Annotated in this window: 48 protein-coding genes and 1 riboswitch (1 of these 49 cut by a window edge); of the genes, 19 read left to right on the top strand and 29 right to left on the bottom strand. The window is 62.2% G+C overall.

From position 1 onward, the window contains the following. Positions 1-2: 2 nt before the first annotated feature. Complete coding sequence (locus FO013_RS13890) at positions 3-1,400, bottom strand: FAD-binding oxidoreductase (protein WP_222103627.1); 1,398 nt, start codon at positions 1,398-1,400, stop codon at positions 3-5. Positions 1,401-1,437: 37 nt separating this feature from the next. Here FO013_RS13890 and FO013_RS22630 point away from each other — a divergent pair, with 37 nt between their 5' ends. From FO013_RS22630 to FO013_RS13880, 3 genes are all read left to right on the top strand, one after another. Next, positions 1,438-1,863, top strand: coding sequence for a sigma factor (locus tag FO013_RS22630; RefSeq protein ID WP_222103626.1), 426 nt, complete (start codon positions 1,438-1,440; stop codon positions 1,861-1,863). A gap of 221 nt (positions 1,864-2,084) precedes the next feature. Beyond that, positions 2,085-2,348, top strand: coding sequence for a hypothetical protein (locus FO013_RS22625; protein WP_222103625.1), 264 nt, complete (start codon positions 2,085-2,087; stop codon positions 2,346-2,348). A 178-nt stretch (positions 2,349-2,526) separates the two neighbouring features. Continuing rightward, entirely contained in the window at positions 2,527-2,823 is a 297-nt protein-coding gene (locus FO013_RS13880; protein WP_143923151.1) for a hypothetical protein, read from the top strand. A 55-nt stretch (positions 2,824-2,878) separates the two neighbouring features. On the opposite strand, the gene FO013_RS13875 is transcribed toward FO013_RS13880, so the two are convergent. Beyond that, positions 2,879-4,636 carry an FAD-binding protein gene (locus FO013_RS13875; protein ID WP_143923150.1) on the bottom strand — a complete coding sequence of 586 codons (1,758 nt, stop codon included), beginning with the start codon at positions 4,634-4,636 and terminating at the stop codon, positions 2,879-2,881. Between the two features lie 77 nt (positions 4,637-4,713). On the opposite strand from FO013_RS13875, the gene FO013_RS13870 reads away from it, so the two are divergent. Then, positions 4,714-5,700 carry a LysR family transcriptional regulator gene (locus tag FO013_RS13870; RefSeq protein WP_143923149.1) on the top strand — a complete coding sequence of 329 codons (987 nt, stop codon included), beginning with the start codon at positions 4,714-4,716 and terminating at the stop codon, positions 5,698-5,700. 235 nt (positions 5,701-5,935) lie between these two features. Here FO013_RS13870 and hisD read toward each other — a convergent pair whose 3' ends face one another. From hisD to FO013_RS13855, 3 genes are all read right to left on the bottom strand, one after another. Beyond that, complete coding sequence (gene hisD / locus FO013_RS13865) at positions 5,936-7,252, bottom strand: histidinol dehydrogenase (protein WP_143923185.1); 1,317 nt, start codon at positions 7,250-7,252, stop codon at positions 5,936-5,938. A 100-nt stretch (positions 7,253-7,352) separates the two neighbouring features. Continuing rightward, positions 7,353-8,459: a Zn-dependent alcohol dehydrogenase gene (locus FO013_RS13860; RefSeq protein WP_143923148.1), complete on the bottom strand. Its 1,107-nt coding sequence runs from the start codon at positions 8,457-8,459 to the stop codon at positions 7,353-7,355. After that, positions 8,456-9,991, bottom strand: a complete 1,536-nt coding sequence (locus FO013_RS13855) for an APC family permease (protein ID WP_143923147.1) — start codon at positions 9,989-9,991, stop codon at positions 8,456-8,458. Before FO013_RS13855 ends, FO013_RS13860 begins: the two co-directional genes overlap by 4 nt. A gap of 108 nt (positions 9,992-10,099) precedes the next feature. Between FO013_RS13855 and FO013_RS13850 the strand changes: the two genes are divergently transcribed. Further along, complete coding sequence (locus FO013_RS13850) at positions 10,100-11,026, top strand: LysR family transcriptional regulator (protein WP_143923146.1); 927 nt, start codon at positions 10,100-10,102, stop codon at positions 11,024-11,026. Between the two features lie 321 nt (positions 11,027-11,347). On the opposite strand, the gene FO013_RS13845 is transcribed toward FO013_RS13850, so the two are convergent. Continuing rightward, positions 11,348-12,238 carry a MurR/RpiR family transcriptional regulator gene (locus tag FO013_RS13845; protein WP_143923145.1) on the bottom strand — a complete coding sequence of 297 codons (891 nt, stop codon included), beginning with the start codon at positions 12,236-12,238 and terminating at the stop codon, positions 11,348-11,350. A gap of 103 nt (positions 12,239-12,341) precedes the next feature. On the opposite strand from FO013_RS13845, the gene FO013_RS13840 reads away from it, so the two are divergent. Together FO013_RS13840 and FO013_RS13835 are read left to right on the top strand one after the other, a co-directional pair. Beyond that, entirely contained in the window at positions 12,342-13,499 is a 1,158-nt protein-coding gene (locus FO013_RS13840) for an NAD(P)/FAD-dependent oxidoreductase (RefSeq protein ID WP_186293116.1), read from the top strand. Further along, positions 13,493-14,872 (top strand): sodium/glutamate symporter, encoded by a 1,380-nt coding sequence (locus tag FO013_RS13835; RefSeq protein ID WP_143923143.1) that lies wholly within the window; start codon positions 13,493-13,495, stop codon positions 14,870-14,872. The genes FO013_RS13840 and FO013_RS13835 overlap by 7 nt, the downstream gene beginning before the upstream one ends. 650 nt (positions 14,873-15,522) lie before the next feature. Here the strand turns inward: FO013_RS13835 and FO013_RS13830 are convergent. The 3 genes from FO013_RS13830 to FO013_RS13820 form a co-directional block, all read right to left on the bottom strand. Beyond that, complete coding sequence (locus tag FO013_RS13830) at positions 15,523-16,506, bottom strand: LLM class flavin-dependent oxidoreductase (RefSeq protein ID WP_143923142.1); 984 nt, start codon at positions 16,504-16,506, stop codon at positions 15,523-15,525. A 169-nt stretch (positions 16,507-16,675) separates the two neighbouring features. Next, positions 16,676-17,326, bottom strand: a complete 651-nt coding sequence (locus FO013_RS13825; RefSeq protein WP_143923141.1) for a copper resistance CopC family protein — start codon at positions 17,324-17,326, stop codon at positions 16,676-16,678. Between the two features lie 33 nt (positions 17,327-17,359). Continuing rightward, complete coding sequence (locus FO013_RS13820) at positions 17,360-17,872, bottom strand: low molecular weight protein-tyrosine-phosphatase (RefSeq protein WP_143923140.1); 513 nt, start codon at positions 17,870-17,872, stop codon at positions 17,360-17,362. A 109-nt stretch (positions 17,873-17,981) separates the two neighbouring features. On the opposite strand from FO013_RS13820, the gene FO013_RS13815 reads away from it, so the two are divergent. Then, on the top strand, positions 17,982-19,928 hold the full coding sequence (locus tag FO013_RS13815; protein WP_143923139.1) for a M13 family metallopeptidase: 1,947 nt from the start codon (positions 17,982-17,984) through the stop codon (positions 19,926-19,928). A gap of 298 nt (positions 19,929-20,226) precedes the next feature. Here the strand turns inward: FO013_RS13815 and FO013_RS13810 are convergent, their stop codons facing one another. Beyond that, positions 20,227-21,741 carry a DUF1684 domain-containing protein gene (locus FO013_RS13810; protein WP_260848150.1) on the bottom strand — a complete coding sequence of 505 codons (1,515 nt, stop codon included), beginning with the start codon at positions 21,739-21,741 and terminating at the stop codon, positions 20,227-20,229. Positions 21,742-21,925: 184 nt separating this feature from the next. Here FO013_RS13810 and FO013_RS13805 point away from each other — a divergent pair, with 184 nt between their 5' ends. Next, a complete protein-coding gene (locus FO013_RS13805; protein ID WP_186293115.1) occupies positions 21,926-23,305 on the top strand; it encodes a M18 family aminopeptidase in 1,380 nt (459 codons plus the stop codon). 379 nt (positions 23,306-23,684) lie between these two features. Here the strand turns inward: FO013_RS13805 and FO013_RS13800 are convergent, their stop codons facing one another. Both FO013_RS13800 and FO013_RS13795 read right to left on the bottom strand, forming a co-directional pair. Continuing rightward, positions 23,685-24,677 carry a TAXI family TRAP transporter solute-binding subunit gene (locus FO013_RS13800; RefSeq protein WP_143923137.1) on the bottom strand — a complete coding sequence of 331 codons (993 nt, stop codon included), beginning with the start codon at positions 24,675-24,677 and terminating at the stop codon, positions 23,685-23,687. A gap of 16 nt (positions 24,678-24,693) precedes the next feature. Then, on the bottom strand, positions 24,694-26,940 hold the full coding sequence (locus tag FO013_RS13795) for a TRAP transporter permease (protein WP_260848149.1): 2,247 nt from the start codon (positions 26,938-26,940) through the stop codon (positions 24,694-24,696). Between the two features lie 339 nt (positions 26,941-27,279). On the opposite strand from FO013_RS13795, the gene FO013_RS13790 reads away from it, so the two are divergent. Together FO013_RS13790 and FO013_RS13785 are read left to right on the top strand one after the other, a co-directional pair. After that, positions 27,280-28,050, top strand: a complete 771-nt coding sequence (locus tag FO013_RS13790) for an amidohydrolase family protein (protein ID WP_143923136.1) — start codon at positions 27,280-27,282, stop codon at positions 28,048-28,050. 128 nt (positions 28,051-28,178) lie between these two features. Then, the gene (locus tag FO013_RS13785) at positions 28,179-29,930 is read left to right on the top strand and encodes an ABC-ATPase domain-containing protein (RefSeq protein WP_143923135.1); all 1,752 of its coding nucleotides are present in this window, start codon (positions 28,179-28,181) and stop codon (positions 29,928-29,930) included. A gap of 33 nt (positions 29,931-29,963) precedes the next feature. On the opposite strand, the gene FO013_RS13780 is transcribed toward FO013_RS13785, so the two are convergent. Beyond that, positions 29,964-31,433 carry an MFS transporter gene (locus tag FO013_RS13780; RefSeq protein ID WP_143923134.1) on the bottom strand — a complete coding sequence of 490 codons (1,470 nt, stop codon included), beginning with the start codon at positions 31,431-31,433 and terminating at the stop codon, positions 29,964-29,966. A gap of 164 nt (positions 31,434-31,597) precedes the next feature. Between FO013_RS13780 and FO013_RS13775 the strand changes: the two genes are divergently transcribed. Next, positions 31,598-32,467, top strand: coding sequence for a TetR/AcrR family transcriptional regulator (locus FO013_RS13775; RefSeq protein ID WP_260848148.1), 870 nt, complete (start codon positions 31,598-31,600; stop codon positions 32,465-32,467). 25 nt (positions 32,468-32,492) lie between these two features. On the opposite strand, the gene FO013_RS13770 is transcribed toward FO013_RS13775, so the two are convergent. The 3 genes from FO013_RS13770 to FO013_RS13760 form a co-directional block, all read right to left on the bottom strand. After that, a complete protein-coding gene (locus tag FO013_RS13770; RefSeq protein ID WP_143923133.1) occupies positions 32,493-34,790 on the bottom strand; it encodes a thioredoxin domain-containing protein in 2,298 nt (765 codons plus the stop codon). Between the two features lie 142 nt (positions 34,791-34,932). Next, entirely contained in the window at positions 34,933-35,190 is a 258-nt protein-coding gene (locus FO013_RS13765; RefSeq protein ID WP_143923132.1) for a hypothetical protein, read from the bottom strand. Between the two features lie 154 nt (positions 35,191-35,344). Further along, complete coding sequence (locus tag FO013_RS13760; RefSeq protein WP_143923131.1) at positions 35,345-36,160, bottom strand: glycerophosphodiester phosphodiesterase; 816 nt, start codon at positions 36,158-36,160, stop codon at positions 35,345-35,347. Between the two features lie 394 nt (positions 36,161-36,554). Between FO013_RS13760 and FO013_RS13755 the strand changes: the two genes are divergently transcribed. Together FO013_RS13755 and FO013_RS13750 are read left to right on the top strand one after the other, a co-directional pair. Continuing rightward, positions 36,555-38,048 (top strand): alanine/glycine:cation symporter family protein, encoded by a 1,494-nt coding sequence (locus FO013_RS13755; RefSeq protein ID WP_143923130.1) that lies wholly within the window; start codon positions 36,555-36,557, stop codon positions 38,046-38,048. Between the two features lie 94 nt (positions 38,049-38,142). Then, the gene (locus tag FO013_RS13750) at positions 38,143-38,442 is read left to right on the top strand and encodes a hypothetical protein (RefSeq protein ID WP_143923129.1); all 300 of its coding nucleotides are present in this window, start codon (positions 38,143-38,145) and stop codon (positions 38,440-38,442) included. 37 nt (positions 38,443-38,479) lie between these two features. Here the strand turns inward: FO013_RS13750 and FO013_RS13745 are convergent, their stop codons facing one another. Together FO013_RS13745 and FO013_RS13740 are read right to left on the bottom strand one after the other, a co-directional pair. Beyond that, the gene (locus FO013_RS13745) at positions 38,480-39,193 is read right to left on the bottom strand and encodes a hypothetical protein (RefSeq protein ID WP_143923128.1); all 714 of its coding nucleotides are present in this window, start codon (positions 39,191-39,193) and stop codon (positions 38,480-38,482) included. A 124-nt stretch (positions 39,194-39,317) separates the two neighbouring features. Continuing rightward, positions 39,318-40,634 carry an APC family permease gene (locus tag FO013_RS13740; protein ID WP_143923127.1) on the bottom strand — a complete coding sequence of 439 codons (1,317 nt, stop codon included), beginning with the start codon at positions 40,632-40,634 and terminating at the stop codon, positions 39,318-39,320. A 53-nt stretch (positions 40,635-40,687) separates the two neighbouring features. On the opposite strand from FO013_RS13740, the gene FO013_RS13735 reads away from it, so the two are divergent. Beyond that, positions 40,688-41,683 carry a GlxA family transcriptional regulator gene (locus FO013_RS13735; protein WP_143923126.1) on the top strand — a complete coding sequence of 332 codons (996 nt, stop codon included), beginning with the start codon at positions 40,688-40,690 and terminating at the stop codon, positions 41,681-41,683. A gap of 213 nt (positions 41,684-41,896) precedes the next feature. Here the strand turns inward: FO013_RS13735 and FO013_RS13730 are convergent, their stop codons facing one another. The 9 genes from FO013_RS13730 to FO013_RS13690 form a co-directional block, all read right to left on the bottom strand. After that, positions 41,897-42,289: an ectoine synthase gene (locus FO013_RS13730; RefSeq protein WP_101573238.1), complete on the bottom strand. Its 393-nt coding sequence runs from the start codon at positions 42,287-42,289 to the stop codon at positions 41,897-41,899. A 155-nt stretch (positions 42,290-42,444) separates the two neighbouring features. Next, a complete protein-coding gene (gene ectB / locus FO013_RS13725; protein ID WP_143923125.1) occupies positions 42,445-43,737 on the bottom strand; it encodes a diaminobutyrate--2-oxoglutarate transaminase in 1,293 nt (430 codons plus the stop codon). Positions 43,738-43,904: 167 nt separating this feature from the next. Continuing rightward, on the bottom strand, positions 43,905-44,345 hold the full coding sequence (ectA, locus tag FO013_RS13720; RefSeq protein ID WP_186293117.1) for a diaminobutyrate acetyltransferase: 441 nt from the start codon (positions 44,343-44,345) through the stop codon (positions 43,905-43,907). Positions 44,346-45,163: 818 nt separating this feature from the next. Continuing rightward, positions 45,164-46,780 carry an L-serine ammonia-lyase gene (locus FO013_RS13715; RefSeq protein WP_143923123.1) on the bottom strand — a complete coding sequence of 539 codons (1,617 nt, stop codon included), beginning with the start codon at positions 46,778-46,780 and terminating at the stop codon, positions 45,164-45,166. Between the two features lie 115 nt (positions 46,781-46,895). Continuing rightward, the gene (gene gcvH / locus FO013_RS13710) at positions 46,896-47,294 is read right to left on the bottom strand and encodes a glycine cleavage system protein GcvH (RefSeq protein WP_186293114.1); all 399 of its coding nucleotides are present in this window, start codon (positions 47,292-47,294) and stop codon (positions 46,896-46,898) included. A 93-nt stretch (positions 47,295-47,387) separates the two neighbouring features. Continuing rightward, positions 47,388-48,671, bottom strand: a complete 1,284-nt coding sequence (locus FO013_RS13705) for a glycine cleavage system aminomethyltransferase GcvT (RefSeq protein WP_143923122.1) — start codon at positions 48,669-48,671, stop codon at positions 47,388-47,390. Beyond that, positions 48,671-51,622, bottom strand: coding sequence for an aminomethyl-transferring glycine dehydrogenase (gcvP, locus tag FO013_RS13700; RefSeq protein WP_143923121.1), 2,952 nt, complete (start codon positions 51,620-51,622; stop codon positions 48,671-48,673). Before gcvP ends, FO013_RS13705 begins: the two co-directional genes overlap by 1 nt. A gap of 117 nt (positions 51,623-51,739) precedes the next feature. Further along, positions 51,740-51,861, bottom strand: a riboswitch (glycine riboswitch). A gap of 253 nt (positions 51,862-52,114) precedes the next feature. Further along, positions 52,115-52,273 (bottom strand): hypothetical protein, encoded by a 159-nt coding sequence (locus FO013_RS13695; RefSeq protein WP_186293113.1) that lies wholly within the window; start codon positions 52,271-52,273, stop codon positions 52,115-52,117. A 183-nt stretch (positions 52,274-52,456) separates the two neighbouring features. Next, on the bottom strand, positions 52,457-53,257 hold the full coding sequence (locus FO013_RS13690; protein WP_143923120.1) for an SDR family oxidoreductase: 801 nt from the start codon (positions 53,255-53,257) through the stop codon (positions 52,457-52,459). 120 nt (positions 53,258-53,377) lie between these two features. Between FO013_RS13690 and FO013_RS13685 the strand changes: the two genes are divergently transcribed. Beyond that, positions 53,378-53,959 carry a DUF1990 family protein gene (locus FO013_RS13685; protein WP_143923119.1) on the top strand — a complete coding sequence of 194 codons (582 nt, stop codon included), beginning with the start codon at positions 53,378-53,380 and terminating at the stop codon, positions 53,957-53,959. On the opposite strand, the gene FO013_RS13680 is transcribed toward FO013_RS13685, so the two are convergent. Next, the gene (locus FO013_RS13680) at positions 53,956-54,867 is read right to left on the bottom strand and encodes an aldo/keto reductase (protein WP_143923118.1); all 912 of its coding nucleotides are present in this window, start codon (positions 54,865-54,867) and stop codon (positions 53,956-53,958) included. The two genes, FO013_RS13685 and FO013_RS13680, sit on opposite strands and share 4 nt — an antisense overlap. A 118-nt stretch (positions 54,868-54,985) precedes the next feature. On the opposite strand from FO013_RS13680, the gene FO013_RS13675 reads away from it, so the two are divergent. Both FO013_RS13675 and FO013_RS13670 read left to right on the top strand, forming a co-directional pair. After that, entirely contained in the window at positions 54,986-55,567 is a 582-nt protein-coding gene (locus FO013_RS13675; protein ID WP_260848147.1) for a TetR/AcrR family transcriptional regulator, read from the top strand. Then, a complete protein-coding gene (locus FO013_RS13670; protein ID WP_143923116.1) occupies positions 55,564-56,400 on the top strand; it encodes a phosphotransferase family protein in 837 nt (278 codons plus the stop codon). Before FO013_RS13675 ends, FO013_RS13670 begins: the two co-directional genes overlap by 4 nt. A gap of 60 nt (positions 56,401-56,460) precedes the next feature. On the opposite strand, the gene FO013_RS13665 is transcribed toward FO013_RS13670, so the two are convergent. Further along, complete coding sequence (locus FO013_RS13665) at positions 56,461-57,363, bottom strand: LysR substrate-binding domain-containing protein (protein ID WP_186293112.1); 903 nt, start codon at positions 57,361-57,363, stop codon at positions 56,461-56,463. Positions 57,364-57,528: 165 nt separating this feature from the next. On the opposite strand from FO013_RS13665, the gene FO013_RS13660 reads away from it, so the two are divergent. Next, on the top strand, positions 57,529-57,671 hold the beginning of the coding sequence (locus FO013_RS13660; RefSeq protein WP_143923115.1) for a CaiB/BaiF CoA transferase family protein. It continues 1,138 nt past the right edge of the window; 143 of the gene's 1,281 nt are visible here — the first part of the coding sequence; it begins with the start codon at positions 57,529-57,531; the stop codon falls past the right edge of the window.

Genomic DNA, 57,671 nt, shown 5'->3' with positions numbered 1-57,671 from the left:
GCTCATTTCAGGTTGCTGAAGTTCCCGCGGAAGATCCCGGCCGGGTCCCGCTCCTCTTTGATCCGACGCAGCCGCAGCAGCGACTCTTCGGGCAGCGCATCCGCGAGACTCTCGCTCGGGTTGAGGAACGTCACGGGCTTGCGTCCGGTCGTCGGCAGAGTCCGCGCCAGATCTGCCTGCTTCTTCGTGATGGACTCAGCGGCCTCCTCGGTGATGGGCAGTCCGAACATGTAGACGCTGAACTGTTCGCTCATTGCCCCGTGCGGATTGTCGGTTGCTCGCGCGAGCGCCCCGCCGAGGTGCCTGACCTGTACCGATAGCAGCGGGTCGATGGGGGTCCCCAGTAGAGCGTTGAGCGCGGCATCATCCAGAGTGGTGAGCAGCTCCGCGCGGGAGCTGCCGGGAACAGGGTCGGTCGGTTCGGCAGTGATGGTTCCCAGTTCTGCGACGCTCATCGGTGCACGGGTGTCAGAGAGCGGCGCCGGCAATGCTTCGCTCGCGCGCATCAGGCTGCGGACCTCGGCCTCCGGCCCGAGGTAGGTCGAGTCGATCGCGACCATCGGGTCAGCGCCGGGGAAGCTGAGGAGCTCCAGCCACAGGTTCAGATTATCCGGCGCAGTCTCTGTCATCGACCGGAACACCTCGGCGACCTCTCTGGCATGGACGGCTGGCCAGAGTTGGCGCCCACCGAACACCTCCGGAGCCTCGTGCAGCTGGACCTCAAGACCGGTGACGATGACGAGTTCGCTTCCCGCGCCACGCAGCGCCCAGTAGAGCTCGGGATCCGTATCCGCTGTGACCCGTCGGGTCTGACCCTCGGCGTCGACGATGTCGAATGCGCGGATGTTGTCACCCACCCAGCCGAAGGACCGGCCGAACCAGCTCAGGCCACCGCCGAGGGCAACTCCGGCCACCGTCACAACTGGTGAGCTCCCCGGCAGTCCCGTCAGTCCGTGCTCGGCTGCGGCGCTCTGCAGCTCTCCGGCCTTTGTACCGGATCCGATCGTGGCCGTGCGCTGGCTCAGGTCGATGTCGATCGAGTTGAGCTGGGTGGTTCGTAAGAGGATCGCCCCGCCTGCTCGCCCGGTAGCGCCATGGCCGGACGGTTGGGTCGCGATCGACAGGCCCTGAGCCCGGGCGAAGCGAACAAGATTGCTGATGTCACCGACGTCAACCGCTTCGACCACGGCGAGGACGTCCTGGTCGATGGCGCGATTCCATGGTCGATGAACCTCGTCGAAATCTGAGCTGCCGGGGAACCATAGGCGTCCCTGGACAGTGGCCTGCAGTTCGTCAAGAATGGATGTCGACAGAAGAGTCACAATTGCTCCTTGGCTGGTGTTGGTACGGATGCTGATCAGTCCGACGTCTGCCGAACGTACCCATGAGTCGTTTCCCACGACGAAAGCGTGACGAGTCACCACCGGCAGGATGGCTATGACATCGAATTCGACGCCCCACCCCCTCACCGAGGTGGCCGATCAGTTCTCCTTGCATCGGCCCAAGCTGTTCGCCATCGCCTACCGCACCATGGGATCTCCTTGGGCCGCCGATGACGCGGTGCAGGAGACGTGGATTCGATTGCAACGAGCAGACATCGCGGCCATCGACAACCTCGAGGCGTGGTTGACGACGGTGACCCCCCGGGTATGCATCGACCTCATCCGCGGCGACGCCGCGAGACGCGAAGACCTGCGCTGGTCCGCGTCGACCGAAGAGACAGCGGCGGAGGAAGCGCTGGCGGATCAACCGGCAGACAGTGCCGTGCTCAAGGTCGATCTGGCGGCTGCCTTGACCATTGTCCTCGATACTTTGGGGCCCTGGAGCGTCTCGCGCTGGTCCTGCACGACTTCTTCGCACTGACCTATAACGACATCGCTCCCATCGTCGACCGCACGCCCATCGCGACCCGCCAGCTCGCATCCCGTGCACGAGCGCGCCTGCGTGGCGTCGACGTCACCAGCGCTCGACACAGGCAAGAGTCTGCGATCACGGCCTTCCTCTCCGCAGCCCGTGAGGGAGACTTCGGCAGTCTGCTCCAACTGCTTGATCCCGAGATCGAACTGCGCAGCGACCCAACGGCAGTGAGACTGGCCGGGGCTGGCGCAGAATTCGGCGCCCCTCTCCTCGATCGCGAAGTCGCCGGCCCTGACGCCGTGGCCCGAGTCTTCAACGGCCGCGCACAGGCAACCAGGCTGGTCCACGTCGATGGCGTACCCGCTGCCGCATACCTCGTCGATGGCGCTCCTCGGGCACTCTACTGGTTCCGGTTCGCATACGGCAGGGTCGCCTCCGTCGATGTGCTCGCCGATGAGAATCTCCTGGTCTCTCTCGACATCGTGGTCTAGGTGTTGTTCAAGGACTCGGAACTCGTAGGCACTGCAGACAACGCCGGTAATACCGGTAACACAGTCAATACAGAATGCGAGACATTTTTTACTCAATGCCCCTTGTCGGTTATTGTAGTCCTCGGCGCTATTCCGCGCTCGATGTCGAGCACAATTGCAGAGGAGATTCCCGGCACCCATGAGTTGGGCATTCGGTGATGTGATCAACGTGGAATCAGTTATCTGGAGCGCCATCACCCTCAGCCTCATCGCAGGAATGCTGTCGAAAGCTCTGCCTCGAGTTCCGGGCGCGGTCGTGGGAACCGCGTGGGGAGCCACGGCACTGGCAGTGACCGGAGCTCTGTTAGTCAAAGGCACCGCCGACGCCGGCCTTGAGATCGTTGGGCTCGGACTTTTAGCCACTTTCCCGGCCTTCCTCACTGGCTTCACTCTGATCAGCCTCGTCGGGGATTGGAAGCGCGAGCTCACCGCCTGACAGTTCTGGCGGTGAGCTCGCGGCCCGAGGAACGCTGCCTCACTCCACTGCTGCCTCACTCCACAAGCTTGCCGACCTGGCTGATCTCCTCGACTCGCATGAGCTCGGCGACCTCGGGATCGACGGCGGGAATGCTCTCCTTCACAACCCCGGTCGATGGCGACCACACGAGGTTGACCTGCAGGTTCTCATCCTGCTCGGGGTAGTCGCTGCGGTTGTGGCAGCCGCGGGTCTCGCGGCGCTCGAGTGCGCATTCCAGCGTGGCGCGCGCTGCCAGAGCCGAGGATTTGAGGTCGAAGGCGTGTGAGAGGTCGGAGTAGCCAGCGATGTCGGGGTGGATGCCCACGTCGCTCATGCGTGCTTCGATCGACGCGAGCTTCTCGAGCCCTTCCGACAATCCAGCCTCATCGCGGACGACTCCGGCATGGGCGGTCATAAGATTTCGGATCTCGCGCTGCAGAGCCCTGACGTTCTCGGTCCCCTCGGAGGACAGGAGATCATCGATCTCAGCCCGCGCCTCGGCGATGGCAGACTGCGACCGCACCTGCGCCTCCAGATCGGACGAGTACGCGATGGCGGACTGACCGACGATGCGGCCGAAGACGAGGAGTTCGATGAGCGAATTGCCACCGAGGCGGTTGGCCCCGTGCAGTCCGGACGATGCCTCGCCGATGGCCCACAGGCCCTCGACGTCGGTGCTGTGCTCGACCGGGTCGACCCACACCCCGCCCATCGAGTAGTGCGCGGTCGGGGCGATCTCGATCGGTGACTGGGTGATGTCGAGCATCTGCGTCTCCATCATCGTCTGGAACACGCGAGGCAGACGGCTCATGATGGTCTCGCGCGGCAGATGCGAGACATCGAGCCAGATGCCGCCGTTCTCCGTGCCGCGGCCCTCGGCGATCTCGGTGTAGGCGGCCAGGGCCACACGGTCGCGGGTGGAGAGTTCCATGCGTTCGGGGTCGTAGCGTTCCATGAACCGCTCCCCCAGTCCGTTGCGCAGGATTCCGCCCTCACCACGGGCGGCCTCGGAGACGAGGGTGCCGGCGGCGTTCTCGGGTTCGATGATGCCTGAGGGATGGAACTGGACGAGCTCGGCGTCGCGCAGTCGGGCTCCGGCCTCGACGGCCAGGCGGAAGGAGTCACCGGTGTTCTCGTCACGGCGGGAGGATGTGCGGCGCCAGATCCGATTGTGGCCGCCGGCGGCGAGGATGACCGCGTCGGCATGGATTCGGTAGCGGGAGCCGTCGACGATGTCGAAGCCGAAGGCGCCGAATACGCGGCCGTCGGCGACGAGGAGTTTGGTGATGTAGACGCGGTCGAGGATGGGGAGGTTCAGGGCCTCGGCACGATGAATGAGGGTGCGCTGGATTTCGAGTCCCGTATAGTCCCCGGCGAAAGCGGTGCGACGCCAGGTGTGGGCGCCGAAGAAGCGCTGCGAGATCCGACCGTCGTCCTCCTTCGCGAAGTCCATTCCGTATCGCTCCAGGTCTGCAATTCCCTGCTCGGCTCCCTGGGTGACGATTTCGACGGTGCGGGGGTTGGCGAGGTCATAGGATTCCTTGATCGTGTCGGCCGCGTGCTGCTGCCAGGTGTCGTCGGGGTCCATGGTGGCCAGTGCCGCATTGATGCCGCCGGCGGCCAGCGAGGTGTGCGCGTCGTCCTTGGGTCGTTTGCCGACAGCGAGGACATCGGTGCCGGATTCGGCGACCTCGATCGCGGCGCGCAGGCCGGATCCGCCGGTTCCGATGACCAGCACCGAGGTGGAGATCGTGTGTTCGTGTGCGTGGGCTTTTCCCTGTGTGGAGTTCATGTATTCCACACTAGGTTCGGCCACCTCATGCGTCCAATGTATTGTTTCGCTTGACTTGATAGCGATACGCTATAGAGATGAATCTGGAACAGCTCGCGAGCTTCGTCGAGGTCGCCAACACCGGTCATTTCACGAAGGCCGCTGCCACTCTTCACCTGGCCCAGCCGTCGCTGAGTCGGCAGATTTCGACGCTGGAGAAGGAGCTCGGCTCCGAACTCTTCCATCGCGCCCATGGACACATCAGTCTCACCGCCGCAGGCGATACTCTGCTGCCGACTGCCCGACGAATGCTCGCCGACGCCGAGGCGGTCCGCCGGGATATGGATGAGCTCGCCGGGCTGCGCAAGGGTCGCATTCGCCTGGGCGCGACGCCGACGCTGTGTGTCAGCCTCGTCGCCGAGGCGATCAGCAGCTTCCATCAAGAGCATCCCGGGGTCGAGCTCGAACTCGTCGAGAAGGGTTCGCGGGAGCTCATTGAGGCACTGGGCGCCGGCGAGCTGGATCTTGCACTCATCACGCGGACGTTGAGTCCGAGCGCGCAGATGCCGAGGTTGCGGATGCGCGAGGTGCTCAGCGAGGACCTCGTGGTGATTGCTGGGACTGACCGCCGTTCGGGCGAGAACACGTCATGGGCGGGCGGCAGCCGCAGCGATGCTCCGCTGCTGCCCGGTGACACGGTCACGTTGGCGGAAGTCGCGGCACTCCCCCAGGTGCTGTTCCATCACGGATACGATCTGCGCGAAGCCACCTCGGCGGCCTTCGATGCGGCCGGGTTGGCACCGAACACCGTCGTCGAGGGAGCCGAGATGGACGCAGTGCTGCGCTTCATCGAACGCGGACTGGGAGTCGCAATCGTCCCGGCCATGGTCCTCGTCGATCGGCCACGCCTGACCTCGGCACAGCTGCTGAAGCCGAGCCTGTCGCGAACGGTCAGCCTCGCCACCCGCGCGGACGTACGGGCGACCAGGGCCGCCTCGGCGATGGAGAAGACGATCCTCTCGACTGCGAGGGCGCTGACCGAGGAGGACACCGGACTGGCGGCGTATGTGCGGTTGGTGGAGTAGGGCCCGGTTGGCAGAGTAGGGCGCGGGGGCGGCCTCGCAGACCTTGGCCGATTCTGAGCTCACCGAGGCCCAGAATGCATTGATCAGTGAGTCGTTCGCCATCCTTTGGCGGGTCCGGCCAGCGCTTTTCGACCGAAGACGTGATCGCCTCACTGACAGCCAAGCGTGCGAGCTGCCCGCCCATGAGTCCAGACAGCTCGCTCCTCGGTCGCTACTCAGAATCTGTTTCTTGATTTCATTGACGAATACGATCGAGCCGCATTTGCGCAGTAGCCGCGTGCGCCGACATACCCTCTGACTCAGAGATCACGATGGTCGCCGGCGCGACAGTGTCAGTTGCCTCCTTATCAACCCGCTGATACGTCAGTGGTTTGAGGAAGCGGGAGACCGATAGTCCTGCACTGTGCTTTGCTCCGCCCGCGGTCGGAAGCGTGTGATTGGTTCCTGCCATGCCCTTATCCGAATACGCTACAGTGCTCCACTCACCGAGAAAGATCGAACCGTAGTTCCGCAGGCGCTTGTGGTACCAGCCGTCGTCGGCTGTTATGACCTCGAGGTGCTCCGGAGCAAGATCGTCCATCAGCGAGGCGGCAACTTCCCGATTCTCCGCCACGGTCACCGAGCCAAAATCACGCCACGCAGGCCCACAGATGTCAGCTGTCGACAGCGTCTTCAGCTGACGGTCTACAGCAGCCATGACCGCGTTGCCGTGGGTGCCACTCGTGGTGACGAGTGCCGCCGGCGAATTCGGACCATGCTCGGCCTGGCCAAGAAGATCTGCAGCAACAAGTTCCGGATCAGCTGTCTCGTCGGAAAGGACTGCAACTTCGGACGGACCGGCGAGCAGGTCGATGGCCGCGCGACCAAAGAGCTGGCGCTTCGCTTCCGCGACGAAGGCATTGCCCGCACCGACAACCATGTCGACAGGGAGATCCTCGAGCAGACCAAACGCCATAGAGGCGAGGGCTTGGACCCCACCGAGGAGAAATACTCGGTCAACTCCCGAAACATATGCCGTATAGAGCACCGCATCGTTTGCTCCTCCGGAGGGCTGCGGCGGAGTGCAAGCGACGACGTGAGGCACGCCGGCAGCTTTGGCGACACCGACGGTCATGAAAGCGCTGGCGGTCAGAGGGAAGCGCCCCGCTGGCATGTAGGCTCCGACTCGGCCCACCGGCACGTAGTGAACACCTGTGTGAACACCCGGTGCGAGTTCCACCTCGAAATCGCTGTGGCCTTCTCGCTGCCTGTGGGCGAAAGCCTGTGTCTGTCGCGCCCCCAGGTCAATGGCTTCACGCAGCGCGGGGTCGAGCCGTTTCCCACTCGAGGCCAGTGTGCTGGACGCGATCTCGAAGTCATCTCCTTCCCACCCGTCGAGGTCCCGCGCATAGCCGCGAATGGCGTCAATTCCACGATTCTCGATATCGAGCAGCATCGTTGAAACGGTTTTCACCACTTGGGGGTCGCGTTGCGCGGCAGGCACATCGATTGGAGACTTCAATCGTGTGAAGTGACCTGCATTTGCCTCAAGAACTGGCGTTGTGAATTGCATGGTGTATTTCCTACTCTTTCGTCGACGAAGCAAAGTGAGTATGAGGCGGGGCGCTATGTAGCCATCGCGTGTGGTGACATTGTGACGAAGCCACGACTGTCTACATCTGTGGAACGAGCAGTTGCCTGAGAGCGCTGCCGTTACTGAGGTCATGCAGACTTTGCTCTGCCTCTTCAAGCGGGCGTCTGGCACTCACCAGCTGGTCAACGAGCAGGCGTTCTTCCATGTACTCCTTGACAAGCCACGGGATATCGCGGGAAGGACGAATCCCACCATAATTCGAACCGATGACTCTCTGATCCAGGTCGACCAAATGTTGCGGCTCGATGCTTATCCGAGTGCCGGCAGGAGGAATGCCGACAATCACGGCGCATCCGCCGATAGCCAGCATCGCAATAGCCTGCTCGCTTGTTCGCTGGTGGCCTATGGCGTCAAAGGCATAGTCGACCCCGTCGGGAAGGATGCTGCGCAATGCATCAGGAACATCCAAGTCAGGTGTTGCAGTTATGGTGTCCGTCGCTCCGAAGGTGGTGGCCAAGTCAGTCTTATCGTCTTGGATATCGACCGCGACAATTCGCTCGGCTTGAGCCATTCGCGCTCCTTGGATGACCGATAAACCGACTCCCCCGCAACCGATGACTGCAACCGTGGCCCCAGGGGGAACCTGTGCGGAATTCCTCACCGCGCCAACACCGGTAGCAACCGCGCAGCCGACGAGTGACATCTGCTCCAAAGGGGCATCTTTTCGAATCTTCAGGGCCCCCGATGCAGGCACTACTGCGCGTTCAGCGAATGCCGAGGTGCCGAGATAGTGGTGCACCGGGTCTTGCCCCTGGCTCAAGCGACTCGTGCCGTCGTTGAGTGTCCCGCCAAGTGCAACAGTGGTCGCCGCGACTTCGCAGCGAATCTCGCGCCCCAAAAGACAATTACGGCAATTGCCACACGGTGCGACCCATGAGAGCACCACGTGATCTCCCTCGCGCAGGTGCGATACTCCCTTCCCCACGGCTGTGACTATCCCGCTTCCCTCGTGTCCCATGACGAGCGGCAACGGGAGGTCCCAGTCTCCTCTACGCACGTGTAGGTCCGAGTGGCACACTCCAGCCGCAGCGATCTTGACCTCAACCTCGTGAGGACCCGGCCCCTGGAGCGTCACCTGCTCCACTTCGACGGGCTTGTCGCTGCTCCGAAAGACAACCGCTCTCATTCTGATTCCTCCTTTTGATCCTGCACCACGATCGCTGCAAGCTGATCGTGGCTTTGATGAGTCGGTGCCGTTGACTCGGAGTCCCGCAGTGCAAAAGCAAATTCAGGACCCGCCGCGCCCTTCGCGATCCTCTTGCGAAGGATCAGCAGCCAATACAAGGAAGCGCTCGCCATAGTGATGAGGAAGACGACTCCGTTCGCGCGGAAGTCCGGGAGCAACATGAGTGCAGCCAGAACAATTCCGAACACTGCGATTCCAAATAGATATAGGGGCACACGGGCACGGCCAAGATCGAAATAGCCAGGCTCAGATTTGGGGATTCGACCTTTCATATGAGCATTGAGCAGACCGCTCGTGGTGAGTATGTACACGGTGAAATATCCGAGTGCAGACATTCCTGTGATGTAAGCAAAAGCAACCTCATTGGCAAATGCAGACAAGAGCAGAAGGGTTGAAATCAGTCCGGTCGCCCAGACTGCGTTCGTCGGCACCCTATATTTGGCCGAGACTCGTCGCAGATAGGTGGAGCCCGGGAGCATGTTGTCCCGAGCCATCGAGTACACCACTCGGGTTGCAACTAGCATGTTCGCCAAGACGCAAACCAAAATATTGGTCAGCGCGAAGAGGACGACCAGCTTCGCGAACAATGGAGACACCTGCTGAGAGAAGATGTCAGCGACTGGCGAGGCACTCTCAGCCAATGTCTCAGAGTCATTCACCGCGAGCAGATAGATGATGTACATCGCGAACTCGATTACTGCTGCTGTGCCCAAGGCGTAGAACATCGTTCGTGGGATTACCCGCCGCGCGTCTTTCGTCTCTTCGGCAATGTCAGCCGCGGCTTCCACTCCAAGAAGTCCGAATATGCAGGCGAGGCTCGATGTGAGCCAGATCAGGATGTACGGGGCACCAGCAACCGGGCTGGCCTGAAACAAGAAATCGATACTTTGGGCAGTGCCCGAGCTGAACGCGACAATCGCGATGACTGCAGTCGATCCGATAGTGACGACAAACTCAAGCGCTACTCCGATGTTGTTGAGAACCGTTGCCAGCCGCACCCCATAGACGTTGATGACAACACAGACAAGCACGATGGCGATCGATAACCAGATCTGCATACTGGCCGTGACTTGCAGCCCGAAGAGATTGCCCAGGTAACCCGCCATCACATAGGCCACGCCCGTAAAACCACTGATGAAACCGACGGCTCCGGCGAATCCCGTAAACCAGCCCATATGAGGACTGACAAGACGAGTCGTCCATTGGTATGCATACCCCGATAGCGGCAATTTCGCTACGAGGTCGCCGGCGATCAAAGCCCAGACAAAGAAGATTGCAACCGCGAGTGGGAACGTCCATACAAATGCCGGGCCTGCTGTAGCGATACCGTAGCCAAATCCCGAAAACACTGCGGTGGTGGCGCTGATGACAGCGAAACCCAGCAAGAATGAGGATAGCTTGCCCACAGATCTGTTGAGTTTCTGCGTGTATCCAAACTGACTGAGGTGCTCGTCCTCGTCGGTAGTGCCCATGATTCATCCTCTCGATCTGAGGTCAACCTTGACCTTGTCAATGAGTCTATGAACGCACGAACCAATGGACAACTATGCTATTTCTGTCAGATACCATAGGGTAACGCTATGGCTCTGACTCTTATACAGCTTCAAATCTTTCTGGCCGCCGCGAACCTTGGGTCATTTACGGCTGCGGCCAAGTCCCTGCACATGTCACAGCCGACGGTGTCTGAAGCAGTTCGGCGAATCGAGAACTCATACGGGTCTCGCCTGTTTATTCGGGGAAGCCGCCGGCTGGTTCTGACGCCGACTGGCGAGGAACTGCTCCCTCTCGCTGACGGAGCTCTGAGCAGCGCCCTGGCTGCAGACCAAGTATTGAAATCAATTCGAGGCCTGGAAGGCGGCGTCGCCTCATTTGGTCTACCGAGAAACGCAAAATACTATTCAATGGCAAATCTGTTGAGTTCATTCAACCGCTCCTATCCGAAAGTGCGGCTCCGCGTCTTCGGGATCAATTCGGCCGATGTCGCCGACATGGTGAGTGAGGGCAAGCTCGAAGCAGGGGTTGTCGTCCTGCCAATCGAAAGCGATGAGCTTGAGCTGACCCCAATGTTGAGAGACGAAGTGTTGTATGTCAGCTCGGACCCCGAACACGCACTCGCACCGATCAGTATCGAGACTCTCAGTGAGCGTTCACTGATTCTGTACGACGCGAACGCTGGATGGCGAGATCCAACTCGTCGACAGATTGCAGAGCGTGCGTTGCTTGCAGGTACCAGCGTTCAGCCGCTCATCGAAGTAGAGCAGGTCGATTCTGCATTGGAGTTGGTCGTCAGCGGTGCTGGCGATACCTTCGTCTCCCGGTCAATTGTCGAAAGTGAAGCGTTCCCATCGCATCTCCACTCAGTCGCGTTCGAACAACCGCTCTATGACACTCTTGCAATTGTGAAGCGTCAAGACGGAAACTTATCACCGGCAACTGCTGAACTCGCCCGGCTCGCGCGCGAGATTCTGTCTCGCTCGCCACTGAGCATTGGTACCGCTCAAGCCTGAAAACACGAGAGGTACCCGGGATCGGCCCTGATCGGATATTCCGAGTCGAGGGCGCTGACCGAGGAGGACACCGGACTGGCGGCGTATGTGCGGCTAGCGGGGTAACTAGTCAGCGATACTTGAGACTGTGGACATCAGCGATTGCGACGACCGGCAACGGACGCTCACCTCACGCCGATCGGCTCGTCACACCTTGGTTATTGCGTGGTGACACTCTGAGAACACGTCGCTGACCTCATGCCGCACAATGGTGATCAGCTCGTTCCAACGCTGGAATGGTGTCGCGGGCGGCCCGGCCGAAGGAAGAAGAATCACAGGCAGTCATCTCGGGCGCCGGCGGCGAACTTCAGATCTGGTCAACGTCAGCTGGTCCCGATATTTCTGAATCTTCTGTCGCTGAGTGACAGCGGCGTCCGAGTTCCTACGTGCGATTTCCGCAACGATGACGTCAGCGATCAGCCACGCACCTGCGGATTCAGTCGCAGCGGTGCCGACGGCACTTGAAATCGGCAAATGAATAATTGAGCTATCAAGATCCGGTGGCGGCAATTCTTGCGAGATAAGGACCATGGTGGTCGCGTTCTCCAAGGCCAATCTCATGACGACTTCGATTTCTGGAAATATTGCATGTGGCGCAAAGACGATCAACGGTGTCGACTCTGAGAGTTTCGCCAAGGCATCCGCACTTGCGTGTCCGGCATCACTGATTAGTGAAGTTGCGAAGCCGAGCCTATCCAACGACAGCGATAGGTAGTCCGCGATGTAGCGGGCAGAACCCAGTCCGAATAGGAAAGTTTGAGTGCACTGCTCAATAGCCGCACACGTGCGGGAGAGTTCGTCCGATTCAAGGCTGGACGCGGTACGCAGGAGCAGATCAGAGATATCCGAGGCGACCTTTGTCGCCACCTGAGCCGGAGTTGCGCCTGCTCCGGCGCTGGCGAGCTCGTCTAGCTGGGCCCTAATGGTCGCGGTGAGACTCAGTTCCCCATCGATGGAATGGGCATAGGCCACCTTCATTTCTTTGATACCGGTGAACCCGAGGCTACGTGCGGCACGAATGACCGTTGCTTCACTAGTGCCAGCCCAATGTGCGATCGCGGACACCGAGCTCGTCGCGAACTTGAGGGGCTCGCGAGTGGCGAACTGCCCTACTCGCTTCTCTTGCGCACTTAGCCCGGTCAGGTCGAACTGTGGTGGACGGTTTTCAGACATGGCACCATCATCTCAGACTGAAGGTTAAATTTCATATGGCAACATCATGAAAGTTCTACTACACTCATGGAGTCAGTGGTCCACATCACACAAAGGAGTGCACATGCAATTTGATGTTGTCATCGTCGGCGGAGGTGCGCACGGGTGCGCCCTCGCCTACGAGCTAGCTAAGAACAATAGATCCGTCGCAGTCGTGGAGGCCCGATCTCTAGCCGCCGAGGCCTCCGGCGGTTTCGGCAAACGAGGCGTCCGCGCGAACTTTCGAGATATTCGCGAAATGCGGCTGATGGCCGAGGCCCACGAACACTGGCCACGCCTTGCCGATGAGCTCGAGGGAGAAACTGGATATGTCCGGACTGGCGGTCTGTTTCTCGTCGAGAAGGAGGCGGTTGGGACAACCGGCGGAGTGGTGGCGAGCAAAGTACGAGCAAGCACGCAGACGCGCCTGGGCATCCCGACCGAGGTCTGGGATCAGAAACAGGTCTTCGACGCGCTACCGACGGTGTCGAATGCGATCCGCTGCGGAATCTACACTCCCCAGGACGGAATCGCCTCACATGAGGCGACGACACTCAGCTACGCGAATGCCGCACAGCGCAATGGAGCCGTCTTCATCGAGAACACCACGGTGGCGGGAATCAACACGCAAGAGGGCGGGCACGCCACCGGTGTGACTACGGCCACAGGAGAGGCCATCGTTGCCCGTCAGAGCGTCGTAGTAACTGCCAATGTCGCGTCGGCTGGCCTCATTGGAAATGTGTACGGCGGATCGTTGCCAACCTGGCCGGTCTACCCCCAGGCGCTGCTTCTCAAATCACAGCACAAGCCGGAAATCCCATTTCTTACCGGTCACGACAGCCGTTCGCTGTCGATCAAAATCCTCGAAAACGACCTCGTCATGCTCAGCGGCGGATGGCGGGGGCAATACGACCCTGAGACTGGCAGGGGAACAACAATCCAGGCGAATCTCGATGGCAATATCGCCGAATTGCGCACAGTGTTTCCCGGGCTCGGCGAACTCGAACTTATTCGAGCGGAAGCGTCGCGTTCCGAATCCTCGTGTATTGATCAGATCCCAATTATCGATGTGGTTCCCGGCAGCACAAACGTGGTGGTGGCCGCGGGGTGGTCAGGCCACGGGTGGGCTCTCGTTCCCTCAGTCGCGAGAAATCTCGCAGCCTGGATACACACCGGCCACAAACCGAGTGCTCTCAAACCGTTTACCTTTTCCCGTCTTAGTCTGGAGGCAGGACAATGTTGACAATACTTCCAATTGATTCCGGCACACTTGATTCGCTCATGCTCGCAATTGGCATTCTAGGGATTCTCCTGATAATCGGCATGGCCCTGCGCTCTATCATTCCGCTGTTTCGCCGATATTTCATACCAGCGGCGCTCATCGGCGGTGTCATCGGCCTAGCAGCCGGGCCCTACGGGTTCGGGCTTGTCGGAAACGATATCAATTCGACCTGGGCCGCAATGCCTGGCATTCTCATATCGGTGGTGTTCGCCCCAATGCTCATGGGTCAGGAACTACCGAAGTTTCGCGAGTCGGTGAAAGTCGCCGCACCGATGATCGTCTACTCATACTTCAGCAGTTTCATTATTGTCGGCATACCCGCGCTACTAACTTTCTTCCTCTTCACTCCAGTGTTCGGCGTCAACCCACTATTTTCGACGATTTTCGAGGTCTCGTGGCCGGGTGGTCATGGAACAGCAGCGGGAATGACGCCTGCCTATGAAGATCTGGGCTGGGCAGACGGCGGCTCGCTTGCTTTGGGATCAGCCACAGCCGGTCTACTCTTTGGGATTATTGGCGGCATGATCATGCTCAATCTCGCCGCCAAGCGGGGACGACTGGCCGCTACCCGCGGAAAAGCAGAGCTGAAGACCGCAAGCGATCTCCTGCCCGAGCCTGATATCCATTCGAAAGGGCGAATCAATAAAGCATCTCTCGACAACCTAGCGCTCCACGTGACACTCATCGCAATAGCAATACTGATCGGATGGGCGCTGAAATTCGTCGTTGATATGGTGATCACCGGTGTACCACTGTTCCCTCTGGCTATGATTGGCGGACTGATAATTCAGCTCATTGCCAAGCGCTCCGGATTGGCTCCGCTAATCGACAAAGCAACAATGAGTTCGATCGCTGGCTGGGCACTAGATTTCTTAGTGGTCTCCGCAGTCGCGTCGATCTCTATTCCCGTAATCCTCGACAACTGGGTGTCTCTGCTAATCTGTCTGATCGTAGTCGCAACCATCAGTCTGGGCGTGTTCTACTACTTGAGCCCTCGATTGTTCAAAGAGGACTGGTTCGAAGCCGGCATCGTCAACTTCGGGACCTGCACTGGTGTCGTGTCGGTAGGGTTGCTTCTCTTGAGAGCTGCCGATCCCGAGATGAAGACAGATGCTGGCCGTGCGTTCGCGCTGAAGTCACCATTCACCAGTCCATTTATTGGGGGCGGCTTCGTAACGGCTCTGTATCCGATCCTCGCCATTCGCTATGGCAACCTGTGGCTGGGAATCGGCTGCTTGGTAGTCTGTGCGCTCATACTGCTGGCGGCGAAGATATTCGGACTCTGGAACTCCCCACAACGAGTACGGAGCGATTCACAGGTCTACCAAAAGTGAGCGATCCACAGCCCAGTACCTTGATCGAAGAGATCGATCTATCGGGGTGAGGACGCCGCGGCGGTCCGAGCGTCTATCGGGCAACATTTGCAGAGCGGGACCAGTCGTATTTAGGGCTCGGCCGCCTCTAAAGACCAAAGAGTCGACCGCAATCCACAGCCAGTCGCGTACTCCAGCAAAATTCTGGCACTCTTCACCCATCCGTGGGACACCATCGCCCTAGAAAGTCAGGTTTTCAACATACAAAGTTGAGAAATGCCAGCGAATCCGTTGACTGGAACCGACCTACCGACACCAGATATCTGCTTCGACGCCACAGCGGCGTTCCTGGGCTCAGATGTTAAGTGTCGCAACTCTATGGCTGTGCCGAAGCCTTAGAGTTGCGACACTTTTCGTCGAACTTATGGGCATCACATTGAGATACATTCAACGACTACGTATTTCCACAGTACGATGCAACCGTGCCGATTCGGTGGAAGTAGGTCTCGCAACCTGACCTCCAAACTCCCCTATTCATCATCAGTTGCGAAAAATATTGCACGGGACTATGGCGACCGAGGCTGAAGTGTCGTCGTATTTTACTCAGCTACAGATCGCCCCAGTAACATCGCATACCAGAAGTCGCGGATCAGACCGGACCCGCGCTCCGCTCAAAACCAGGCGTCGGCGAGCAGCTTCAGGGAACGCTCGGCCGCTGCGGGGTCGTAGGCATAGGTGACGGTGATGAGCTCATCTGCCCCGGTGCGCTCGACGAACTCTGACATCTGACGGGTCGCAGTCTCGGGTGAGCCCACGGCGCTGATCTGAAGCATCGGGTTGTCACCGCCGTCGGCCAGCTCACTTGGGTCGACCGGTGGCTGCAAATGACGGCGGCGACCGCGGCCGATGTCGGCGAACATCTGCTTGACCGACGTGAACTCGCGCTGGGCGGCGTCGTCTGTCTCGGCCACCATCACGTTGATCCCAGCCATGACGTAGGGCTTGTCGATCTGTGCGGTGGGTGCCTCGGTGGTGAAGGAATCGCGGTAGACGCGGATCGCGGCATCGATCTGGTCAGGAGCGAAGTGTGAGGCCAGCGAGAACGGCAAACCAAGCTGACCGGCGATCGCGGCGCCGTTCGTCGTCGAGCCGAGCACCCAGATGGGGACATCGGTGTTGGCAGAGACAGCAGATTCGATCGGCATCGTGTGAGCCTTGCCCTCGGAGCTGAACCAGCCCTGCATGTCATAGATGTTCTGGGCAAAGGACTGCGGTTCGGCCGATGAACGGCTGAGCGCCTGGGCTGTCATTCCGTCGGTGCCCGGCGCGCGGCCCAACCCAAGGTCGATGCGATCGCCATGGATGTTGGCCAGCGTGCCGTACTGCTCGGCGACCATGAGCGGAGCATGGTTGGGCAGCATCACTCCGCCTGAACCCACACGGATCTTCTCGGTCACCGACGCAGCCTGTGAGATCAGCAGCGCCGTGGCACTCGCAGCCAGTCCCATGGTGTTGTGGTGCTCAGCGAACCAGAGACGACTGTAGCCGAGCTCATCGGCCAGGCGTGCGGCCTGCATCGAGGTGTCGATGGCTTCGCTGGCGGTGGATCCGTCACGGATGGGGACGAGGTCGAGAATATTCAGTGGAACGGACAAGGTGATGGGTTCCTTCGGTCGAGGATGTAAGTGATCAGTCGTTAAGGACAACAGCCGCGCGCCGAGGTTCTATTCCGCAAACGCACTCGGACGTGGTGGGGCCCCGAGCACACTTGCGCTCGGGGCCCCACCATCAGAGCTGATCTCTTATGTCAGCGTCAGATCAGCATCACTCGTTCTTCGGGCCGTCTCCCGAGTCATCATCATTGGTGGTGCCGGGCAGGCCCTGGGCCTTGCGGCGCATGAGGAGGACGACGATGACGATGATCGCCAGACCGCCGACTCCGAGCAGAACGATCATCGGGGTCGACATCCCGGAATCGCTTCCAGTCGATTCGCCGATCTCGCCGCGCTCTTCGGTGTCCTTGCCCGGTTCGTCGACGACGCCGCCGCCGAGTCCAGCCTGTGAGGACTGTTCGACAGAGCCGCCTGCACCTTCGGCGTCAGCGATTGTGAAGTCGAAGTCACCAGAGATCGGGTGACCGTCCGATGACACCACGCGCCAGGTGACCTTGTAGTCGCCGGGCTTGAGGTTGTCGGGCAGTGCAACGGTGAGCTTCTTGCCGTCGACAGCGAGTTCACCTGCGGAGACGTTCTTACCATCGATGACGACCTTGACCTCGGAGCCGACCTCCTGGACTTCACCGGAGAACGTCATCTCGATCCATTCAGGCTGCTGGTCGACCGTCGTTCCGTCCTCAGGGTTCGACGAGACGAGCTGGTCATGAGCACTGGCCGGGGCGAAAGCAAAAACACTCAAGGCAGCCACCAGCAGGGCAGCGAAGCCGAGCTTGAGAGCGGACCACGTGGTTCGAGTCATGTCAGTATTCTCCTTCAACAATTACCTTCAGTATCACCGAGTCTGCTCGGCCACAGAGTGCAGATAGTCCGTGAGTCCCGGCACGGACACTTCTATTGTCTCAAGAGTTTCTTCGAAATCCTTTAATTGCCCCGCCCACGGGTCGGGAACATCCGGTGCGGGAGCATCGACTGCCGTCTCCTGAGCCACCCGCGGATCGAATTCGCGCAGCATACGCAGCTGCGGGCGCACCTCGGCGGGGAGGTCTGCAACGAGGTTCTGCAGGGCTCGGTAGTGTCTGCGGGTCATCGCGATCGCCACGTCACGTTCGGCCAACCATTCGGAGGTGATCTGGCGAGCGACATGATTCTCGGTGCGGTAGCCGGCGGTCTTCAGTACCCGTGCCTGAGTGGGGTCGATGGGGTTGCCGGCCTCCTCATCGCTGATGCCGGCCGAGTCGACAACAGCCTCGGCGCCGCTTCGTTCCAGGTGGCTCTGGAGCACGCGTTCGGCTGTGACCGAACGACAGATATTGCCCGTGCACACGAACACCACGGATGCCGCCATTGTACGTTCCTCCTCGTCGACCCGACACCCACTGCTGCGGTGGGCCACCAGCGCATGCGCGCCGGAGAATCCTGACCATTGTCCCTACTGATCACGATACTGTTGCACCATGACATCTGTTACATCGAACGCTTCGGCGCGCCCTCAGGACGATCTGTTCCGCCACATCAACGGCGAATGGATCGACTCGTTCATCATCCCCGACGACCGTGCCGGCGACGGCGCGATGCGCGAACTCTTCGACACCGCGGAGACCAAGGTCCGCGACATCATCACCGCCGTCTCCGACGCCCCGCAGGAGCCGGGCAGCGAAGGCCAGAAGGTCGCGGACGTGTTTTCCTCGTTCATGGATCTCGACCGGATCAACTCGCTCGGAGTCACTCCCCTCGATTCCTCCTTCGCCGCCATCGACGCTGCCGAGGACAAATCCGAGTTGGCGAATCTGCTCGGCCGCCTCGAGACCGAAGGCGTCGGCGGTGTCATCGGCGGCTACGTCACCGCCGATGCGAAGGACTCCGACATCTACGCCCTCTACCTCGTTCAGGCCGGCATCTCCCTGCCCGACGAGGACTACTACTTCAACGATGACCACGCCGAGGTGCGCGTGAAGTTCGTCGAGCACGTGAAGAAGATGTCCGCCCTCGGCGGGATCGGTGCCAAGAGCGGAATCTCCGACACCGAGGTGGCTGCCAAGGTGATGGCGTTCGAAACCGCCCTTGCCCGCCACCACTGGGACCGTGTGGCCTGCCGTGATGCGGAGAAGACCTACAACAAGTTCACCCTCGAGCAGCTGCGCGAACTGGGCCCGGGCTTCGACTTCGACTCCTGGTTCTCGACGCTGGCCGCCGATGTCGACGGTGAGCTGTCCTACTTGGTCGTCGGCCAACCCTCTTACGTCACCGGCCTGGCCGAGGTGTGGGAGCAGACCGACATCGAGACGATCAAGACCTGGCTGCGCTTCTCCGTCCTCTCGGACACGGCCTCGCTGCTGACCGATGAGATCGTCGAGGAGAACTTCGACTTCAACGCCCGCACCCTCTCGGGCACACCTGCCCTGAGGGAGCGCTGGAAGCGCGGTGTCGGACTGGTGCAGGGCCTCCTCGGCGAAGCTGTGGGCAAACTCTACGTCGCGCAGGAATTCCCACCGGCTGCCAAGGACGCGATCGACCACCTCGTCGAGATGCTCATCAAGGCCTATGACAAGTCGATCAACGAGCTCGACTGGATGAGCGCGGAGACGAAGCAGAAGGCCCTGGTCAAGCTCTCGAAGTTCACACCCAAGGTCGGCTACCCCGAGGTGTGGCGCGAATACCCGGCCGCGATCGATTCCTCGGATCTGGTCGGCAATGTCCGTCGCTGCTCCCGCGCGGAGCACGTGCGCCAGATCAAGCGCATCGGCAAGGAGATCGACCGCACCGAATGGCTGATGACGCCGCAGACCGTCAACGCCTACTACCACCCGGTGATGAACGAGATCGTCTTCCCAGCCGCGATTCTGCAGCCGCCGTTCTTCGACGCCGCCGGTGATGTGGCCGCGAACTTCGGTGCCATCGGCGCGGTCATCGGCCACGAGATCGGCCACGGCTTCGATGACCAGGGTTCGCGCTACGACGGCGACGGCAACCTCGTCGATTGGTGGACGGCCGAGGATCGGGAGCGCTTCGAGGAGCGCACCAACGCCCTCATCGCCCAGTACGAGGCCCTGGTTCCGGCCGGCCTCGAATCCTCACAGCATGTCAACGGCGCGCTGACCGTGGGCGAGAATATCGGCGACCTGGGCGGACTGTCCATCGGCTGGAAGGCACTTGAGCTGGAGTTGGGTCGGGTGCCGTCGTCCGATGAGGCCGCGACGTTCTTCGAAGCCTGGGCCAAGGCCTGGCGGGCGAAGATGCGCACCGAGGAGCGCGTGCGACGGCTGAGCATCGACCCACATGCACCGGAAGAATTCCGCTGCAACCAGGTCGTGAAGAACATGACCGCGTTCCACGACACCTACGGCGTCAAGGAATCCGACGGAATGTACCTGGCACCCGAAGAGCGCGTCACCATCTGGTGAGCCGGGTTCCTGGGCCGGTCAGCAGGGTGCCGGGGCAGGTGAGCAGGGTGCCTGGGCTGGCAAGCAGAGTGCTTGGCACTCAGCGGCCCTGACCCTCGGAAGTGAGCAGGCGGCGGCTCGGACACTTCGCGGTGTCCGAGCCGTCGCCTTTTGTGCTGCCAGCGGTTCCTGCAGCCGCTAAAACCCTGTGACGTCACTAATTGCGGGCGGCGCCGGGCGCAATTAGTGACGTCGGGGAGGTTTAGTACGATTTGCTGCGCCTGAGCGTTGCGGTTTACCTGCCGACCGCTCCGTCGTCTCAGCGGTGCTGGCGGATGAGGCAGACCATGCGGTAGTCGAACTCTTCCCAGCTGGTGATCGGGGCGTTTGCCTCCATCGCCGCCTCGAACTCGTCGATCTCGTCGAAGTCCGACTCCAGCGGAATGTCGTAGGACATCTCGACGTAGATGAGTCCGCTCGCATCGGTGTGCACTACGTCGAACCCGGCGTTCTGCGGCGTCAGCTCATTGTTCATCACGATGAGCAGCTTGCCGTCGGTGCCCGCGTACTCTTCCTCGATGCCGTCGACATAACCCTCGGACTCGCGCAGTTCGCGCTGGGCTCGGATGACGAACTCGGCATACGCGCCGATGCCGATCACGGGGATGCGGGATGTCAGGGCCTCGGTTGCGACCTTGACCAGGCGCGACCTTGCCTTGCGCGTCAGCGGCGCGACATCGCCTCCGGACATGGCAACGCCGTCGAAGCCGACCAGCGATTGAGCGTTGTGTTCGTGATTCGGGTTGAGCAGCGTGGTGTCGAGTCCGAAGCGGGCATACCACGGCCGGGTCACCTCGGCGCTCTCTTCGTCCCACCACACGTAGAACAGGAACGGCACGTTGATGCCGGCTTCCGAGAAGTAGAACGGCGGGGTGCGCTCCCCCGCGGTGACCTCGAAGGGAACGACGTTGCCCTCGATCGGTGCCGGGCAGGTGGCGAAGGCAGTGAACGCGAACGGGTAGTTGACGGCCCGGTTGAAGTCGACGACCAACGAGCCGTCTTGGTTCGGGACACCGAGGTCGAGGGTCCTCCACGCGGGTGTGGAGACTCCATTCGTGGAGTCGTGGAAGTCGAGCTGCAGCCCGCTGGCGGGGTTACCTGTGGCTAAGAGCTTCACCTCGCCTGCCTCACTGGTGAAGGAGACGGTGCCGACTGCCGGAGTCAGCACGTTCAGGTCATCCTGTGCCGTGTTGATCGTGTGCACTTCAGGTTTCTCGAAAGGAGTGAACTTGGCGAGGAACACGAAGCTGAGGTTCGGTTCGAAGACGGGAACTTCGAAGAACTTGCCCAGCAGCGGCGACTTGGAATCGCGCACCCGGATTCCGATCCGTCCGGCACGGTCGATGAGCTCGTAGAGCACATTGCCGACGGTGAACCATTGGAGTGATCCACCGGCAGGCAGCTTCGCGCTGAATCCGTTCTCTTCGACCCGCACCTCGGGCCCTGCGATCTCGGTGATCTTCGGCAGAATCGTGGTGTCGCTCGGCACCGAAGCCGAGCTGGAAGGAGACGCAGCATTGATGCTGGGGCCCGCCTCGGCTGACTTGCTCAAAAGGTCGAAGGTCGCGGCAGCGGGACCGGCTTTGATCCCAGATTCAAGGGCCACACTGACCCAACCGTCAGCGTCGACGGTGAAGGTGCCGGGAGCGTCGGGCCAGGTCGTCGCATCGTCGAGCCAGTGCAGACCGGACACACTCAGCCAGCCGAAGGGAGTCGCCAGTGCCGAGTTCCTCGAATCCCGCCATGTGTTCCATTCGGTCACGAACTGGTTCACTTCGAACACTCCTTGTATTGCATTGCTTCTTGGCGCTTGTTCACGGGCTCTCGGGTGATGGACGGCGCAGCCCGAGCGGTCGATGGCTCCTGTGGCACCAGCCCCTCACCCGCTGCCGTGTCGACGCGGCCTCGAAGACCAATGCCCTTGTGGCCAAAGCTACCGCAAACGATAAGCTGTGAAAATGAGTACATCGCCCGTGAGACCACGTACGAAGACCCAGGTCGCAGCCGATCTGGCAGACTTCATCAGTTCTTCCCCCAGCTCCTATCATGCCACCGCGACGGCGGCTGCACGATTTGAGGCCGCAGGTTTCCTCCAACTCGATGAGCGCGAGAAATGGTCTCTCGAGCCTGGTCAAAGCCACTATGTCATTCGTGACGGTGCGATCATCGCATGGCGGACTCCGGCAAGCAAAGTCGGCGTCTCCGAGGCTGGCGCGGATGAACCCTCCAGCGACTCGAGTGAACTTTTCAGCAACTCTGGCGGACCGCCCGGCACGGTTCCCGGCTTTCGCGTGTTCGGTTCTCACACGGACTCCCCAGCCTTCAAACTCAAGCCGGGCGAGGAGTTCACCGCCGAGGGAACTCGGCAGATCGGCGTCGAGATCTACGGCGGACCGCTGCTCAACTCGTGGCTCGACCGGGAGCTCGCACTGGCTGGGCAGCTCAGCCTCGCCGACGGTTCCGTCGTCCTCGCGCAGACCCCGCCCATCGCGCGCATCCCACAGCTGGCCATCCACCTCGACCGCCAGGTCAATGACGGCCTGACGCTGGACAAACAGCGCCACACCACCCCCATCATCGGCCTGGCAGGTCTGGCTGAAGCCGATGTCATCGAGATCCTCGCCGCCTCCGCCGAGGTGGATCCGGAGCAGGTCGTGGGACACGACGTCTACACGATCCCCGTTCAGTCCCCCGGGCTCTTCGGTGCCCAGGAGGAATTCTTCGCCGCGCCGAGGTTGGACAACCTGCTGTCTGTCCACGCCGGTGTCTCCGCGTTGGTCGACGTCGATGCTGCGTCGTTGGATTCCGTCGCACTCTTCGCCGGGTTCGACCATGAGGAGATCGGGTCGAGTTCACGCTCCGGTGCCTGCGGGCCCTTCCTCGCCGACGTCACCGAGCGCATCATCGCCTCCATGTTGCCAGCGTCGACGCGCAGTGACTACCTGGCTGCACTGGCCTCGTCGATCTGTGTGTCCTCCGACGCGGGGCATGCGGCCCACCCGAACTATCCCGAACGCCACGACCCTCATGTCCGCCCCCGCCTCGGCGGCGGTCCGCTACTGAAACTCAACGCCCAACAGCGCTATGCCACGGATGCGGTGGGCACCGCCGCCTGGTCGCAGGCATGTGCGAGGGCCGGTGTTGAGTACCAGAACTTCGTGTCGAACAACGCGATGCCCTGCGGGTCGACGATCGGCCCCCTGACCGCAACCCGCCTGGGCATGACCACCGTCGATGTGGGCCCGGCACTGTATTCGATGCACTCGGCCCGCGAAATGGTCGCCATCGAGGATGTCGTGTCGCTGGGTGCGGCTGCGAAGGCGTTCCTACAGGGTTGAGCGCATGCCCTCGGGGTGGTCGCGTTCCTTCGGGGTGGTCGCGTGCCCGCAGGGTGGTCGCGTTCCCGCAGGGTGGTCGCGTTCCCGCAGGGTGGGGCTGAGTGCGGCGCTGTGGTGCCGTGGCCTTGGTGCGGTGCCGACATGCTGCCGAGAGGCTACTGGTTTGCGCGGAGTCGAGTTCTACAGGTTAAGTCAGGCTGAGTAGGTTGCAACCAACTCAGCCTGACTTAACCTGTAGAGCTCACGCGAAGCACACCTCGCGTGCGGTTGCTGACCGAGCGGAGGACCCGCAGGACTCTGAGCCCACGCGGCTTGATTCCAACCAGCCTCAGACAACCAGTCTCAGACAACCAGCCGTCAGCCAGCTGCCGGCAGCTCCCTACTTGTTCAGTTCCTCCAAGGCCTTCTTCGAGCCCGGGTGGAGTTTGATCGGGTCAGGTGTCTCGGCGTTTTCGACCTCAATCTCCTTGGCCGCTGCGTGGACCTTCTCCAGATCGGCCTTCTTGTCGTAGATCAGCTTCGTCAGAGCGCACGCGGTGCCTTCGTCCATGTCGTTGCGGACCATGAGGACATTGGGAGTGACGATGGTCTTGACGGCCTTCACACCCTTGTATGTGTCGGCGGGGATCTCCTCGACCTCGTAGACCGGGTTGATCTCCTTCATCGGGTCCTCGAGCTTGGTGATGTCGATGAATTCGACGTCCTTGCCGTTCGAGGTGAAGAGGTCGGTGACGCCAGCCGTCGGCAGCCCGCCGGACCACACCATGCCGTCGATCGTGCCGTCCTTCATTCCGTCAACGGTCTTGGTCAGGTCGAGGCGCTGAGTTGTCACATCGTCCTTTTTGAGCCCTGCCGTTTCGATGAGGCGGTTGGCAATGACCTCGGTGCCGGACTTCGGCGAGCCGGTGGAGATCGTCTTGCCCTTGAAGTCCTTGACGGATTCGATGCCTGCATCCTTGCGCACGACCACGTGAGTGAAGTTCGAATAGATGCGCGTCAGTGCCGAGATGTCCTCCGGCTTCTTGAAGTCCGCGTCACCGTTGACCGCATCGGCCGCTGTGTCGGCGAGTGAGAACGCGACGTCATAGTCCCCGGATGACAGCTGCTGCAGGTTCTGCACGGAGGCACCGGTCTCGGCCGCGGTGGCCTTCAGATCGGAGTTGTCGGAGATGATCTGCGCCAGACCGCCGCCGAGGACGTAGTACACGCCCGTCGAGTTTCCAGTGGCGACGGTGATCTGCCCGGAGGCCGCGGTGCAGTCGCCGCCGCCTTCGCCTGCCGGTTTGGCTTCCTGCTTACCGCCGCATGAGCTCAACGCCAGCACCGCGGCAACGGCTGACGCCGTGATTGTGAACATCCTTGTTCGCTTCATGGAATTCGTCCCTTTCTCAGTTGGACTCGGCCGGAGATCCGGCCGAGTGTGTTTCGGTCGATCCGATATCGCTGGTGGTCGCCGAGGTGGTCTTCGGTTTGCGACGCAGCAGCAGGTGAAGGATGACGGCGAGGATGAGGGCGGAGAACCCGATCATCATCGACATGGGCTGCAGGTAGAGCAGGGCTCCTGCGGCGATGAAGCACAGGATGCGCTCCGGCCACCCCGCACGGCGGATGATCCAGCCACCGGCACCGGCAGCGAGTGCGGCCACGGCGAATGCGGAGACGAACCCGGTCCATACCGCGCCGATGAATCCGCCCTGGGCCACGAGGCTCGCGCCCTCGGGTGTGAAGGTGAAGGCCAGCGGCACCAGGAATGCAGGAATCGCGTACTTGCAGGCCTGCCACATCGTTGCGATGACCCGGCCGCCGGTGATCGCCGAGGACGCGACGGCCGCCAGAGCGGTCGGGGGTGAGACCTCGGACAGCACGGCGTAGTAGAAGATGAACATCGCGGCGGCCGCCTCGGGGACACCAAGTGAGATCAGTGCCGGGCCTACGATGACCCAGCTGATGATGAACGAGGCCGTCACGGGCACTGCCAGGCCGAGGATGGTCACGGCCACGGCAGCGAAGATACAGGTGAAGATGAGGACCGCGGTCGGGTCTGTCGACAATGCCTGCGCGCCCTTGATGAGGATGTCGGAGATGACCTGGCCGAGGCCGGTCTTCGTGATCGTCGAGACGATGATGCCTGCGGCCGCGCAGACGCTGGTCACCGGCAGGACCGAGCGGATGCCCGAGGACAGTGCCCCGTAGAAGACGTCCCAGATCGCGAGGAGAATCGCCTTCGGTTCGCCGAGGCGGGAGATGACGATTTCGATGATCCCGAAGCCGATGCCCACTAGGGTGGCGTAGACGACGGCTTTGAAAGGTGCCATGCCCATGGAGAGGAAGACGACGATGATGCTCAACGAGATGAAGTGGTAGAAGCCTCGCTTCAGGATGGGCCACGCGCGCAGGCCAGGAGGCGGCGTGTAGTCGACCTCGATCTTGCGGGAGTCGATTTCGATGGCGAGGAAGATGCCCAGGTAGTACAGAAGGGTCGGGACCACTGCCCACAGCAGGACGAGTCCATAGGAGACGTTGAGCAGCTCCGCAATGATGAAGGCTGCGGCACCAAGGGTCGGAGGTGAGAGGATCGCACCGATACCGGAGGCTGCGAGCATTCCACCCGCGTTCTCCTTCGGGTAGCCGGCCTTCTTCAGCACGGGCCAGGTCACGGCACCGAGCGAGACTGCAGTGGCGGTGCCGGAGCCGGAGACCGTGCCCAGGAGGAAGCCGGAGAGAGCGACGGTTCGTCCCGGCGCGGCCTTCGACTTCTTGAATAGTGAGAAGCTCAGGTCGATGAAGAAGCTTGCTGCCCCGGTCTTGTCGAGGACGGCTCCGTAGATCGTGAAGAGGACGATGTAGGTGGCCGCGACGTCGAGGGGGATGCCGTAGAAGCCGGATGCATCGTTGTACAGGGCGTTGACGATCTGGTCGAAGTTCTGGCCCGCATGGGATCCTGGCCAACCGATCGGAATGTAGGCGCCGTAGTAGCTGTAGAGAAAGAAGACGATGCAGAAGATCGGCAGAATCAGGCCAGTGGTTCTGCGCGTCGCCTCAAGGACGAGGAGGAGGAGAACGCCGCCCATGATGACGTCGAGCGAGGTCAGCGAGCCCTGCCGGTTGAGGAACTCGTTGAAGCCGCCGGAGAAGAAGGGCAGCACCGGGTAGGCGCAGGTGAGGAAGGTGAGAACGACGAGTACCCAGTCGATGATCGACGGATTGTCGTTCGACCGGCGCTTTGCCTTCCTGCGTGGCTTCGCGGTGGAGTCAGCAGTCGCACCGCTGACACCGCTGCCCGCGCCGACACCGCTGTCAGCAGCGACATCGCTGTCGACAGCCTCGGCGACTTCCATGGCCTGGTCGGCGACGTCGCTCTTACGGCCGAAACCTGGCCGGTAGCAGATGAAGACCAGTGGCAGGACGAACGCCAGGAACCACATAAGGTAGTACTGATTGCCTTGAGTCAGCGGGAAGAACACCTGCTTGAGAACGAACAGTGACACGACGAAACACACGATTCCCACGCCGAGGTCGAGCCTGCGTGTCAGGGTGCGCTGAGGAAGCTCCTCATCGTACTGCGCGATCAGTTCGTCGACGTTCGTCTGCGGTATCGGGTTCGCAGGCGACGCCTCAGAAGGACGTGCGGACATCATTGTCCTTTCGGATGCTCGGGTCATCATGCTCAAGCCATGTTGTTCAGGGTCTGTTGTGAACTACCTCACAATATACCGAGCGTCCGCTTACCTGCCTCACCCGTGTCCCGACCAGCGGTCATATTGTCGAGATCGTTACTCGCAGTGCCGATAGGTGGGACTGGGACACCGTTCTCACGGCAGTGCGCCCCCACTTCGTCGCAGGACGCCCCCACCTCGCCGCAGGGCACCCTCAGCACACGACAGGGCTCCACAGTTCAAGTTCCGCATTCGCCGACCACGCGGCTACCCTTTGAGATGAAATGTGCCTTGCCGAATACGGGGTAGATTGGGGCCATGGATTCTCCGACCCCGATCTTCGACTCACACCTGCACATCATCGACCCCAAGCATCCTCTCGTCGAGAACAACGGCTACCTGCCGGACCCTTTCACGGTCGAGGATTATCTGATGCGCATCAGCGGTCTGGGCATTGCCGGGGGAGCAGTGGTCGCCGGGTCATTCCAAGGGTTCGACCAGTGCTATCTTGTCGATGCTTTGAGCACTCTTGGCCCCGATTTCGTCGGCGTCACTCAACTTCCCGTCGACACGTCCGATGATCGCATCCTGGAGCTCGACCGCGACGGAATCAAAGCACTGCGCTTCAACGTCGCCCGCGGAGGGTCAGCAGTCTTGGACGACATGGAACATATGGCTCGTCGGGTCCATGACCTCGCCGGGTGGCACTCGGAGCTCTACATCGATGCCCGCAGCATCGATGAGGATCTCAGCGACCGCATCGCCGGACTGCCCGCCGTGAGCATTGACCATTTCGGCATGCACAGCGACGGACTGCCCGCCCTGCTGAAACTGGTCGAACGTGGCGTCAAGGTGAAGGCGACAGGCTTCGGCCGAGTCGAACTCGACCCTGCCACCGCGATGCGAGCGATCGTCGACGTTGACCCCTCGGCACTCATGGTGGGCACGGATCTGCCGTCGACCAGGGCTCCTCGGCCGTTCGAGAACACAGATTTCGACATCATCCGTGACACCCTGTCAGCAGAGGAACTCGCCGCCGTGTGCTGGGACAACGCCGCAGATTTCTATCTGGGACGCGAACGCAACTGATCGCGAAGCCACAGAGAGCCTGATCGCGAAGCCGCCGAGAGCCTGATCGCGGAGCACCGGGGAAAGTTCTGGCGAAGCACGGGGCTCGTCGTGGCCTGCGTTGACCACAATCAAGTAGCATTCCACGGATGAACTCCCCACGATCGAATCTCGCATCCACTCTGCACAACCTCGATGGCCGCAGCTACGGAAATTACAAGCAGATCCGTGGCAGCTACGAGTTCGGGTCGTTCACCGTGTTCATCGACCGAGTCCAGGTCGATCCTTTCGCCTCACCGTCGAAGGTCCGGATCAGGATCAACCGCGCCGAGGCGGGGTTCCCCACTGACATCACCACCGAACGCGCAGATCGCATCGCAGCCGCCGACTTCCTCTTCCGCGTCGGCAATGCATTCCTGCACCGCAATGACCAGCGTTCGATCATCCTCGGCCGTCCGGGACAGGAAGTGCTCGAACGCACCAACGTCCTCATCGATGACGAAGGCTTCGAGGCACGACTGCTCGTCAATCTCCCGGCTCGAGGCCGTCGCATCCTGGGCCATCAGGCAGCGGATATCCTCACCCGGGATGTGCCCGAGCTCGCTCAAACCATGTTCATCTACTCCAATCTCGCTGCCGCCTACCCGCCCGCTAAGGACCAGTCCGGCAAAAACCAGCCTAGCCAGGACCAGCCTGGCAAGAATCAGTCCAGCGACGATCTGCGCGAGCATGTCCAACTCCACCGGGATCAGCTGGAACTGCAGAACCACCTCGGCGAGGAAGGTCTTCTCGCATTCATCGGCAATGGCGCGATTCTGCCGAGGCGATCCGGGGATTCTGACGTGCCGATGGATTCGCACGCTGTGGCTTTCACCAGCCCGAGTTCCCTCGAGCACACATTCACGCTCTCGAGCGGACGCAGGCTCACCGGCATGGCGATCCCCCGTGGTGTCACTGTCATCGTCGGCGGCGGCTATCACGGCAAGTCGACGATTCTGCGTGCCCTCGAACGCGGTGTCTACCCCCACATCGCCGGAGACGGGCGTGAGTGGGTCATCACGGAACCCAGTGCCACCTCCATCCGGGCCGAGGACGGTCGCGCCGTGACCGGCGACGACATCTCGCCCTTCATCAACAATCTGCCATCCGGCACTGACACGAGAGCCTTCACCACAACGAACGCGAGCGGGTCCACATCGCAGGCGGCCAACCTCGTGGAGGCTGTGGAAGTCGGTGCTCGTTCGCTGCTCATCGACGAGGACACCTCGGCGACGAACTTCATGATTCGCGACGATCGGATGCGTGCTCTGATCCCAGCCGACCGCGAACCCATCACCCCTTTCGTCGATCGCATCCGTCCGCTGTTCACCCACCGAGGCGTCTCCACGGTGCTGGTCGCCGGTGGATCGAGCGCATTCTTCGAAGTGGCTGATCATGTCATCGCCCTCGATGCGTACGTACCCCAGGAAGTCACCGAGAAGGCGCACGAACTCGTGGGGATGAAATCAGCCGATGACACAGGATCGGCGTTCGCCACGCCTCGGCCCCGGATCCCAACCGCGAAGGCGCTGCACCCCGGCTCGAAGACGAAGTCGGCGAAGGCGAAAGGGCTTGGCCAGGTTCAGTTCGGCAAGGCCTTCATCGACCTGACCGCAGTGTCCCAGCTCGTCGACCCGCAGCAGACGACAGGCATCGCCGAGGCGCTTGAGTATCTGGCCGAGATCTTCGACGACCAGACCTCACTCACCGAGGCTCTGGCGGAGGTCGAGGACATGCTCGATGCGCAGGGAGTCGACGCCCTGACCGGCAACCGCGGTCATCCGGGACATGTCGCCCGCCCCCGTGCACAGGAGATCGCGGCGGCGCTCAACCGCTTCCGAGGTTTGCGCCTCGTCGACTGAGCTTGGTTGCGAAACGGGCTCCCGGGCACCTGCTCAATGCTCGTCGACTTCCCTCGAGTCGGTCAGCGTGCGAACCCCGATGATCGACATCACCAGCACGATACCGGCGAGGACCGTGAACGAAATCTGCTGTGAGTGCACGAAGCCGGCAACCGTCGCCGAATCCCAGGCCCCCTGCGGCAGTGTGCTGCCGAGAACCGTGGCCATGATCGTGCCGACTATCGCAACGCCCACTGCATTGCCGAGCTCTTGAGCGGTGTCGTTGAGCGCCGATCCGATCGACGTGCGTGTCTCAGGCAGGGCGCCGAGGAGGGCGACCGCACCAGTCGTCATGATCGTCCGCATCCCCATAGTCATGATGAGCATCCCGACCGCGCACCAGAGGAAGCCGTGTGTGAGCGCGAAGATCCAGATGATGAGGCTGACGATGACGAGCGCAATACCGCCGATCGAGGTCTTACGGTGGCCGAATCGGGCCACGGCGCGATCGACGAACGGGCCGGCGAGCAGCATGCCCGCGACGAACGGAAGGTTCGCCAATCCCGCCTGGAATGCGGACCAACCCCAGGCGAACTGGTAGAGCTGAGTCGAGACGAACATGACTCCGACCATGGCGATCATTGTCGCGGTCTGCAGAATCGCTGACCCGCTCACTGTCGGCAGGGCGAGCAGTTTGAGATCGAGCATCGGATCCTCGGCGGTCTTCTCACGCCAGATGAATCCGGCAAGGGAGAGCACACCGGCGGCGAAGACGAGCACCGTCAACGGTGCAGCCCAACCGTATTCGACCCCAGCGGTGAAGCCGTAGAGGAGGAAGCCCAGCGAGGCCACAGACAAGATGCCGCCGGGAATGTCGGCACCGCCTTCGCGACGGTCTGCCGGGTCGTCCTCGGCGACCCCGAAACGCACACCGAGCCAGGCGATGACCGCGACAGGGGCGTTGACCACCAGGAGTGCCTGCCAGGGCAGATTCGTGATCGCCAATCCGGCGATGGTCGGGCCCACGGCGAAGCCGATCATCGAGACGACCACGATGAGGCCGATCGCCCTCGTGCGCAGGTCATCACGGTCGAAGAGGCGGAAGATCAACGACATGGTCAATGGGGCGATGAATGCGGCGAAGACTCCTGCCAGTGCTCGCACCGCGATCAGCTGTGCGGGCGTGGAGACGAGCAGCACGCCGAGTCCGGTGAGACCGAACAGCACGAGGCCGAAGAGGAGGGTCCGACGGCGACCAAGCTTGTCGCCCATCGTCCCGCCAACCATGAGCAACCCGCCGAACGTCAGCGAATAGGCGCCGACGATCCACTGCAGGTCTGCTGGAGAAGCGCTGAGGTCTCGCCCGATCGTGGGCAGAGCGACGTTGAGAATCGAGTTGTCGACCATCTCGACGAGCATGGTCAGACACAGAGCGAGTAGAGCAGGCCAGGCAGCTCGGAGACTCTGCGGTTTGAGTACTTGCGTATCGACGGATGAGGAGGTCGAGGAGTATGAGGAGGACATGTGGGTCCTTTCGCGGGTAGGTCGAAAGGTCGGCTGGAGAGCCGGCGAGAGAAGAACTTAATGATCGAACAATGTTCGCCAATGGAACTTCGTTCGATACTCGAACTATGTTCGACCATAGAACGGTGTTTGATTGAATGCAAGTCTCTCGGTAGATTCAAGGCATGGCATCTGAGACTCCCCCGCGTCCGCGAGGCGATCACAACGCGAATTCACGCAGAGACAGCCCTCGTGATTCATCGAAGGACGCTCAACGCAGGATCACTCCTCCCCGACGCCGAGGTGGTCGTGGGGTGGCGCGCACGCGTACGTCCCTCTCGCTGGAGCAGATCATCGAGGCCGCGATCACCACGCTCGACGCCGTTGGGGCGGAGAAGATGACACTGCGCGGACTGGCCGCACAGCTCGACAGCGGCGTGGCCAGTCTCTACTGGTACGCCGCCGGCAAGGACCAACTGATGGCCATCGTGTCCGATGAGCTGTTGGGACGTGCATTGGACGAGGCCGAGGCCCTCGAACGTGCTGATCAGCCGCACCCGAAGCAGTTTGAGAACTATCCTCCCCCTGAGCCCGATGGCCGCACGAGCACCGGTACCGCTGAGGGCCTGCTGCAGATTCGACGGCTCGTCCTGTGCCTGTTCGTCCAGATGCTCGAGCACCGCTGGCTGGCCTCCCAGCTCATCAAGGCGGGCCCCGATGAGCAGAATTCGCTGACCTACTGGGAGCTGGTCGGTCAGGCCCTCCAGAATAGTGGACTGGACCTGACCCGCCAGCTTCAGGCGTCAATGGTCGTGTCCACCTATGCTTCCGGCATGGGCGCGGAAGTCTCTCAGCGTGCGATCGAACGCGAAGCCGCCGAGGATGGTGAAGCCCAACACACTGCCCAGATCGACCACTGGGCAAGTTTCAGTGAAGAGGACTTCCCCTTCGTGCACTCCGTGCTCGGCGAGTTCGAGAATCTCGACGAGGCATCGGACTTCATCATGGGCCTCGACCTCGTCCTGTCAGGCCTGGAACGCCTCACCTGGGACTGAACTGCTTTAAGGGTGAGGCTACGACTCAGAAACCGTCGAACTGCTCGAGGAGTTCGCCCACGGTGGCCACGGGCAGCGAGCACTGCGTCCCTCGGCAGACGATCGCTGTACCTTCGGGCACCTCGACCTCGGATCCGCTCACGCCCGGGACTCCGGTTGAAGCGGTCAGGAGCGTGACCGCGGGGTGCCGGGCGGCGAATCCCCTCAACTCGGCATTTCGAGTGGCCACACGCACCGGGCTGAGTGCTCGTTCGGACTGCCACAGCGCGTGACCGCAGCCGCGCGGCGCTCGACCAGCGAGTGCCCTGTAGACACCGAGCAGGCGATCGCGCAGTTCAAGAAGTCTTCCGGTGCTCAGCCCCTCAGCCCCAGCGGTGCCAGTCGACGAGTCACCCATCGCACGACTGCCCGGCGAACCGGTAACAGCACCGCTGTCCAGACCGGTCTCAGCACCGCTGTCCAGACCGGTCTCTGCGAGCAGAAGTGCCGCCTCTGCCGCGGCAGATCTGCCAGAGGGCACCGTGTTGTCCACTGGGTCAGAGGATCTGACGTCTAGGATCTCGTCACTCAAGGAGTCTAAGACCTCGAGCACATCTCCTTCGACGGTGAAGCCCGCGAACATCCGTGCACCCCAAGAGACCAGATCGCTCACCTGCACCGAGGCTCCCGGAAGCTGGCGGACGGTGATGCCTGCAGTGATGAACTGCGCCCAATCGGCGAGGCCTGCCTGGCCGGGCCCCGGGGTCTCACCGGTGAAGCTGCGGCGGACCTCAAGATTAGAATCGGCACCGAAGCGTGCGAGCATCGCCTCCCACTGATGTACCGCATCACTCCCCCAGCTCGCCGGCGGTCCGGCAGCTGTCGAAGTCCCCTCGCTCCCGGAAACACCGGCATACAAGGCTGCTTCGGCCAGTGCCGTGATCGCCAGCGAGTTCCATTCGGTGATCGTCTTCTCATCCCGTGCGGGCTGGGGGCGTGTGCCCAACAAGTTCTTCAGACGCTCCTGTTGCGCGACCGTCGCCGAGGTGGTCCACGGGGCCGGGTGCTCCTCGTCGAAGGGCACGTCGTCCATGCCCAACCAGTCGATGATGCGGATGGCGGCGACGACGGAACCGGAGAGTTCTGCAGCGGCGGGCGAATCGACGAGTTGGAGCAGCCCCTCCCGCCCCACCTCGGCGAACTCCTCTGGCGTGATGACGTAGGCGGCACCCTCCTCCAGCACACCGTCAGCGTTGAGTGAGTCCGCGTCGAGTGCGGCGATGAATCGGTCCCCGTCGGACATGTCTGCGTTGAGGAAATTCGCGGTGTCGGTGACCTCGCGTTCGGCGAGCGCCAGCCACTTCGATCCCGGGTTGAGCGCGCGTTCGACCTTCGCCCATTGGACGGCAGCGCGCAGGTAGAGCGCATTGTCGTAGAGCATCTTCTCGAAATGCGGCACGAACCACTGCCGATCGACGCTGTAGCGGGCGATGCCGCCGCGCACCTGGTCACGCATGCCGCCGCTCGCGATCCGTGCGAAGGTGCTGCGCACCGCGATGAGGCAGTCGAGGATGAGTTCACCCTCGAGATGGCCATCGGCTCCCACCGTGTCAACCTTTCCAGGAGCAAGCGCCCCTTCCCTCGCCGAGGTGGTTCCACCCAAGCGCACGAACGTGGCCAAGAGCTGCATGAGGTTCATCAGCGGCGGGAACTTCGGTGCTTTGCCGAACCCGCCCCACGCGGGGTCATAGGAGTCGAGCAGGGACTCAGCTGCCGAGTCGAGCTCTTCGGCGCTCAGCAGCTCTGAGGCTGCTTCGGCAGGCAATGCGTCAGAGACTGCACTGGCCATATCGGCGAGCCCACGATCCATGCGCTTGGTCATCTCGGTCACCTCGGCGCGGCGTTCCGTCCACGACTGGGACACGGCGGCGAGCACCTGCGTGAACGCGGGCAGGTTCCCCCGCGGTGCCGGCGGGAAGTACGTCCCGGCGTAGAAGGGACTGCCTTTGGGTGTGGCGAAGATCGTCATCGGCCAGCCGCCCTGGCCGCGCATCGCCTGGAGTGCGTTCATGTAATAGGAGTCGATGTCCGGGAGCTCTTCGCGGTCGATCTTGATCGGCAGGAAGTTCTCGTTGATGACGCGGGCGATGGCCTCGTCCTCGAAGGATTCGTGGGCCATGACGTGGCACCAGTGGCACGTGGAATAGCCGATCGAGATGAGCAGCGGCACGTCTCGGCGGGCCGCCTCGGCGAGGTTGTCCTTCGTCCACATCCGCCAGTCGACAGGATTGTCGGCATGGGCGCGGAGGTACGGACTGGTGGACGACGCGAGTTCATTGGCCATGGTCCCAGCGTCTCATCCGAACGCACCTGCTGAGAACCGGCGTCTCATTCCACCGGCCCTGACCGTGGCGTCGGCCACTGATCAGAACCATCCTCTTATCGACAAGACAAGTGGCTGAATATCGTGGAGTTCCGTGCAACTACTACTTCGCCCAGAGCCTGCCCACCGGAATTGCCATGTTCATCCTGGCTTGTGCGGCCGGTGCCGCTGCCATACTCATCGCGCGCGAACTCCCGCCCATCCCGCGCAGCATTGTCACCGTGCTCAGCATTGCCATCTTCGGAATCTCCGGCCTCGCCGAGGTGGTCGGACGCGTCGAACGACCGACGCCGGAACTGATGGTTCTGACCTTCGGAGAAGTTGTCCCGCTCATCGGCATATTCGTATTCCCCTTCGTCATCGCAGGAGTCCTCACCTGTGCAACCTCTCGACAGGTCTGCTCGTCTCTGTGGCAGCGGCGAGGCCTCGGCCGTCTTGAGACACACTCTGCCGTCTCACGGATCAATTCTGTCCCGAGTGAACCCGGAGCTGGTGCTCGACTCGGCGCGCTGACCTCAGAGGTCTTCGACGACCGCGACGAGCCGGTCGGGCCTGTTGGTGATGATGCCATCGGCACCGAGGTCGACAGCCTTCTCCATGTCTTCGACGCTGTCGACGGTCCACACCAGGCTCGACATCCCCAGCTCGTGGACGTGGCCGAGGAAGGTGGCATCTGCCGCGATGTACTGGGGATTGACCTGATCGACCCAGGTGGCAAAGTCGCGCAATTCGTCCGGGCAGGGCCGACCCAGAACCCCGACGGGGATCTCCGGAGCCAGGGCGTGGAACTCACGGATGAAGGCCCAGTCGCCGGACTGGACGACGAGCATCCCCGCCGCCAATGCTCGGTCGAGATAGTCGGGGGATGCGGTCAGAGATTCAACGAGCGCCTGGGCGAATCCCGGGTATTGGGTGGGGAGTTTGACCTCGAGGAGCAGCCCGGTGCGGGTCACGTGCACCAGATCGAGCACCTCGGCGAGGTGAGGGACCCGGACGCCGGCGAACGATTCAGACTTCCAGCTGCCCGCGTCGAGGCTGGCGATCTCGGCCGTGGTCATGGACTTCACGCTGTAGTCCGTGCGGTCAGGATGGGCGACTCGGGCATTCGTCGTCCGCTCCACGGTGACGTCGTGGATGACGACGAGTTCTCCGTCAGCATTCATGTGCACGTCGATCTCGAGCATGTCGGTGCCCTGGTCGATGGCGGCGACGAAGGCCGGGATCGTGTTCTCCGGATAGTCAGCTGACGCGCCACGATGCGCGATGACCAGAGGCGGAACCCGGGTGTGGGCGACGGCCTCGGAGGTGTGGTTTGCGAGGGTGATTGGCATGGCGAGGACTCCTCAGAGTTGGCGACTCGGTGCAGGCTCGAGCGGCCGATGGTGCAGTGGATTGCGGACAACCCTAAACAACCCGAGCAATGAACGGATGATGTCCGGGTAGACGCGACGTGAATGCTGGATGGGTACAACGTCAGTTTCGGTGCTCAACGACAAGTCATTCATTGACAGTCCGGGTGTGCGCAGCACCCCTGAACACCGAGCGCATCGGCTTCTTCCTTCCTGAAGGGATTTCGCCTGTGTGAGGGACTTGCGCAGGGGCGATGTAATGCGCTTTCTCACTTCGGTGGCAGACTGGAGGGCAACTGCAGAAGTAGCACATGGTGTTCACGCACCCTCATACCCACACACGAAGCACTGAGCTTGTCGAAGGAGGCATAGATCAATGGAGATGCTCCAAAGCGCGTTCGACAGCGTCAGCGGTGTCATCACGTACGTTCTCGTCGCAGTTCTCATCCCTACAGGGTTGTACTTCACGATTCGTACGGGTGCCCTCCAGCTGCGGCTGCTGCCCGAAATGTTCCGCACGATCGTGGAGCCCGGCGGACACGATTCCGAAGGCAATCGGAATATCTCTCCGTTCCGTGCCTTCTCCATCTCCGCCGCCTCTCGTGTCGGCACGGCCAATATCGCCGGTGTCGCTCTTGCCATCTCCTTGGGCGGTCCCGGTGCAGTGTTCTGGATGTGGCTGACTGCCATCGTCGGCGGCGCCACTGCCTTCGCTGAGTCCGCACTCGGGCAGCTCTACAAGGAGAAAGACGGGCCGAACTTCCGAGGCGGTCCTGCGTACTACATCAACCGCGCACTGAACATGAAGCGGCTCGGCCTGGTGTTTGCAGTCATCGTCGCCATCACCTATGGCATCGTCTTCAACTCCGTACAGTCGAACTCCATCGTCGACGCTGTCGGAGCATCATTCGACGTCGACGATTCCAACTTCGCCTTCACCGCAATCACCGGTGTGGTCGTCGCAGTCGGGGCTTACCTGATCTTCGCCGGTGGTGCCAAGCGCATCTCGAATGTCTCCGCATACCTCGTCCCGATCATGGCCGGGCTGTATCTGATCGTCGGCATCATCGTGGTGGCGATCAACCTCGGCGCTGTCCCCGGAATGATCGTCACCATCTTCAGCGACGCCTTCAGCTTCAACTCGATCGCTGGAGGTTCGATCGGTTCGATCATGCTCATCGGTGTTCAGCGCGGCCTGTTCTCAAATGAGGCCGGCATCGGTTCGGTCCCAAATGCGGCGGCGACGGCATCGGCGTCGCACCCGGCTAAGCAGGGTTTCGTTCAGGCACTCGGCGTGTACTTCGACACGATCCTCGTCTGCTCGATCACCGCTTTCATCATTCTCCTATCGAACCCGGACTACGGCAGCTCGGCCGAGGGGGTCCAGCTGACGCAGACCGCCTTGAGCGGACAGCTCGGCCAGTGGGCAATCCACTTCCTCACATTCGCAATCTTCCTCTTCGCGTTCACGTCGATCCTCGGCAACTACTACTACGGCGAAGCCAATATCGAGCATCTGACCCGCAGCAAGACCGCGCTGCGCATCTATCAGGTGATCGTGATGGTGGCTGTCTTCATCGGCGGGATCGCCGCACTCGACCTGGTCTGGACGGCGGCAGACATCTTCATGGCGATTATGGCGCTGATCAACCTGTTCGCGCTCCTGATGCTCTCACCTGTGGTGTTCAGCCTGTTGAAGAACTATATGGATCAGCGTCGCGCTGGCCAGGAGCCGATCTTCCGCCGCGGTGACCTTCCCACCTTCAAGCGCATCAACACCGATGTCGACGCCTGGGACGGCACGGACGAAGTCACCACTGCGAAGTTCTGGCAGGACCGTGGCAAGAAAGTACGCCCGGACGACAAGTGATGCTGCCAGCGCAGTGATCGTAAAACCACATCGGGCGCCCTTCTCTGGGAGTGCCCGATGTGGTTTTCAATGTTCTACCCAGGAGGAAGTTCGCATGACTGTGGATCGCACAGAATTGGCCGAATCCCTCGCCGAGGCGACCGGATGGTCGGTCACGGCCGATTCCCATCGAGTGACGTTCACCAACGATGATCCACCGCAGGTGGTCATCTGGACGGTCACCGATGCGGACTTCGGGCGCCTCCGTTACAACGAGAACCTCCGCGCCTCAGGATACGGAGGCCGTCAGACGGCCGAGCTCGGCGCCTTGGAGCTGCCTCTCGGCGAAGCGTTAGGTCCTTTTGAAGGGCCCCGCGGATATATGCACGGGGCAGACCTGACTATCCGCGAGTGACGTCGGTCAGCGCTTGAGCACCGTCACTCGCGGACGATCAGCGCTTGACCGACTTCGAGGTGGCTCCGGTTGCCCAGCTGACCTGACCGAAGGCCACGCGGTAGGTCTTCTTGCTCTTCGTATTTGTCTTGTAGGTAGCCTTGCCCTTCTTGGCCTGGACAGTTTTGATGGTCTTCCACTTACTCCCGGACTTGACCTGGAACTTCACCTTCGGGTTGTAGGTGACCTTCGCGTATCGTTCCGGGTTGTAGACCTTCGTCTTCGACGTCAGAGTGACGGTCTTGCCGCTGCGCTTGGTCGATAGGGAGGCATACGTCTTGCCGCGGACGTAGAAGGATCCTTTGGTGTAGTCCGCGCGCTCGACTTCGCCGTAGTCGTTGTAGCTGGCACCGCCGTAGTAGTAGGCCCTGACTTCAGACGGACCGATCGTGTACTTCCCGAGCCCATCCCAAGAAGGACAGACCTGAACGCGATCTTTGCTGGTCGACCCATATGAATCGAAATATGCTGACGTCGAGGGGCCATGCCGACCATGCACCTCAGTGTCGACAGACCAATCGTCGACCCTCGATTTCCTATGTTTCATATACACATTCGTGCTCTTGCAATTGCTATTCGAGATCACAAGACTGCTGCCCGACAACTTGGTCACGTCGAAGGATGTACTTGCGGCTTCAGCAGAAACAGCTGGACCGACGATGAGGGCCGCTACGGCAAGCGCAGAGATGAGTGCACGCCTGATGAACTTCATGGAGACTCCAAAGAGAAGAGAATGAGAACTGGGATTGCCAGAGTTGGAGTCTTGGAACGTGCAGTCGGCAGCGCCACGTATCGAAACTTGAAAGTTGTATGACCACACAGTATCACAGATGAAGTCAGCCATGCGCCTGCTGGGCGACGCTCGCACCGGTGCGCCCATTCACACTCCGGCTCACCCGCCTGAGCACGAGACGCATCGTCAGAGCGACGCCGATCACGATGAGTGGAATGATCACATTACTCATTGAGGAGGGTACAACAACCGCGATGAGCACCACCGAGACTATTGCGGCGACACGCCCCTTACCCTTGAGCAGCTTAATTCCTGCAATGGCAGCAGCTAGATACACGAAGACGACCAGGGTCGAGGGAACGACCACCAGAGCCTCCGTGCCCCACGAGCACAACCAGGCCAAGCCAAGTCCGACGAAGGCCACCAGCGCTACAGCCAGCACTCCACCGACCGGCACCGAAGTTGAAGAGACGTGTGCCGCCGATTGGGGCAGCCACCCCTCCTTACCCAAGGAATAGCCGAGGCGGGACACTCCTGCAATGAAGGCATTCGTCGTCCCCAGGCTGATGACGACGGCAATCACAGCTGCCGCAAGAGCGGCATTTCCGCCGAATGCCTGCTCCAGCAGCAAGCCGATAGCAACGTGGTCTGTCTCCGGTGAGCCGTATGTTCCCGTGAGCACCACAGCTGCGGCGATTCCGAGGTAGAGGACGGTGACGATGACGATCGTGATGCCGACTGCGCGTGGAACGTCACGGTTGGGCCTGCGAAACTCTCCGACGAGATGAGCCACAGCTTCCCACCCGGCGAAGGCGAAGAACAGCACGATGACCCCGCTGCCGATCGGGGGCAGTCCGTGCGGAGCGAAGGGAGACAGCCGATCCGAATCCATTCGCGGTATCGCCACAATGATGGTCGCCAGCAGCGCCAGAGCCACAGTCAGCGCCAGGCCCAGCTGCGCTCCCGTGCTGACCCTCGCACCGACAAGATTGGCGCCGACCGCCACAGCCAGGATCCCGGCCGCCGTGAGGTACGCCCAACCGCTGCTGAGGGAGAACGCCTCTGCGACGTAGTATCCGCCAGTCAGAGGCACGACGATCTGTCCGATGGCGCCGGCGCTGAAATACATCCACCCTGCCAAACCGCCCGCAGTCGCACCATAGGCCTGGCCGACATAGGTGGCGATCCCTCCGGCTCCCGGCAATCTGCGAGCAAGCGACACGAACAGCAAAGCCAGCATCGCACCGATCGCGCAGGCCACGACCCACGACAGCAGCGACGCGGGCCCGGCCGAACTCGCTATCTGACCAGGCAGCACCAGTACCCCAGCCCCGAGGGTCGCACTGACGTACAGCGCGACCCCCTGCCCCAGTCCGATGTGTGCCGTCAGTTTGCCTGTGCTTGCACTCTTCGTGTCCATATCTCAAGAGTCGTCCATTGACCGCACCGTAGGTGAGTGGCAAACTCGTCGCTATGCGCATGAAATCGGACAGAAGCAGGGTGGCCCTCGTTGCCACCCCCGGAGTACCGCTCTTCGAACTGGCGGGAGCCGCTGAGATCTTCGGAATCGATCGGAGCGATCTCACCCCGGATTGGTACGACTTCGAACTCGTCGGCACGTCACCAGAGACCACGATCGGCTTCGGGATGCAGGTGCCCGACGGGCGTGGATTGGACGCGCTGAAAGACGCAGATACGATCATCGTTCCTGCCTGCGCGAACATCCATGGCGGGGCTCCCCCAGCGCTGCTCGAGGCCCTGGTTTCCGAGCACGCCCGGGGTGCTCGGATCGTTTCGCTGTGCTCCGGTGCATTCGTACTCGCCGAAGCCGGGCTTCTCGATGGCCGATGCGCCACGACACATTGGATGCACGCCGAGGAGCTGGCTCGGCTCTACCCGAGCGTGACTGTCGACCCCGGCGTGCTCTACGTCCATGACGACGTGTGGACATCTGCTGGCAGTGCCGCCGCCATCGACCTCTGCCTCGAGCTCGTACGCAGGGACTTCGGCGCCGCGACTGCCAACGAGGTTGCCCGCCGTGTCGTCATCCCCCCACACCGTGATGGGGGCCAGTCGCAGTTCATCCGCTACCGGCCGCACACCGCTTCTGCCAGAGAAGACGATGTCGAACACTGGGCACGTTGCCACCTCGCCGAAGTCACAGTCACAGCCATGGCACGGTACGCAGGAATCAGTGTCCGTTCGCTGAACCGACAGTTTCGCAGTCGGGCCAATCTCTCACCGCAGGAATGGCTCCGACGGGAGAAGCTCCAGACTACCCAAGAGCTCCTCGAGTCCACCGATCTCACGGTCGAAGCAATCGCAATGCGAGTAGGACTCGGCACCGCGACCAACCTGCGCACCCATTTCGCCGCCGAATACGGTGTCCCACCCGGGGCCTACCGGCGAACCTTCAACGCTCACGGCGCGAACGACGCCGCACCCGTTGCGATTGCGAATGCTTCCTAAGGCAGCCGCTCCACGAACGAGACAAGCGAGGCACAAGAAAGGTGGCCACGGAACCGAAGTCGACCCCGCACAATGCGGGTTCTCCTCGGGCCCGTGACCACCTTTTCCGGTGTCCGTCGATGCATCAGCACCGAATCTGAACAACTGCCAGCGTCAGTGTCTGATCAACGATCAGCCACCTCGGCGAGGGAGCATCTCAGCTCACGAGAGAACTCAGTCCTCTTCGACGATGAGCGGGTAGACGCCGTTCTCGTCGTGGGTCTCACGGCCGGTGACCGGCGGGTTGAATACGCAGGCCATGCGCAGCTCTTCATCAGCCACGACGGTGTGCTTCTCGTGTCCATCCAGCAGGTACATGGTGCCATCGGAGAGTGGGTAGGTCTCGCCGGTTTCCTGGTCGGTCAGAGTGCCCTTGCCCTGCACGCAGTACACGGCTTCAACGTGGTTCTGGTAGTGGAAGGTCGAGGTCGTCCCGGCGTAGATCACGGTGTCGTGGAGCGAGAATCCGACACGTTCCTTGCCCAGCACCATGCGGCGGCTGCGCCAGGTCTCTGACTTGATGTCGCGGTCTGTGTCGTTGAGGTCATCGCGGTTGACTACGTACATTCGTGGTCCTTTCGTTTGGTATATCAGACGGGTTGCCGATGTTTCAGTCGAAATTTCGACCGATCCACCGGCAACGCATCATTCAAGTTTCATGGTTGAGTCTCGGCAAACCGAGGCTCAGTTTTTCAGGCTCTCGCGCTCAGCTGGGAGCAGGCTCAGACCGCCGCTGGTTCTGCGGCCGGAGCGAACTTCAGCACAGCAGCCTCGATGATGTCGAGACCCTGCTCCAGATCGTGCGAGGAGATGGTCAGCGGAGGCATGATCTTCGTGACCTCGTCCTTGGGACCGGAGGTCTCGAGGAGCAGGCCGTTGTCGAAGGCTTCCGCTGCCACCTTGCCGGCGATCTCGTCGTCCTCGAAGTGCAGTCCGGCGAGGAGTCCGCGTCCACGGATGGATGCCCCCTCTGCCTTTTCCACAATCGAGTCGAGGCGCTGGTGCAGTGCGGCGATCGTGTCGGCCAATTCGTTCTGGAAGGTGTTGTCGGCCCAGAAGTTCTTGATCGCGGCGGTCGCCGTGACGAATGCGGGGTTGTTTCCGCGGAAGGTTCCGTTGTGCTCGCCTGGCTCCCAGGCGTCGAGCTCGGGACGGAAGAGAGTCAGTGCCATCGGCAGGCCCGAACCGGAGATCGACTTCGACAGGCACACGATGTCAGGTTCGATGCCGGCCTCTTCGAAGCTGAAGAATGATCCGGTACGGCCACAGCCAGCCTGGACGTCGTCGACGATGAGCAGGATGTCGTGCTTCTTGGTCAGCTCGGACAGAGCACGAAGCCATTCGGCGCGAGCGGCGCGGAGGCCGCCTTCGCCCTGCACGGTCTCAACGATGACAGCGGCTGGCTTATCGACGCCGGAGCCGGAGTCTTCGAGGACCTTCTCAAGCCACAGGAAGTCAGGGATCTCTCCGTCGAAGTAGTCATCATAAGGAATCTTCGAGCTGTTGGTCAGCGGGATGCCTGCGCCTTCGCGCTTCATCGAGTTGCCGGTCACCGACAGCGATCCCAGGGTCATGCCGTGGAATGCGTTGGTGAAGGACAGCATGTGCTGACGGCCGGTGACCTTACGAGCCAGCTTGAGGGCAGCCTCGACGGTGTTGGTCCCCGTTGGTCCGGGGAACATCACGGTGTAATCGAGTCCGCGCGGCTTGAGGATGAGGTCCTGGAAGGTCTCGAGGAACTCACGCTTGGCCGGGGTCTTCATATCCAGCGAGTGCAGAACAGCACCTGACTGGAGGTACTCGACCAGAGGGTTCATCACGACAGGGTTGTTGTGCCCGTAGTTGAGAGCTCCGGCGCCGGAGAAGAAATCGATGTATTCCTTGCCGTCTTCGTCCCACTGCTTCGCGCCATGTGCCTTGGCGAAGGTGGCAGGCCAGGAACGCGAGTATCCTCGCACGGCTGATTCGCGAGTTTCGAAGATATCGGGAGTTGTGGTCTTAGAGGTTTCGGTCATCACTTGAGTCCTTTCGACTTCTGGATTACGCGCTTGCCTCGTGAGCAAGCAGCTAGGCGGTGGCCGCGACCGATCAGTTTCGGGTACGACTATCGCCGGTCGGCGTCCTCAGACGGGATCAGCTGATCCCCAGGGCGCCTGGTGGCACCACGCTTCTCAGCGGTGCATCAAAGTGGTGCGATTTCGTACAGGTACTCGGTGTCGTGGCCATCCGGGTACAGATCCGGAGTGATCAGCGCACGTCGTTCGCAGTTTGCGTCACGCTGCTCAGCGAATGACTGGAACAGACGGTTTGACGCGTCGTTGTCATCGGTGATCGTCGTCTCCAGGCGGAGCGCATTGGTGCGATCAGCCAGCTCGTTGAGCATGGTCTTCGCCAGTCCGTGTCCGCGGAAGTCCGACGAAACTGCGACCTGCCAGATCATCAGCGTGTTGGGCCGATCCGGGCGGGTGTAACCGGTGACGAACCCGGCGGGCTCTCCGCCGATTCGCGCGATGGTCGAGGTTGCCGAGAAATCACGACACCAGAGGATGTACGAGTACGAAGAGTTGAGGTCGAGAACGGCCGAATCTTTAGCCAGTCTCCACATGTGTTGCCCGTCCTCCATGGTCGGAGTACGGACATCGGTTTCTGTTTGAGGTTCAGCGACTGCGTTTCTCACGCCCCCAAACCTAACGACCTGAGGATGAGCGTCAACTCCGAAAACGGCGATTCACGCCACATTCGGGGGTGATTCCCGCGCGTGTCCCCCAAGTCATGAACCGGGGCTTCCCCGTGGCATCTCTGGGATGCGCCAGGGCGCTCCTGCGCGCTCATTCCGGGGCAGAGCTTCGTTATCGTTTCGTTACATTCCAGTGGCTTTGGAACAGCGGTTCCACGACTGTTCCACGTTTCGACGCCGCCTCTGAGCATGACTGAGGAATGACTTTTCAGGGTGTGGGGCAACAGCTGTGCGCGACGCAGGATTAGGCAGCCAGAGGAGACCACTGACCGACACAACGCCGGAGCTCCCAGACAGCGGTGCACGCAGCGGCGTATCGGATCGCAGGCGTGGTCTCGGCGGCGGCACCGCCTCTGACCGGGGCTTCCAGGCAGGCAGTTGTGGTCCCGAGGAGAACTGGCAGCAGAGCAGCAGAATAGACGGTCTTCGGCCACACAGGAGAGCTGGCAGCCGACCGGCCCAAAGGACTGGCCCACTGCCGGGTGAGACCCGCGTCAGACCGCCTCATGCCGCCTCATGCCGCCTTATGCGTGCTCGTGAAGCTGCCTCTCGCAGCCCGCCTCGGGTCTGCCTCACGGGCCCCCTCAGGCCGCCGCTCATGCCTGCCACGTGAAGCCGCCCCATGCCCCTCGGGCTGCCTCATGGCCGCTCATGCCTGCCACGTGAAGCCGCCTCATGCCCCTCGGGCCGCCTCGCGGGTTACTTCAGCATTCGACGACGTTGACGGCGAGACCGCCCTGCGCTGTCTCCTTGTACTTCGAGCTCATGTCGGCGCCGGTCTGGCGCATTGTCTCGATCACTTCGTCGAGGCTGACTCTGTGCTGGCCGTCGCCCCACAGTGCCATCCTCGAGGCGTTGATGGCCTTGCCTGCCGCGATCGCATTGCGCTCGATGCACGGAACCTGCACCAATCCCGCGATCGGGTCGCAGGTCAAGCCCAGGTTGTGCTCCATGGCGATCTCGGCGGCGTTCTCGACCTGCTCGGGAGTTCCGCCCATGATGGCGGCCAATCCTCCGGCAGCCATCGACGATGCGGATCCGACCTCACCCTGACAGCCCACCTCGGCGCCGGAGATCGATGCCCTCTCCTTGTACAGGACACCCACCGCCGCCGAGGTGAGCAGGAAGTCCACGATCGCCGTGTGTTTGGCGGCCTCGCCGCCCTTGACCACGGAATCCACGTAGTTCAGCGCATAGTGGAGGACAGCAGGGATGATGCCGGCGGCACCGTTCGTCGGAGCGGTGACGACACGTCCGCCCGAAGCATTCTCCTCGTTGACGGCCATGGCGATGAGGTTGACCCACTCCAGGTAGTAGCCGGGGTCGCGATCCGGGTCCTCGGCTTTGAGCTTGAGATACCAATCGTGGGCGCGGCGGCGCACCTTGAGCCCACCCGGCAGATAGCCCGAACGATCCAGAGACGCTGAGGCGCATTCCTCCATCACGGAGTAGATGTGGAGGAGTCCGTGGCGGATCTCGTCCTCGTCCCGCATCGACTTCTCGTTGGCGAGCATGATCTCAGCAACGGACATGCCCGTCTCCTTGCATCGCTGCAGGAGTTCAACGGCCGAGTGGAACGGATACGGAAGCTCTTCGCTGTAGGACTGCAGCTCGGCCTCGACGACGGAGTCGGCCACGGCGAACTCGATGTCACCGCCGGCGAACTCGTCGGCGTTCGAAGGATCATCGTTGTCGTCGTCAACGGCTTCATCGTCGACTGCATCGTCAACGGCTTCATCGTCAGCTTCGTCATCAACGGCGGCCTCGGCGGCCAGCTCCTTCTCACGGAACTCGGTTTCGGAGGTGACGAAGCCGCCGCCCACCGAATAATAGGTCTCCTCGGCCAGAGTCTGGCCCTCGGCATCGAAGGCCGCGATGGTCATGGCGTTGGTGTGGCGGGGTTTGACGGTCAGTGGGCGTTTGACCATGTCATCCTCGGTGAAGGCGATCTCGACGCCTGCAGATTCACCACTGCTGGATCCGTCTCCGGCTGCACCCTTCCTAGGCGAGTCTCCACCGGCAGCGTCGCCGAGGAGGATGGTGCCCGTCTCGGACATTCGAGTCCGGCGGGCGGTGAGTTCATTGGCTTCGATGCGATCAGGTGCACAGCCTTCAAGGCCGATCAGGATGGCGTCGAAGGTGCCATGTCCGGCACCGGTGGCGGCGAGGGATCCGAATACATCGACCTTGATGCTGGAGACCGATCCGAGTTTGTCGCCCAGAAGTGTGAGGAAGCTCGATGCCGCTCGCATCGGGCCGACGGTGTGGGAACTCGACGGGCCGATGCCGACGGTAAAGAGATCGAAGACGCTCAGTGGCATGGAAGATACTCCGATTCTTTTCGGGTGACCGATGGGACCGGTCAAGGCCGGAAGTTCCAGCCCGGTCGGACTGCGTCGTTCCAGCCGTGGCCGGTCCCATCGGTCGGAGGGTGTGTCAGAGGGAATTGGCCTCTGCGTAGCCTGCTGCGTCCATCACGTCGCCCAGTTCGGTGACCTTGACTTCGAACAGCCAGCCGTCGCCGTAGGGATCGGAGTTGAGCAGTCCTGGGTTGTCCGTGGCTGCCTCGTTGATGGAGGTGACTTCACCGGTCACGGGGCAGTACAGGTCAGAGACCGACTTGGTCGATTCGACCTCGCCACAGGTCTCGCCTGCGGTGACGGTGTCGCCGACCTCGGGGAGGTCCACGTAGACGACCTCACCGAGGGCGTCAGAGGCGACTGCGGTGATGCCGATCTTCACCGTGCTGCCGACGATGGCGTCAGCGCCGGCGTTGATCCACTCGTGTTCGGCGGAGTAGGTGAAGTTCTCTGGAAGTGGGGGCAATTGCGCCATGATGGTCCTTTTCTGCTTGATTGACAGCTGTGTGGGTGAGCAGGTGCCCCCAGTGTACGAGTCACCGGGGGCATCAGCACCAGGTTCAACGGATCAGTTCTCGCCGCGTTTGTAGAACGGCAACTCGGTCACTGAGAATTCATGCGCCTTGCCGCGGATGTCGACGAATACAGGTGTGCCGGGATCGGCGAGTCCGCGGTCGAGGAACGCCAAGGCGATGGGGTGCCCGAGCGTCGGCGAAGGCTGTCCGGAGGTGATGGTCCCGACGGTTGTCCCGCCTTCGGCACCGACCTCGTCCGCCGAGGCGAAGATGCTCGCTCCCGATCGTGCGGCGCGACGGCCCGCCGAGGTGAGTCCGACGAGCACGCGGGCCGGTTCAGTCTCCCCCAGCTTCGCCAGTGCCTCACGGGCGGCGAAGTTCTCCTTCGTCTTGAACCCGATCATCCGGCCGAGTCCGACGTCGAAGGGCGAGGTCTCGAGGCTGAGTTCGTTGCCGTAGAGCGGCATGCCCGCTTCCAGGCGCAGCGAATCACGTGAGGCCAGGCCGCAGGGCACGAGGCCGTAGTCGACTCCGGTCGTCGTCAGGGTCTCCCACAGGCGCTCGGCGGCGATGTTGGGAATATAGAGTTCGAAGCCGTCCTCGCCGGTGTAGCCGGTGCGCGCGAGCATCAGGTCGATGCCCGCGATCGTCAGCGGCATCCACGCGTAGTACTTCAGCTCCCGAACCGCCTCGCCGACGGTGATCCCGGTCGAGTTCACCGAGGAATCATCCGCGGTGCCGTCGACGGCTGCATCGTTGGCCGCTGATCCGTCCGCCGCAGTGGTCGCGGGTCCGAATTCCCCATGTGCACCCTCGTCGAGGGCACGGAGGATGATGGCCTCGGAGTTCGGTCCCTGCACGGCGATGAGCGCCGTTTCCTCAGACTCGTCGACGAGTTTGGCATCTGCCCCTGGGGACTCGTCCCGCAGGAAGTTCTGCAGCCTTTCTTTCAGGGTCGCGACGACAGTCGGGGTGTTCGAGGCGTTGGGGACGATGAGGTACTCTTCATCGCCGATCCGGTAGGTGATGAGGTCATCGAGGAGGTAGCCCGCCTCATTGACCAGCACACCGTACTTGGCCTTGCCGATCTTCATCTTCGAGTACTTCGCCACGAGCGCGTAGTCGAGGAACGCAGCAGCATCGGAGCCGGTGAGGCGGACCTCGCCCATGTGGGAGAGGTCGAAGATTCCCGCGGCCTCACGCACGGCACGGTGTTCGGCCAGCTCGGAACCGTACTTCAGCGGCATGTCCCAGCCGCCGAAGTCGGTGAAGGAAGCGCCCAGCTTGTCGTGGATTGAGTGCAGCGGGGTCTCGCGCGTCGAGTTCTCAGTACTCATCAGTCGTCCTCTTCATCGTTGACTTCGAAGGCCTCTGGCGGCGGGCAGGTGCACACCAGGTTGCGGTCGCCGTAGGCACCGTCGATGCGACTGACCGGCGGGAAGTACTTGGTTGCCTTCAGTCCCTTGACCGGGAACACGGCAGTCTCGCGGGAGTACTTGGCATCCCAGTCGTCCATCACGACGGTCGCCGGGTGCGGGGCACCGGCCAGCGGGGACTCCTCGTAGGTGTACTTATCGCCGATCGAATCGATCTCTGCGCGGATGACGCGCATGGCTTCGATGAAGCGGTCGAGTTCGTCCTTGTCCTCGGACTCGGTCGGTTCGACCATCAGTGTGCCCGGCACCGGGAACGCCAGTGTCGGAGCGTGGAAGCCGAAGTCGATGAGGCGCTTGGCTACATCCTCGGCGGTGACACCGGACTGTGCGGTGACCTCGCGCAGGTCGAGGATGGTCTCGTGTCCGACGAGTCCGTGCTCACCCGAGTAGAGGATGGGGAACACGTCGTGGAGCTTGGCCGCCAGGTAGTTCGCACCCAGGAGTGCGGCACGAGAGGCCTCGCGCAGTCCGTCGCCGCCCATCAGTTCGAGGTAGGCGAAGCTGATCGGCAGGACGCCGGCTGAGCCGAACAGCGAGCCTGAGATCGGCAGCTCGTGCGCGTCTTCATCCCCGGCCACGAGTTCCGCCGAGGTGGGATCGCCGGGCAGGTACGGGGCGAGGTGTTCGCGCACCGCGACCGGTCCGACGCCGGGTCCGCCACCGCCGTGGGGGATGCAGAAGGTCTTGTGCAGGTTGAGGTGGGAGACGTCGCCGCCGAACTCGCCGGGCTTGGCCAGACCGACCATGGCGTTGAGGTTCGCGCCATCGACGTAGACCTGACCGCCGGCTGCGTGGATCTTCTCGCCGACCTCACGGACCTCGGATTCGAAGATGCCGTTGGTCGACGGGTAGGTGATCATGATTGCGGCGAGCTTGTCCGCGTTCTTCTCGATCTTCGCGTCGAGGTCGGCGATGTCGACCGATCCGTCCTCGGCTGTCGCGATGACCTGGACCTTGAGTCCGGCCAAGACCGCGGAGGCGGCGTTGGTGCCGTGAGCCGACTGCGGGATGAGCACGACGTCGCGGTCGGTGTCACCGTTGGCGAGGTGGAAGTTGCGGATGGCGAGCAGTCCGGCAAGTTCGCCCTGGGAGCCGGCGTTGGGCTGCAGGGACACCCGGTCGTAGCCGGTGACCTCGACAAGCGAGTTCTCCAGGCGGGTGATGAGGGTGCGCCATCCGTGTGTCTGCTCGACGGGGGCGAAGGGGTGGATCGAGGCGAACTCGGGCCAGGTGATGGGTTCCATCTCTGCCGCGGCGTTGAGCTTCATCGTGCACGAGCCCAGCGGGATCATCGTCCGGTCCAGCGCCAGGTCCCGGTCGGCCAGGGTGCGCAGGTAGCGCATCATCGAGGTCTCGGAGCCGTGTGCGCTGAAGATCGGGTGGGTGAGGAACTCGGTCGTGCGGTGGAAGCTCTCGTCGAAAGCCGGGGTGGGCACGTGGTTGGCTCCGAATGTCCCCGCCGAGGCGGCTTCGAAGTTCGCTTCATCGACCCGGGCGATGATGCCCAATGCTTCGAGAAGTCCGTTGGCATCGGCGACCGAGTGGGATTCGCCAAAGGAGACGCCGATGGTGTCGGCATCGATGACGCGGACGTTGTAGCCGCCGCGCTCTGCGACGACTCGGGCTGCTTCTGCGTCGGCAACGCGGATGGCAACGGTGTCGAAGAACTCACGGCTGACCACCTCGGCGCCGGGGGCGGTGTGCGCTGCGGTCGCGAAAGCCTGGGCCAGGCGGTGGATGCGGGAGGCGATGCGGGTCAGGCCGACGGGGCCGTGATAGACGGCGTACATCGAGGCGACGTTGGCCAGCAGGGCCTGGGCGGTGCAGATGTTGGACGTCGCCTTCTGGCGACGGATGTGCTGTTCACGGGTCTGCAGGGCCAGACGGTAACCGGGCTTGCCCTGGGCGTCCTTGGAGACGCCGACGAGGCGGCCGGGCAGCTGGCGCTGGAGGCCTGACTTCACGGCCATGAAGCCGGCGTGGGGTCCGCCGAAGAACAGCGGGACGCCGAAGCGCTGGGCCGAGCCGACGGAGATGTCGGCACCCTGCGAGGCGGGATCCTTGAGCAGGGTCAGGGCCAGGAGGTCGGCATCGAAGGTCACGAGTGCGCCGCGGTCATGGGCGCCGTCGACAGCTTCGGTGAAGTCGCGGATGACGCCGGTGGTGCCGGGCTGGGCACAGACGATGCCGAAGATGTCCTCGCCGGCAAGCCCCTCGGCCAGGTCGGCGACGGTGACGCGGAAGTCCATGGCCTTCGCACGGGCGCGGACGACGGCGATGGTCTGCGGGTGGAGTTCGGAGTCGAGGACGACGGTTGTCCCCTTCTTCACTGCTCGACGCATGAGAAGGACAGCCTCGGCGACGGCGGTGGCCTCGTCGAGGAGTGAGGCGTTGGCGATGTCGAGACCGGTGAGATCCTGGACGACCTGCTGGAAGTTGAGCAGCGCTTCGAGGCGGCCCTGGGAGATCTCCGGCTGGTAAGGGGTGTATGCGGTGTACCAGGCGGGGTTCTCGACCAGGTTGCGGCGGATGACGGCCGGCGTGATCGTGTCGTAGTAGCCCTGGCCGATCATCTGCTTGCGCATGATGTTCTGGCCGGCGATCGCGCGAAGGTCATCGAGGACCTCGGCTTCGGAGCGGCCCGTGGGCAGGTCGAGTCCGTCGATCTGAATGGATTCTGGGACGGCTGCGGCCGACAGTGCTTCGAGGGAGTCGTAGCCGAGTTCGGCCAGCATGGCCGCGGTGTCATCGGCGCGGGGGCCGATATGCCGGTCGGAGAAGGGGCGTTCGGTGTCTCCGGTGGGCGCCGTGGTGTGCGCGAGTGAACTTGTGTGGGCGAGTGAACTGGTCAATTGCCGTCCTTGGGTCGGTGTCGCGCCCGCCTATGGAGGACGCACTGAGCAGTGGCGGTCCTCCCCGATCTGTCAGACGTTCAGCGCGCGAGCGCGGTGGCGGTCCTTCAGATATGCCTGCAATCGGTGGTACTGGGCCTGAGAGTTTCCCGGGGAGGGAATTGCACCTACGGCGCTGCTTCGCACTGTTCGGGCAACCTGTGGTTGCGACAGTTGAGCAGCTCTCCCACGTCATGTCTTAACGGCAATATTCAATTGTGTGTGACTATTCGCTTCTCTGCGTGCCCGGCCGCTGGGACCAAACACTGACGAGGCCAAGTCTAGTGGCACTGATCTCGGCGATCCAAACCACATGGTGGGACTCGGTTACCGATGAGTCGGCTGCCCCGTTCGTCAGTGTGGGGTCGCGTGCGGTCCTGTCGAGGAGATCGCACGTGAACCCACACTGACGGAGTCAGCAGATCAGGCCTTTCTGCCCGGCGAAGAACCGCATCAGATCTCGGCAAGGTCCTTGCCCTTGGTCTCCGGCAGCAGAACCATGGCGGTGACCGTGCCGAGACACAGCAGGATCACCCACCCGCTGGAGAGCCAACTGAGATCGAGCGAATTGAACAGCCCGTTGAGATAGGGCGCCGCAGAATCTGCCGCCACGCGGCAGGACAGCCCGCCTCAGACCTTCCGCGCTGAACACCTGCCTGTGGCGGAGTGACGGTTTCTTGTCGCGGAGTGACGGTTTTGATGTGGAGGAATGGTCGCCAAAACACGGTTCGGGCGACCATTCCTCCACAGTCAATTCAGGCAGAGGGGCCGATTCTCCTCAGCGAACGAGGAGAATCAGGCGCTGCCGCCGGCGGTGATGACTCCCCCATCGGCGGTGAGCACCTGGGCGGTGATCCAGTCGGCATCCGAGGACGCCAGGTAGGCCACGGCAGCGGCGATGTCCTCGGGAGTTCCGAGACGCTTGGCCGGGTAAGCAGAGGAGACTTCCTCTTCCTTGCCTTCATAGAGTGCGGTGGCGAAGTTCGTCTTCACCACGGCCGGGGCGACGGCGTTGACCCTGATGTCGGGACCGAGCTCGACGGCCAGTGATCGAGTCAGATGCGAGACCGCTGCCTTCGAGATGCCGTAGAAGGAGATACCCGGGCTCGGCCGATCCCCAGCGACGGAGGAGATGCTCACCACCCGCCCCTTATTCTCGCGGAAGCCCAGCTTCTCGTGATGGACTGCCTCCTGCACCCAGGCGAGCGTGCCGATGACGTTGACGTCGAGGATCTTGCGAGCGGCATCGAGGTCAAGGTCGATGAGCGGACCGTAGACCGGGTTGATGCCTACGTTCGTGACCAGCACATCGAGTCGACCGAACTTCTCCGCGATCGTGTCATAGACCTCCGCGCGGTGCTTGGCGTCATCGGACTTCCCGGCAATGGCCAGGGCAGTGCCTTCGGGGAACTGCGCGACCGCCTCGGCGAGGGCCTCAGGCTTTCGGGCGGTGAGGATGACGGTGGCACCCTCTGCCTGCAGCCGCTTGGCGATGCCGAGTCCGATTCCACGACTGGCACCGGTGATGAGTGCGACCTGACCGGCGAATCGCGCGCCGAGGTGGGCCTGGTCTTGGGTGCTGGCGTGTTCTGTCATGCGTGAACTCCATCGTCCGTCGAGTTAACCGAGCGTTCGCTCAGTGCTGTGTTTGTATCGTAGGCAGGAGCGACCGACAATCACAAGGACGAGTTGGCCGGCAGCATCAGGAGATGACGGATGAATCGATTGAAGCAGACCCTCGACCTGGGCCCGGCCGAGGTGCTCCCGATGGCAAGGGAGGCGATCTTGACGTGGAAGCTGCAGGAGTCTGCCGGTGTCATCGCGCGTCCGGTCCGTCGTGTTCAAGTCGGTCAGGTCGTGAATCTCTGGCTCAATCCGACCTGGCCGCTGCCTGCACCTCGTCTGCGCGGACGCGAGCTCACAGTTCCGGTCGGATCCTGCGAAGTCATCGAGGTAATCGACGCAGAATCTGCAGCGGGTTTCGTCTATCGCACTCTGCCCGGGCACCTCGAGTCTGGGGAGCAGACGTTCCTCGTGTCCGTCGGTTCGGACGGTCGCCTCGGTGTCTCCATCACTTCGGAATCCGTTCCCGGACGCCCGCTGCTGAAAGCCGCCGCGCCGATGCCCCTCGCAGCGCAGAAGATGATGGCTCTGCGATATGTGGTCGGCCTGAAGAGGATGCTGCAGCAGGCAAGCGTGCGCGGGACCGACCGTCAACCTGCGGCTCAATCCGCTATGACCCCTGTCGCCGAGGCGGTCGCAGCATCCACCCGGACCGGCACTCGCCGCTCGGGCTAGTCAAGTTGGTCGAGCTTGCCGGGCCAGTCGAACTGGTCGAGCTGATCCATGACCTCGGCGGAGAGTTCGATCGCACTGACAGCGAGGTTCTCCCTCAGGTGAGCAATGGAAGTGGTGCCGGGAACCAGTACGGTATTCGCCGCATGGTGCAGCAGCCACGCCAAGCCGAGCTGCGCCGGTGTGATGCCCAATGTTGCCGCTATGTCACGAACGACAGGATGCGAACCGACCTTCGCGATACCCGGCTGCGCTCCTCCCAGAGGGAAGAACGGCATCCACACCACCCCGTTGTCGGCACACGCACGGAGAATCGGTTCGTCGCCGCGATCGACGAGGCTGAAGTTGTTCTGCACGGCAGCGATCACCCCGAGAACTGCCTCATCGAGGGAGTCGCCGGTGATGCCACTGAGCCCGATGTGACCGATCTTGCCCTCAGCCCGCAGCTGTTCCAGCTCCGCCAGCTGGTCGTCCAATGCGACCAGCTGGTCACCCTCCGCAGTGATTCCGGGCCCCGCATCGAGACGACGCAGGAAGAGCAGATCGATGTATTCGACACCGAGACTTCGCAGATTATCTTCGACACCCGCTCGCAACTGGTGTGGCTTCTGCGCCGGACGGAGCGGGATCGCACCCGCCGGATCGTATTCGGCCCCGACTTTCGTCGACATCACGATCTCTTCATCGTCCGTCAGCGCTCGCCGCAGAATGTCGTTGACGAACCCGTCACCGTAGAAATGAGCGGTGTCGATCACCCCCACCCCTTCGTCGACTGCTCGCCGAACCACCCCGATCGCTGCCTGCGGATCATCGCCGAGGCGCTCAAGCTGCATGGTCCCGTATCCGACCTTGGAGATGGTGAGACCGGCGAGCTCGATCGTTGCGTCGCGTCTCGTTTCGGCGGTGCTCATGAGAGCCTCCTATGTGATAATCATCGGTGAGCGGAGGTTCCTCCGCTTTGTGGACACCACACTACCGGAGTGTCCTCCGTTTATGAATCCTGAATCCGACCCAATCCCAGGAGCACCCATGCGGGCCGACGCACTCCGCAACCGCAGCAAAATCCTCGCCGCGGCTCGCGATGCCTACTCAGACGGGGACGCCGGTGCGTCACTGGACGCCATCGCGCGGGCCGCAGGAGTCGGCATCGGAACCCTCTATCGCCATTTCCCCACCCGCGAGGCACTCGTTGATGCCCTCTACGCGACAGAGTTGGACGCGGTCATCGCAGCCGCTCCGAGCCTCCTTGAGGACTACCCCGCCGACAGGGCACTGCACATCTGGGCGGGACGTTACTTCCAATTCGTGGAGCTCAAGCACGGAATGTTCGAAACGCTGCGTTCAGGATGGGCCGCCGGCACCATCGCCACCCCGGACACGCGCTCACGCGTGACTGAAACAATCGCCGCCTTCCTCTCGGCAGGAAGCAACGCCGGCGTGCTTCGCAATGATGTCGACGCAAAGGACGTCACGGCTTCGCTCATAGGAATCCAACTTGGCCACGCCGTCGCCGGGGATTCTCCCGCTCAGCGCGAACGCCTCCTCGATCTGCTTCTCGACGGACTCGCGACCGGAGCAGCACACTCCCAGTCGCAGAACCCAACAGTATGAGAAGCGCTCCGCTCAGCGCAGATGCCGTCAGGCTGGTCCGCAGCGCATCCCGCCTTCTCGGGCGAGAGCTGACGTTCCTTCAAGAGTTCACAGGCGGTCAGCACGCAACCACCCTGCTGGCGACCGACGGAGAGACAGAATACGTCGTCCGCGCCTTCCCTGCCCATGACGATTCGGCCGTCAGGGAAGCTGAGATCCTCAACCGGATATCAGCACTGGGTGATTGGGTTCCCCGACTGATCGCAGTCAGCGATGATCTGCGCGATCCCGTCATTGTGACCTCACGGGTCGCCGGCACTGCACCCTACCGCGAGCTGTCACCAGCAGTGATCGCCACAGAGATGGCGGCGGCACTGGTGCGGATCCATGCACTCGACGGCAGCGGGCTGAGACCCACTCCTGCAGAGCCTCCGCATGGACATTCTGCTCTTGGACTCCGTGCTCAGCGAGAATGGGATTGTCTGGACATGCGTGATCCAGTACTCACTCACTCAGACTTCTGGTGCGGGAATGCACTATGGGAGGCGGGCGGGCTCGCCGGAGTCGTCGACTGGTCGGGTGCACGCCGAGGTCCGCGCGGAGTCGATATGGCGTGGTGCCGACAGGACCTTGTGCTCCTCGGCTCCCCCGAGGCTGCCGGACTCTTCCTCGAGGAGTACGAACGACTGCTGGGCCGCCCGATCAGCGATATCCACGCCTGGGATGTGCAAGCCGCAGCTCGAGCCCACGACCGTGTTGAGACCTGGTTGCCCAACTACCTCGGCATCGGTCGGACCGAGATGACCTCAAGGATCCTGCGGCAGAGGCTCGATGCGTGGAACGCGACACTCTGACGCAGCCCGACGATGGGCGCCGCACCACGAGGCAAGGCGCATCGAGGCAACACGCGACACTCACTCTGTTACGACTGTGGGCAGAACCTCCTCCGCGAGGGCGAGCACTGCCTCCAGCGACGATTTGCCATGATCGGTCCGGTGCGCCAGGTACAGAGTCGAGGGATCCTGCTCGACATCGAGGGGTACGGCCACGGTTCCGGCCTCACGCGTATTCGCCGAGACCGAGTCGAAGGTGATCGAGATACCCAGTCCTGCTGCAACAAGGGCTCCGATCGTCTGCGAATCCGGAGCCGCCTGAGCCAGGCGAGGCGTGAAACCTGCCTCGTGGCACAGCCGTAGGGTGTTCTCTCGCAGCGTCGAGCTGGGATGGGCAGGCAGGGTGATGAAGTCTTCGTCAGCAAGTTCATCCACGCGCAGGGAGGAACGTTCTGCCAGCCGATGGCCTTCGGGCAGGGCGGCGCACAGGCGCTCGATCATGACCGGTCGCCCCGTCACCCCCGGCGGCTGCTTGTCCCATCGGACCAAGGCGAGATCGAGGGTTCCCTCGACCAGCCTGGCCAGGCCCTCCTCAGCGAAGACGTTGGACTCGAGGCTGAAGACGATGCCCGGACTCCGCCCTCGCGAGGCTGTCACCAGGGCAGCCGCCAGAGCTCGTGAGGATGACCTGGCGAAGCCGAAGCTGATGCGCCCGGTCTCCCCCGCTGCCGCCCGCTGGACGGAATCGACGGCAAGACTCTGGTATTCGAGCATTTTTCTCGCAGGTTCGATCAGCGCCTCACCCTCCGGCGAGAGCCTCACATTCCGAGTCGTGCGCTGAAACAGGGAGACCCCGAGCTCGTCCTCGAGGGCGCGGATCGTGCGACTCAGCGGAGGTTGGAGCACACCCAGCCGCGCAGCGGCACGGCCGAAGTGCAGCTCCTCGGCGACGGCGAGAAAGGCACGCACCTGCTGAATCTCCATTATGTTCTGCTCTCCATCTACCGACGACCGCACACAGATCCTGCATTCGCTTAAATACCATTACAGATAATAATCACTTCTCATTATTACTCACATTGCTATATTGTGGGGTGAAACACTCTGAGGAACCTCAGAGTCGAGCAGAATCACCGGGAGTGTTCATAGATGAATGGTGAGACCACCGCGACCCAGGCATCGCTGGATCTCAAAGAGTCGGATCTCCAAGGGTCGGATCACGATCAGGAACCGCAGGATCCCACTGACCGTGAGGGGGAGCAGGCCGCGTCAATCGCCGATTTCCTCCCACG

This window comes from Brevibacterium aurantiacum, from assembly GCF_007558825.1.
Lineage (GTDB): Bacteria > Actinomycetota > Actinomycetes > Actinomycetales > Brevibacteriaceae > Brevibacterium > Brevibacterium aurantiacum_A.
Note: the sequence above shows the minus strand (reverse complement) of the source record. Positions and strands in the feature narration are given on the sequence as shown.

Excerpts from the sequence above, each read along its gene's own strand:
- FO013_RS13740 (WP_143923127.1), bottom strand. The coding sequence starts at position 40,634 with ATGGACACGAAGAGTGCAAGCACAGGCAAACTGACGGCACACATCGGA.
- FO013_RS13870 (WP_143923149.1), top strand. The coding sequence starts at position 4,714 with ATGAATCTGGAACAGCTCGCGAGCTTCGTCGAGGTCGCCAACACCGGT.
- FO013_RS13845 (WP_143923145.1), bottom strand. The coding sequence starts at position 12,238 with ATGTCTGAAAACCGTCCACCACAGTTCGACCTGACCGGGCTAAGTGCG.
- ectA (WP_186293117.1), bottom strand. The coding sequence starts at position 44,345 with ATGGAGGACGGGCAACACATGTGGAGACTGGCTAAAGATTCGGCCGTT.
- FO013_RS13715 (WP_143923123.1), bottom strand. The coding sequence starts at position 46,780 with ATGCCACTGAGCGTCTTCGATCTCTTTACCGTCGGCATCGGCCCGTCG.
- FO013_RS13735 (WP_143923126.1), top strand. The coding sequence starts at position 40,688 with ATGCGCATGAAATCGGACAGAAGCAGGGTGGCCCTCGTTGCCACCCCC.
- FO013_RS13670 (WP_143923116.1), top strand. The coding sequence starts at position 55,564 with ATGAGAAGCGCTCCGCTCAGCGCAGATGCCGTCAGGCTGGTCCGCAGC.
- FO013_RS13790 (WP_143923136.1), top strand. The coding sequence starts at position 27,280 with ATGGATTCTCCGACCCCGATCTTCGACTCACACCTGCACATCATCGAC.
- FO013_RS13745 (WP_143923128.1), bottom strand. The coding sequence starts at position 39,193 with ATGAAGTTCATCAGGCGTGCACTCATCTCTGCGCTTGCCGTAGCGGCC.
- FO013_RS22630 (WP_222103626.1), top strand. The coding sequence starts at position 1,438 with ATGACATCGAATTCGACGCCCCACCCCCTCACCGAGGTGGCCGATCAG.
- FO013_RS13775 (WP_260848148.1), top strand. The coding sequence starts at position 31,598 with ATGGCATCTGAGACTCCCCCGCGTCCGCGAGGCGATCACAACGCGAAT.
- FO013_RS13675 (WP_260848147.1), top strand. The coding sequence starts at position 54,986 with ATGCGGGCCGACGCACTCCGCAACCGCAGCAAAATCCTCGCCGCGGCT.
- FO013_RS13840 (WP_186293116.1), top strand. The coding sequence starts at position 12,342 with ATGCAATTTGATGTTGTCATCGTCGGCGGAGGTGCGCACGGGTGCGCC.
- ectB (WP_143923125.1), bottom strand. The coding sequence starts at position 43,737 with ATGACCGAAACCTCTAAGACCACAACTCCCGATATCTTCGAAACTCGC.
- FO013_RS13820 (WP_143923140.1), bottom strand. The coding sequence starts at position 17,872 with ATGGCGGCATCCGTGGTGTTCGTGTGCACGGGCAATATCTGTCGTTCG.
- FO013_RS13795 (WP_260848149.1), bottom strand. The coding sequence starts at position 26,940 with ATGTCCGCACGTCCTTCTGAGGCGTCGCCTGCGAACCCGATACCGCAG.
- FO013_RS13800 (WP_143923137.1), bottom strand. The coding sequence starts at position 24,677 with ATGAAGCGAACAAGGATGTTCACAATCACGGCGTCAGCCGTTGCCGCG.
- FO013_RS13765 (WP_143923132.1), bottom strand. The coding sequence starts at position 35,190 with ATGACGAAGGGGAATACGAATATGCCGATGAGCGGGACAACTTCTCCG.
- FO013_RS13685 (WP_143923119.1), top strand. The coding sequence starts at position 53,378 with ATGAATCGATTGAAGCAGACCCTCGACCTGGGCCCGGCCGAGGTGCTC.
- FO013_RS13785 (WP_143923135.1), top strand. The coding sequence starts at position 28,179 with ATGAACTCCCCACGATCGAATCTCGCATCCACTCTGCACAACCTCGAT.
- FO013_RS13705 (WP_143923122.1), bottom strand. The coding sequence starts at position 48,671 with ATGAGTACTGAGAACTCGACGCGCGAGACCCCGCTGCACTCAATCCAC.
- FO013_RS13815 (WP_143923139.1), top strand. The coding sequence starts at position 17,982 with ATGACATCTGTTACATCGAACGCTTCGGCGCGCCCTCAGGACGATCTG.
- FO013_RS13690 (WP_143923120.1), bottom strand. The coding sequence starts at position 53,257 with ATGACAGAACACGCCAGCACCCAAGACCAGGCCCACCTCGGCGCGCGA.
- FO013_RS13760 (WP_143923131.1), bottom strand. The coding sequence starts at position 36,160 with ATGCCAATCACCCTCGCAAACCACACCTCCGAGGCCGTCGCCCACACC.
- FO013_RS13755 (WP_143923130.1), top strand. The coding sequence starts at position 36,555 with ATGGAGATGCTCCAAAGCGCGTTCGACAGCGTCAGCGGTGTCATCACG.
- FO013_RS13850 (WP_143923146.1), top strand. The coding sequence starts at position 10,100 with ATGGCTCTGACTCTTATACAGCTTCAAATCTTTCTGGCCGCCGCGAAC.
- gcvH (WP_186293114.1), bottom strand. The coding sequence starts at position 47,294 with ATGGCGCAATTGCCCCCACTTCCAGAGAACTTCACCTACTCCGCCGAA.
- FO013_RS13680 (WP_143923118.1), bottom strand. The coding sequence starts at position 54,867 with ATGAGCACCGCCGAAACGAGACGCGACGCAACGATCGAGCTCGCCGGT.
- hisD (WP_143923185.1), bottom strand. The coding sequence starts at position 7,252 with ATGCAATTCACAACGCCAGTTCTTGAGGCAAATGCAGGTCACTTCACA.
- FO013_RS13770 (WP_143923133.1), bottom strand. The coding sequence starts at position 34,790 with ATGGCCAATGAACTCGCGTCGTCCACCAGTCCGTACCTCCGCGCCCAT.
- FO013_RS13835 (WP_143923143.1), top strand. The coding sequence starts at position 13,493 with ATGTTGACAATACTTCCAATTGATTCCGGCACACTTGATTCGCTCATG.
- FO013_RS13825 (WP_143923141.1), bottom strand. The coding sequence starts at position 17,326 with ATGACTCGAACCACGTGGTCCGCTCTCAAGCTCGGCTTCGCTGCCCTG.
- FO013_RS13730 (WP_101573238.1), bottom strand. The coding sequence starts at position 42,289 with ATGTACGTAGTCAACCGCGATGACCTCAACGACACAGACCGCGACATC.
- FO013_RS13805 (WP_186293115.1), top strand. The coding sequence starts at position 21,926 with ATGAGTACATCGCCCGTGAGACCACGTACGAAGACCCAGGTCGCAGCC.
- FO013_RS13855 (WP_143923147.1), bottom strand. The coding sequence starts at position 9,991 with ATGGGCACTACCGACGAGGACGAGCACCTCAGTCAGTTTGGATACACG.
- FO013_RS13875 (WP_143923150.1), bottom strand. The coding sequence starts at position 4,636 with ATGAACTCCACACAGGGAAAAGCCCACGCACACGAACACACGATCTCC.
- FO013_RS13860 (WP_143923148.1), bottom strand. The coding sequence starts at position 8,459 with ATGAGAGCGGTTGTCTTTCGGAGCAGCGACAAGCCCGTCGAAGTGGAG.
- FO013_RS13880 (WP_143923151.1), top strand. The coding sequence starts at position 2,527 with ATGAGTTGGGCATTCGGTGATGTGATCAACGTGGAATCAGTTATCTGG.
- FO013_RS13780 (WP_143923134.1), bottom strand. The coding sequence starts at position 31,433 with ATGTCCTCCTCATACTCCTCGACCTCCTCATCCGTCGATACGCAAGTA.
- FO013_RS13750 (WP_143923129.1), top strand. The coding sequence starts at position 38,143 with ATGACTGTGGATCGCACAGAATTGGCCGAATCCCTCGCCGAGGCGACC.
- FO013_RS13665 (WP_186293112.1), bottom strand. The coding sequence starts at position 57,363 with ATGGAGATTCAGCAGGTGCGTGCCTTTCTCGCCGTCGCCGAGGAGCTG.